The organism is Dermacoccus nishinomiyaensis, assembly GCF_900447535.1.
Taxonomy (GTDB): Bacteria; Actinomycetota; Actinomycetes; order Actinomycetales; family Dermatophilaceae; genus Dermacoccus; species Dermacoccus nishinomiyaensis.
Map to the genome: position 1 here is coordinate 1,476,947 of NZ_UFXX01000001.1, position 56,833 is coordinate 1,533,779.

At 69.3% G+C, this 56,833-nt stretch carries 49 protein-coding genes and 2 tRNA genes (2 of these 51 cut by a window edge); 22 read left to right on the plus strand and 29 right to left on the minus strand.

The annotated features are described in order from the left end of the window. The 4 genes in view from DYE07_RS06890 to DYE07_RS06905 are tightly spaced (at most 8 nt apart) and all read right to left on the minus strand, a layout consistent with a single transcriptional unit that may run on beyond the window. A protein-coding gene (locus tag DYE07_RS06890) for a WcbI family polysaccharide biosynthesis putative acetyltransferase (protein ID WP_147286894.1) crosses the window boundary here: on the minus strand, positions 1-201 show its start. Its footprint begins 771 nt before the window's first position; the window shows 201 of its 972 coding nt (coding positions 1-201); it begins with the start codon at positions 199-201; its stop codon lies off the left edge, out of view. After that, positions 198-1,895 carry a PIG-L family deacetylase gene (locus DYE07_RS06895; RefSeq protein WP_174897345.1) on the minus strand — a complete coding sequence of 566 codons (1,698 nt, stop codon included), beginning with the start codon at positions 1,893-1,895 and terminating at the stop codon, positions 198-200. The genes DYE07_RS06890 and DYE07_RS06895 overlap by 4 nt, the downstream gene beginning before the upstream one ends. Before the next feature lie 8 nt (positions 1,896-1,903). Next, complete coding sequence (locus DYE07_RS06900; protein WP_237723859.1) at positions 1,904-2,890, minus strand: acyl-CoA dehydrogenase family protein; 987 nt, start codon at positions 2,888-2,890, stop codon at positions 1,904-1,906. Then, positions 2,887-4,968: a catalase gene (locus tag DYE07_RS06905; protein WP_115296617.1), complete on the minus strand. Its 2,082-nt coding sequence runs from the start codon at positions 4,966-4,968 to the stop codon at positions 2,887-2,889. The genes DYE07_RS06900 and DYE07_RS06905 overlap by 4 nt, the downstream gene beginning before the upstream one ends. A 246-nt stretch (positions 4,969-5,214) precedes the next feature. Here DYE07_RS06905 and DYE07_RS06910 point away from each other — a divergent pair, with 246 nt between their 5' ends. From DYE07_RS06910 to DYE07_RS06935, 6 genes are all read left to right on the plus strand, one after another. Then, complete coding sequence (locus DYE07_RS06910; RefSeq protein ID WP_115296618.1) at positions 5,215-6,225, plus strand: SDR family NAD(P)-dependent oxidoreductase; 1,011 nt, start codon at positions 5,215-5,217, stop codon at positions 6,223-6,225. Between the two features lie 78 nt (positions 6,226-6,303). After that, positions 6,304-6,798, plus strand: coding sequence for a pyridoxamine 5'-phosphate oxidase family protein (locus DYE07_RS06915; protein WP_062256511.1), 495 nt, complete (start codon positions 6,304-6,306; stop codon positions 6,796-6,798). 112 nt (positions 6,799-6,910) lie between these two features. Further along, positions 6,911-8,107 (plus strand): zinc-dependent alcohol dehydrogenase, encoded by a 1,197-nt coding sequence (locus DYE07_RS06920; RefSeq protein ID WP_062256513.1) that lies wholly within the window; start codon positions 6,911-6,913, stop codon positions 8,105-8,107. 209 nt (positions 8,108-8,316) lie between these two features. After that, the gene (locus DYE07_RS06925; protein ID WP_237723956.1) at positions 8,317-8,970 is read left to right on the plus strand and encodes a HEAT repeat domain-containing protein; all 654 of its coding nucleotides are present in this window, start codon (positions 8,317-8,319) and stop codon (positions 8,968-8,970) included. A gap of 64 nt (positions 8,971-9,034) precedes the next feature. Next, the gene (locus DYE07_RS15380) at positions 9,035-9,196 is read left to right on the plus strand and encodes a ubiquitin carboxyl-terminal hydrolase family protein (protein WP_174897346.1); all 162 of its coding nucleotides are present in this window, start codon (positions 9,035-9,037) and stop codon (positions 9,194-9,196) included. A 211-nt stretch (positions 9,197-9,407) separates the two neighbouring features. Continuing rightward, positions 9,408-9,833 carry an alpha/beta hydrolase family protein gene (locus tag DYE07_RS06935; protein ID WP_172462920.1) on the plus strand — a complete coding sequence of 142 codons (426 nt, stop codon included), beginning with the start codon at positions 9,408-9,410 and terminating at the stop codon, positions 9,831-9,833. Positions 9,834-9,922: 89 nt separating this feature from the next. Here the strand turns inward: DYE07_RS06935 and DYE07_RS06940 are convergent, their stop codons facing one another. Together DYE07_RS06940 and DYE07_RS06945 are read right to left on the minus strand one after the other, a co-directional pair. Beyond that, the gene (locus DYE07_RS06940) at positions 9,923-10,813 is read right to left on the minus strand and encodes a universal stress protein (RefSeq protein ID WP_115296621.1); all 891 of its coding nucleotides are present in this window, start codon (positions 10,811-10,813) and stop codon (positions 9,923-9,925) included. Next, the gene (locus tag DYE07_RS06945) at positions 10,813-12,207 is read right to left on the minus strand and encodes a flavin monoamine oxidase family protein (RefSeq protein WP_115296622.1); all 1,395 of its coding nucleotides are present in this window, start codon (positions 12,205-12,207) and stop codon (positions 10,813-10,815) included. Before DYE07_RS06945 ends, DYE07_RS06940 begins: the two co-directional genes overlap by 1 nt. A gap of 56 nt (positions 12,208-12,263) precedes the next feature. On the opposite strand from DYE07_RS06945, the gene DYE07_RS06950 reads away from it, so the two are divergent. Then, positions 12,264-12,926: a TetR/AcrR family transcriptional regulator gene (locus DYE07_RS06950; RefSeq protein ID WP_115296623.1), complete on the plus strand. Its 663-nt coding sequence runs from the start codon at positions 12,264-12,266 to the stop codon at positions 12,924-12,926. A gap of 17 nt (positions 12,927-12,943) precedes the next feature. On the opposite strand, the gene DYE07_RS06955 is transcribed toward DYE07_RS06950, so the two are convergent. The 5 genes from DYE07_RS06955 to DYE07_RS06975 all read right to left on the minus strand — a co-directional run bounded on the left by DYE07_RS06955 (position 12,944) and on the right by DYE07_RS06975 (position 18,724). Then, positions 12,944-14,461: an APC family permease gene (locus tag DYE07_RS06955; RefSeq protein WP_115296624.1), complete on the minus strand. Its 1,518-nt coding sequence runs from the start codon at positions 14,459-14,461 to the stop codon at positions 12,944-12,946. After that, positions 14,458-15,531: an agmatine deiminase family protein gene (locus tag DYE07_RS06960; protein ID WP_115297106.1), complete on the minus strand. Its 1,074-nt coding sequence runs from the start codon at positions 15,529-15,531 to the stop codon at positions 14,458-14,460. The genes DYE07_RS06955 and DYE07_RS06960 overlap by 4 nt, the downstream gene beginning before the upstream one ends. A 38-nt stretch (positions 15,532-15,569) precedes the next feature. Next, complete coding sequence (locus DYE07_RS06965; protein WP_115296625.1) at positions 15,570-16,544, minus strand: nitrilase-related carbon-nitrogen hydrolase; 975 nt, start codon at positions 16,542-16,544, stop codon at positions 15,570-15,572. Positions 16,545-16,562: 18 nt separating this feature from the next. Then, the gene (locus tag DYE07_RS06970; protein WP_115297107.1) at positions 16,563-17,993 is read right to left on the minus strand and encodes a gamma-aminobutyraldehyde dehydrogenase; all 1,431 of its coding nucleotides are present in this window, start codon (positions 17,991-17,993) and stop codon (positions 16,563-16,565) included. A 248-nt stretch (positions 17,994-18,241) separates the two neighbouring features. Further along, positions 18,242-18,724: a hypothetical protein gene (locus DYE07_RS06975; RefSeq protein ID WP_115296626.1), complete on the minus strand. Its 483-nt coding sequence runs from the start codon at positions 18,722-18,724 to the stop codon at positions 18,242-18,244. Positions 18,725-18,873: 149 nt separating this feature from the next. Between DYE07_RS06975 and DYE07_RS06980 the strand changes: the two genes are divergently transcribed. The 3 genes from DYE07_RS06980 (at position 18,874) to DYE07_RS06990 (ending at position 21,827) form a co-directional block, all read left to right on the plus strand. Next, positions 18,874-19,569, plus strand: a complete 696-nt coding sequence (locus tag DYE07_RS06980; protein ID WP_006946720.1) for a LuxR C-terminal-related transcriptional regulator — start codon at positions 18,874-18,876, stop codon at positions 19,567-19,569. 163 nt (positions 19,570-19,732) lie between these two features. Then, positions 19,733-21,166: a guanitoxin biosynthesis heme-dependent pre-guanitoxin N-hydroxylase GntA gene (gene gntA, locus DYE07_RS06985; protein WP_115296627.1), complete on the plus strand. Its 1,434-nt coding sequence runs from the start codon at positions 19,733-19,735 to the stop codon at positions 21,164-21,166. Continuing rightward, the gene (locus DYE07_RS06990; protein ID WP_006946721.1) at positions 21,159-21,827 is read left to right on the plus strand and encodes a DUF1989 domain-containing protein; all 669 of its coding nucleotides are present in this window, start codon (positions 21,159-21,161) and stop codon (positions 21,825-21,827) included. Before gntA ends, DYE07_RS06990 begins: the two co-directional genes overlap by 8 nt. Before the next feature lie 199 nt (positions 21,828-22,026). Here DYE07_RS06990 and DYE07_RS14500 read toward each other — a convergent pair whose 3' ends face one another. The 4 genes from DYE07_RS14500 to DYE07_RS07005 form a co-directional block, all read right to left on the minus strand. Further along, entirely contained in the window at positions 22,027-22,335 is a 309-nt protein-coding gene (locus DYE07_RS14500; RefSeq protein ID WP_062256523.1) for a hypothetical protein, read from the minus strand. Between the two features lie 63 nt (positions 22,336-22,398). Continuing rightward, positions 22,399-24,213: a GNAT family N-acetyltransferase gene (locus DYE07_RS06995; RefSeq protein ID WP_115296628.1), complete on the minus strand. Its 1,815-nt coding sequence runs from the start codon at positions 24,211-24,213 to the stop codon at positions 22,399-22,401. Positions 24,214-24,336: 123 nt separating this feature from the next. Then, complete coding sequence (locus tag DYE07_RS07000; protein ID WP_115296629.1) at positions 24,337-25,533, minus strand: pirin family protein; 1,197 nt, start codon at positions 25,531-25,533, stop codon at positions 24,337-24,339. A gap of 308 nt (positions 25,534-25,841) precedes the next feature. Further along, positions 25,842-25,926 (minus strand) — tRNA-Ser (locus DYE07_RS07005). Between the two features lie 195 nt (positions 25,927-26,121). Here DYE07_RS07005 and DYE07_RS07010 point away from each other — a divergent pair. After that, a complete protein-coding gene (locus DYE07_RS07010) occupies positions 26,122-26,556 on the plus strand; it encodes a hypothetical protein (RefSeq protein WP_006946922.1) in 435 nt (144 codons plus the stop codon). Between the two features lie 171 nt (positions 26,557-26,727). Further along, on the plus strand, positions 26,728-27,003 hold the full coding sequence (locus tag DYE07_RS07015; RefSeq protein ID WP_115296630.1) for an HU family DNA-binding protein: 276 nt from the start codon (positions 26,728-26,730) through the stop codon (positions 27,001-27,003). Between the two features lie 165 nt (positions 27,004-27,168). On the opposite strand, the gene epsC is transcribed toward DYE07_RS07015, so the two are convergent. Together epsC and cysK are read right to left on the minus strand one after the other, a co-directional pair. Beyond that, positions 27,169-27,768 carry a serine O-acetyltransferase EpsC gene (gene epsC, locus DYE07_RS07020; protein ID WP_050786596.1) on the minus strand — a complete coding sequence of 200 codons (600 nt, stop codon included), beginning with the start codon at positions 27,766-27,768 and terminating at the stop codon, positions 27,169-27,171. A 116-nt stretch (positions 27,769-27,884) separates the two neighbouring features. Then, positions 27,885-28,817: a cysteine synthase A gene (gene cysK / locus DYE07_RS07025; protein WP_115296632.1), complete on the minus strand. Its 933-nt coding sequence runs from the start codon at positions 28,815-28,817 to the stop codon at positions 27,885-27,887. 219 nt (positions 28,818-29,036) lie between these two features. On the opposite strand from cysK, the gene DYE07_RS07030 reads away from it, so the two are divergent. The 4 genes from DYE07_RS07030 to DYE07_RS07045 all read left to right on the plus strand — a co-directional run bounded on the left by DYE07_RS07030 (position 29,037) and on the right by DYE07_RS07045 (position 34,036). Continuing rightward, on the plus strand, positions 29,037-31,382 hold the full coding sequence (locus DYE07_RS07030) for a (Fe-S)-binding protein (protein WP_006947058.1): 2,346 nt from the start codon (positions 29,037-29,039) through the stop codon (positions 31,380-31,382). 370 nt (positions 31,383-31,752) lie between these two features. After that, positions 31,753-32,133, plus strand: a complete 381-nt coding sequence (locus DYE07_RS07035; RefSeq protein ID WP_040015042.1) for a hypothetical protein — start codon at positions 31,753-31,755, stop codon at positions 32,131-32,133. Then, the gene (locus DYE07_RS07040) at positions 32,130-32,564 is read left to right on the plus strand and encodes a hypothetical protein (protein WP_006947121.1); all 435 of its coding nucleotides are present in this window, start codon (positions 32,130-32,132) and stop codon (positions 32,562-32,564) included. Before DYE07_RS07035 ends, DYE07_RS07040 begins: the two co-directional genes overlap by 4 nt. After that, positions 32,561-34,036: a lipase family protein gene (locus DYE07_RS07045; protein WP_131940421.1), complete on the plus strand. Its 1,476-nt coding sequence runs from the start codon at positions 32,561-32,563 to the stop codon at positions 34,034-34,036. The genes DYE07_RS07040 and DYE07_RS07045 overlap by 4 nt, the downstream gene beginning before the upstream one ends. Positions 34,037-34,151: 115 nt before the next feature. Here DYE07_RS07045 and DYE07_RS14970 read toward each other — a convergent pair whose 3' ends face one another. Further along, positions 34,152-35,384, minus strand: coding sequence for an alpha/beta hydrolase (locus tag DYE07_RS14970; RefSeq protein ID WP_006947111.1), 1,233 nt, complete (start codon positions 35,382-35,384; stop codon positions 34,152-34,154). Between the two features lie 2 nt (positions 35,385-35,386). Further along, a complete protein-coding gene (gene dcd, locus DYE07_RS07055) occupies positions 35,387-35,962 on the minus strand; it encodes a dCTP deaminase (RefSeq protein WP_006947114.1) in 576 nt (191 codons plus the stop codon). 200 nt (positions 35,963-36,162) lie between these two features. On the opposite strand from dcd, the gene DYE07_RS07060 reads away from it, so the two are divergent. After that, positions 36,163-36,236: transfer RNA gene (locus DYE07_RS07060), tRNA-Gly, on the plus strand. Positions 36,237-36,280: 44 nt separating this feature from the next. Here DYE07_RS07060 and DYE07_RS07065 read toward each other — a convergent pair. After that, positions 36,281-36,919 (minus strand): Fur family transcriptional regulator, encoded by a 639-nt coding sequence (locus DYE07_RS07065; protein ID WP_083603802.1) that lies wholly within the window; start codon positions 36,917-36,919, stop codon positions 36,281-36,283. A gap of 134 nt (positions 36,920-37,053) precedes the next feature. On the opposite strand from DYE07_RS07065, the gene DYE07_RS07070 reads away from it, so the two are divergent. Continuing rightward, positions 37,054-38,901: an acyl-CoA dehydrogenase gene (locus DYE07_RS07070; RefSeq protein ID WP_074039714.1), complete on the plus strand. Its 1,848-nt coding sequence runs from the start codon at positions 37,054-37,056 to the stop codon at positions 38,899-38,901. A gap of 171 nt (positions 38,902-39,072) precedes the next feature. Here DYE07_RS07070 and DYE07_RS07075 read toward each other — a convergent pair whose 3' ends face one another. From DYE07_RS07075 to DYE07_RS07090, 4 genes are all read right to left on the minus strand, one after another. Then, positions 39,073-40,308, minus strand: coding sequence for an acetate/propionate family kinase (locus DYE07_RS07075; RefSeq protein ID WP_115296633.1), 1,236 nt, complete (start codon positions 40,306-40,308; stop codon positions 39,073-39,075). Beyond that, positions 40,305-42,380: a phosphate acetyltransferase gene (gene pta / locus DYE07_RS07080; RefSeq protein ID WP_115296634.1), complete on the minus strand. Its 2,076-nt coding sequence runs from the start codon at positions 42,378-42,380 to the stop codon at positions 40,305-40,307. Before pta ends, DYE07_RS07075 begins: the two co-directional genes overlap by 4 nt. A gap of 157 nt (positions 42,381-42,537) precedes the next feature. Next, positions 42,538-42,981, minus strand: coding sequence for a type II 3-dehydroquinate dehydratase (aroQ, locus tag DYE07_RS07085; RefSeq protein ID WP_006946921.1), 444 nt, complete (start codon positions 42,979-42,981; stop codon positions 42,538-42,540). Positions 42,982-43,058: 77 nt separating this feature from the next. Next, the gene (locus DYE07_RS07090; protein ID WP_006946954.1) at positions 43,059-44,441 is read right to left on the minus strand and encodes an MFS transporter; all 1,383 of its coding nucleotides are present in this window, start codon (positions 44,439-44,441) and stop codon (positions 43,059-43,061) included. A 149-nt stretch (positions 44,442-44,590) separates the two neighbouring features. Between DYE07_RS07090 and DYE07_RS07095 the strand changes: the two genes are divergently transcribed. Beyond that, positions 44,591-44,953 carry a nuclear transport factor 2 family protein gene (locus tag DYE07_RS07095; protein ID WP_115296635.1) on the plus strand — a complete coding sequence of 121 codons (363 nt, stop codon included), beginning with the start codon at positions 44,591-44,593 and terminating at the stop codon, positions 44,951-44,953. 156 nt (positions 44,954-45,109) lie between these two features. Here the strand turns inward: DYE07_RS07095 and DYE07_RS07100 are convergent, their stop codons facing one another. From DYE07_RS07100 to DYE07_RS07115, 3 genes are all read right to left on the minus strand, one after another. Continuing rightward, complete coding sequence (locus DYE07_RS07100) at positions 45,110-47,020, minus strand: NHL domain-containing thioredoxin family protein (RefSeq protein ID WP_115297108.1); 1,911 nt, start codon at positions 47,018-47,020, stop codon at positions 45,110-45,112. A gap of 654 nt (positions 47,021-47,674) precedes the next feature. Further along, complete coding sequence (locus DYE07_RS15135) at positions 47,675-48,700, minus strand: nitrilase-related carbon-nitrogen hydrolase (protein WP_006947062.1); 1,026 nt, start codon at positions 48,698-48,700, stop codon at positions 47,675-47,677. Between the two features lie 2 nt (positions 48,701-48,702). Continuing rightward, the gene (locus DYE07_RS07115; RefSeq protein WP_115296636.1) at positions 48,703-50,883 is read right to left on the minus strand and encodes a bifunctional copper resistance protein CopD/cytochrome c oxidase assembly protein; all 2,181 of its coding nucleotides are present in this window, start codon (positions 50,881-50,883) and stop codon (positions 48,703-48,705) included. Between the two features lie 212 nt (positions 50,884-51,095). On the opposite strand from DYE07_RS07115, the gene DYE07_RS07120 reads away from it, so the two are divergent. The 3 genes from DYE07_RS07120 (at position 51,096) to DYE07_RS07130 (ending at position 54,716) form a co-directional block, all read left to right on the plus strand. Beyond that, positions 51,096-51,587 (plus strand): MarR family winged helix-turn-helix transcriptional regulator, encoded by a 492-nt coding sequence (locus DYE07_RS07120; protein WP_115296637.1) that lies wholly within the window; start codon positions 51,096-51,098, stop codon positions 51,585-51,587. A gap of 18 nt (positions 51,588-51,605) precedes the next feature. Next, positions 51,606-53,501 carry an MDR family MFS transporter gene (locus tag DYE07_RS07125; RefSeq protein WP_115296638.1) on the plus strand — a complete coding sequence of 632 codons (1,896 nt, stop codon included), beginning with the start codon at positions 51,606-51,608 and terminating at the stop codon, positions 53,499-53,501. 282 nt (positions 53,502-53,783) lie between these two features. Continuing rightward, the gene (locus DYE07_RS07130; RefSeq protein ID WP_115296639.1) at positions 53,784-54,716 is read left to right on the plus strand and encodes a hypothetical protein; all 933 of its coding nucleotides are present in this window, start codon (positions 53,784-53,786) and stop codon (positions 54,714-54,716) included. Positions 54,717-54,761: 45 nt separating this feature from the next. Here the strand turns inward: DYE07_RS07130 and DYE07_RS07135 are convergent, their stop codons facing one another. Then, positions 54,762-56,228 (minus strand): dihydrolipoamide acetyltransferase family protein, encoded by a 1,467-nt coding sequence (locus DYE07_RS07135; RefSeq protein WP_115296640.1) that lies wholly within the window; start codon positions 56,226-56,228, stop codon positions 54,762-54,764. 14 nt (positions 56,229-56,242) lie between these two features. Continuing rightward, positions 56,243-56,833, minus strand: the 3' portion of a protein-coding gene (locus tag DYE07_RS07140; protein WP_082740533.1) for an alpha-ketoacid dehydrogenase subunit beta. It continues 450 nt past the right edge of the window; only the last 591 of its 1,041 coding nucleotides appear in the window; its start codon lies beyond the right edge, outside the window; its stop codon occupies positions 56,243-56,245.

Sequence of the window (56,833 nt, forward strand, 5' to 3'; positions counted from 1 at the left end):
CGCCGGGACGAGGCGGATCGTGCGGATGCGATCGCCGTACCGACCGTCGAGAAGTACGCGCAGCGACTCCGCCTGGCAGTTGCCGTGGACGACGAGCACCGGGCGGCCGGCAGGATCGGCCGTCGGCACGGGGTCGGTGAGACCGTAGAACTCGCCGTAGTGCAGGTTGCGAGGCGTCGCCTCGACGGCAGGCACTGTCATGAGGCCTCTCCTTCGACGTCATCTCTGGCACTTTCGCCGCTGACGGCGCCAACGCCGCGCTCGCCGTCAGCCGACGAATGTGGACGAAAATCGCCGATGTGGACAGGATTCGCCGTGGACGGGATTCGCAGGACGGCGCGGGTGTCGCGCGACACGGGGGCCGTTGCGGCGGTTGGGGCATCGCCGTTGCTCGGGCGAGCGACCACGATGGCGACGTCGTCGTCTTCGTAACGCGCGAGCGTCGGCCACACGAGGCGCACCTGCTCATCGACGAGACGCCCGTCGAGGGGGATGTCACGCGTCGGGTGCAGCCAGTTCGCCACGACGACGACACCGTCATCGCGCAGCAGCGCGTCGATGCCGGCAAGGGTCGCCAGCAGCGTCGCGCCGTCGAGGAAGTAGCCGATCTCGCTGAGCACGACGGTGTCGAACCGCTGCCCTTCGTCGGCGAGTTCATCGAGCACAGAAGGCAGTTCGGCGTGGCGCCAGTCGACGCCGTCGACGTCACGTCGACGAGCGCGCGCCAGCGCCTGGGCGCTCCCGTCGACCGCGACCACGCCGTCGGCGCGCTCGGCGAGCACCCGCGTCAGGGCGCCCGTGGAGCATCCGAGATCGAGCACGCGCCCGAGATGCTCGTCAGGCAGCATCGCCTCGATGAGGGCACGGCGACGCCGCTCGTACCAGCGCGTCTCGACACCCCACGGGTCGCCGCTGCCCTCGAACATCGCGTCGAAGGATGCCGCCGGCGTGCGTCCGTCATCGAACGAGGCGACGCGGGGCAGCGCGCCGTCCGGGTCGAAGAGTGTCTCGACGAGACGTTCGAAGTGGGCGAGGACGCCGGCGTCGAGCATCGCAGGCTCGGCTGTCGGGCGCGCGAACGTCCCGATCTGTGACGAGTACGCCGCGATGGCCGCGCGTTTGCGCTGGAGCGAGGCGACGTCGGGGACAGCGAGAACGCTGCTCTCCCAGACTGTTTCGGCGACCGACGATGGGTCGCCCCAGTGCCACCACCACAACGGATAGCTGACGCACGCCGCCCCGAGCTGCGCCGCGACGTCACGCGCCACGGCTCCGCACGTGTCGTGGTCGATGTGCGCATCGGCCTCCGCCGGGGCGACGACGAGCACCCGCTCAGTTCCCGACCCACGCACCGGCGTCATCGACGGCGTCACCGTCGAGGTCACATCGGTGGCTGCGTCATCGCAGCCGACCGCTCTCGAGGGCGACTGGTCCGACACCGTGGATGCCTCCGCCGCAGTTACCCGCACGACGCGCTCCAGCGCAGCGGCCAGCTCGGCACGGTGGTCAGCGACGCGGCCGTCAGGTAGCGCAAGGCGCTCAACCCGCCCGAGCGCACCGCCGAGCAGCACACCGAGAGCGTCGTCGAACTCGCGACGACGGACTTCGCGGACGACCTCGAATGTCAGTCCCGTTGCCGCAGAGTGCGATCCCTCGCCGTCGGTGACGAGGGCGACGTCTACGGGCAACCCCGCGTCCGCGAGCATCGCCAAGAATGCGCCGACGGCGAGTGTCTCGTCGTCGGGGTGAGCCGCGACGACGACGACGCGGCTGTACCGGGCAGCGAGGGCTTCGACGTCGAGGTGGCCAAGCGACGCCCATGGCGTCCCTCGCAACCACGTGCGTTCGCTCGTGCCGGGCTCCCGCGACGACCACGAGGCCGGCGCGGCGGGCATCCCGCGCATCAGTGACGCTCCAGCGTGGCGGCGCCGATGGCGGCGAGGTCGCGTTCGGCATGGTGCTGGCGCACGTAGACACCGAGGTCGGCAACGCGCCGCGCGTGGGTCTCGTCGCTCGTCAACGGGCCGGGGCCGAGCGCGTGGCCACAGATCGTCAGCGCCTGCTCCGCCGCATCGGCGACGACTGCTCGCACGCGCGACGACAACGCGAGACCCGCTGCACCGCAGGCGTTTCCACCGTCGATCGCGCGGGCTGCGTCGGCGAGTACCGCGTCGAGCAGATACGTGATGACCTCGAGCCGGCCCAGATGCATGAGCGCGATCTGATCGGGTTCACGCCGCCCCGCAGCCGCACGAACCGCTGTGGCGAGGCCGTCCACGCCGCCCGCCCAGACGGCGGCGACACCGATGCCACCCCACGCGAAACCGTCACGACCGAGGTAGAAACCTGGCTCCCCGACGGGCTTCGCGGGCATCGCGTCGAACGTCAGCGACGTCGAACGGATCGCGGCGAGCCCACGCGACACCCATGACTCCTCGGCGCCACCCACCCGCGCGTCCGTGAGATCGACGGCGAACAACCGCTGCCCTTCAGGCGTACCGGCCGTCACGAGCGCATGCGACAACTGCTCACCGAGCGAGCACCACGGCTTCACCCCGTCGAGCACCCAGCCATCACCCTCGCGACGCGCGGCGAGGCCCGGCGCCCGCGCCGCGAACACGCCCCAGGCGCCGTCCCCACCGCCGGGCAGCACGTCGCCCGGCGCAACCCCCGCCTCGGCGAGGATCGCAAGCGCATCGAGGTGCGGTTCGATGACGCGGGCCGTCGTCAGGTCGGAGGCGCCGAGCGATCGGAGCGTGTCGAGATACACCGCGCTGTCGCGGCCCAACGCCGCTGCGGCGGAAGCGAATTCACCGGCAGCGGCAAGCGCCGCCCCGATGTCCCCAGCAGGGATATCGGGGCGGCGCAGCGCGCGAGAGGGTTCGCTCAAGCGGAGAGCTCCCGCTTCCAGAAGCGCAGCGCACGGCACGTCTCGACGAAGCCCTTCGCGCCGGCCGCGTCGCTGACGTCGACGAACCCGTCGTCCTTCTTCGACGCCACACCCGCGGCTTCGATGAGACCCGACGCGTCCGGGCCGAGGGCCAGGAACTTGTTGTGCGCGACGGCGTCCGTCACGAAGTCACGAGCCTCAGCGACCTTGCCGAGCGTCGCCGCACCGTCAGCCGACGGCAGCAGCGCGACGGCGTCGAACAGCACAGACGGCGCACCGGCGATGGCGTGATCGGCGGCGAGCCTCTCGCCGTTCGACAGCGTGACGCCACCGACGGCCTTCGCGACGATCTCGACGACCGTGCCCTCGGCCTCGGCGGCCGAACGCACCGCGGCGAGCAGGTCGGCGTCGGTTCCTTCGCTGACGACGACGCCGATCTTGCGGCCGGCGAAGCTGTCGGGTCCGTTCTTCACGATGCTCAGCGCGTCGGAGACGGGCAGGTCGTGACGCGGCGCCACCTTCGCGGGCGAGGCCTCCGGCAGCTCCATCGCGAGCTCGTCGGCGACGCGCTGCGCGAGCGACTCGTCGACGTTGCGCAGGTTGCCGAGCATGCGCGTGCGGATCTCGGGGATCTCGCACTTGCCGAGCTCGAACGCGAACGCGTCGACGATGTGCTTCTGCTCGACCTCCGTCTGGCTCTTCCAGAACTGGTTGGCCTGGCTGTAGTGGTCGGCGAACGACTCCGCACGCAGACGGCGCGCCTCACCCTCGACCTTCGTCGGGTACGTGTCCGGCTGGAACGTCGTCAGCGCGCGCGGGCCACGGTCGTCACCCGAGAAGCCGTTCGGCTCGTAGTTGGCGCGGCCCCTCTGGTGCGCGAACTGCATGTGACCGTCACGCTGGAAGTGCGCGACGGGGCACTTCGGCGCGTTGACGGGCAGCTGCGTGTGGTTGGTCGAGCCGAGGCGCGACAGCTGCGTGTCGAGGTAGCTGAAGTTGCGGCCCTGCAGCAGCGGGTCGTTCGTGAAGTCGATGCCGGGCACGACGTTCTGCGTCATGAACGCGACCTGCTCCGTCTCGGAGAAGACGTTGTCGACGACGCGGTTGAGCGTCATCTTGCCGAGCGGGCGGATCGGGACGATCTCCTCGGGGATGATCTTCGTCGAGTCGAGCACGTCGAAGTCGAAGCTGTCGGCGAACGCGTCGTCGAACACCTGGACACCGAGTTCGTACTCGGGGAAGTCGCCGCTCTGGATCGCGTTCCACAGGTCACGACGGTGGAAGTCGGCGTCGGCGCCGTTGATCTTGACGGCCTCGTTCCAGACCACCGACTGCATGCCCTGCACGGGCTTCCAGTGGAACTTGACGAACGAGCTCTTGCCGTCGGCCGTCACGAAGCGGAAGGTGTGGATGCCGAAGCCCTCCATGAAGCGGAAGCTGCGCGGGATCGCGCGGTCGCTCATCGCCCACAGGGCCATGTGCGTCGACTCGGGCATGAGGGAGATGAAGTCCCAGAACGTGTCGTGCGCGCTCGCCGCCTGCGGCCAACCGCGGTCCTGCTCCTCCTTGACCGAGTGCACGAGGTCGGGGAACTTGATCGCGTCCTGGATGAAGAAGACGGGGATGTTGTTGCCGACGAGGTCCCAGTTGCCCTCCTCGGTGTAGAACTTCGTCGCGAAGCCACGGACGTCGCGCGCGAGGTCGGCGGAGCCCATGTTGCCGGCGACCGTCGAGAAACGAACGAACGTCTCCGTCTGACGGCCCTTCTTGCCGAACAGGTAGGCGGCCGTGAGGTCGCTGTGGTCGTCGTAGCTCTCGAACACGCCATGCGCGCCGTAGCCGCGGGCGTGGACAACACGCTCCGGGATGCGCTCGTGGTCGAAGTGCATGATCTTGTCGCGGAACGCGGCGTCCTGCAGCAGCGACGGGCCGCGGTCGCCCGCACGCAGCTGGTTCTGGTCGTCGGTCACCGGAATACCCTGCGACGTCGTCATGGCGTTGCCACCGCTCACCCCCTGGTGCAGCTCGTCCCCGGTGCCGCGCGTGTCGGGGCTCGTGGTGCGCTCGTTGTCGCTCATGGCTCTCCTCATGCTGGTGGTCGTTCGATCATGGCCTCTCGACCCTATGTCGGAGAGTAAGGCCACCGCACCCCCTCTCACCACGCCCCTACGGATGTGGACGAAAATCGCAGATGTGGACAAGGATCGCAGCGAGGCCCAGGGCGCTGACGGGACATGAGCCGCCGGGCACCCGCGTGGGTGACGACTCGGTGTGAGAGGCGAAACCCATTGGAAAAATTAGGGATCGACTCTAGGGTGAAACTCATGGAGACGTCGCGCAGCCAGTCGGATCACCCGGTCAGTTCGCCGAACCAGAATGTATCGGCTTCGTCAGAGAAGCCCTTGGCACTCGTCGCGGGAGCCTCGCGCGGGCTGGGTTTTCTCGTCGCCACCGCCCTCGCCGACGCCGGGCACCGCGTCGTCCTCGCATCTCGCTCCGCCGACGCCCTGGCGAAGGCCGCCGACACGCTTGTCTCCCACGGCCACGCGCGCAGTGCCGTCTCGACGATCGTCATGGACGTGAGTGATCGCGACGGGGTGGCTCGAGCCGTCGCCCAGGTCGAGCGCGAGCACGGCCCGATCGACGTCGCCATCCACGTCGCCGGTGTCATAGAGGTCGGCCCGGCCGAGAACACGACGCACGAGCACATCGAAGGCGCGATGAACATCATGGCGTGGGGGCCGATCAACCTCTCCGACGCCGTCATCCCCGGCATGCGCGAACGCGGGCGCGGGCGCTTCGGCGTCGTCACCTCCATCGGCGGCCTGCTGAGCGCACCGCACCTGCTCGCCTACTCGACGGCGAAGTTCGCGGCCGTCGGCTACACCGAGGGCCTCGCCGCGTCGCTCGCCCGCACGGGCGTGAGCGCCACCGTCATCGCCCCGGGGTTGATGCGCACCGGTTCGCACACGGCCGCACAGTTCTACGGCAACGCGCAGGCCGAATACGCGTGGTTTGCGCCCGCCGCGTCGCTGCCGTTCGTCAGCATGGACGCGACGAAGGCCGCGCGACGCATGGTCGACGGCGTCCTCGCCGGCAAGCCGTACGTCATCCTCACGCCCGCCGCGAAGCTCGGCGCACGCGTCCACGGCGTCATGCCGGGCGTGACGACGCGCGTCATGGGCCTCGTCGGGCGTGCGCTGCCCGGGCCCGTTCCCGGTGCGACGACGCCTGTCCCCGGATCGAAGCTCGCACCGAAGGCCGGACGATTCGTCAAGCTCCTCACGACGCTCGGTGATCGCGCGTCGCGCAGCAACCTCGAACCCGAGGGTTGAGCGGCCCCGGGTCGCGCCACCCGAAGATTTGAACCCAACCACCCGAGCATCCCAGACCCCCGACGAAAGGCACGCACCATGTCTGCTGGAACCCCGAAGTCCGACATCTCGCAGGAGCAGGTCGTCGAGATCATGCGTGGTGAGCGCTTCGTCATGCTCACCTCGATCGCAGTCGACGGGGCCCTGCACAGCCACCCGATGACGCCGCAGGAGGTGACGGACGACGCCGACGTGTGGTTCTTCGTCGGCCTCGGCACCGAGCAGGCGCAGGCGCTGCAGAGCAACCCGCAGGTCAACCTGTCGTTCGCGCACCTCGGTTCGTGGCTGTCCGTCGCGGGACGCGTCGAGTTCGTCGACGACCGCGCCAAGGTCGACGAGCTGTGGGGCGACGACGTCGCCGCGTGGTACGACGGCGGCAAGGACGACCCGGACCTCGGTCTCGTCCGCGTCGTCAGCGAGTCCGCGCAGTTCTGGGGCCAGCCCGGCGGCAAGGCCTCCGCGCTCGCGAGCATCGTCAAGGCGCGCGTCAGCGGCGAGCGTCCGAAGGGCCAGAGCGCCACGACCGAGCTGTGACGAACCCGGGAGCCGAACCGACGCGCGGCGGCTCCCGGCACCACGCTCCCCACCACCCCATCCCCACCACCTGATCGCCGCACGTCGCGGTGATCCTCTCGAGGAGAAACTGATGCGAGCACTCACCTGGCAGGGCCAGGGCAAGGTCTCGGTCGAGCAGGTCGCCGACCCGAGCATCCAGGAGCCCACCGACGCGATCGTGCGCGTCACCTCGACCGCGATCTGCGGTTCGGACATGCACCTCTACACCGTCCTCGCGCCGTTCCTGACGAAGGGCGACATCCTCGGCCACGAGTTCATGGGCATCGTCGAGGAGGTCGGTTCGGGCGTCACGAACCTCAAGCCCGGCGACCGCGTCGTCGTGCCGTTCAACATCTCCTGCGGCCACTGCTGGATGTGCAACCGAGGCTTGTTCGCGCAGTGCGAGACGACGCAGAACGTCGACCAGGGCACCGGCGCGAGCCTGTTCGGCTTCACGAGCCTGTATGGTGCGGTGCCCGGCGGCCAGGCGGACTACGTCCGCGTGCCGCACGCCGATTTCGGCCCCATCAAGGTGCCCGAGGCCGGCGAGGACGAGCGCTACCTCTACCTGTCCGACATCCTGCCGACCGCGTGGCAGGGCGTGCAATGGGCGAACGTGCGCCCCGGCGACACGCTCGCCGTCATGGGCGCCGGCCCCGTCGGTCAGCTCGCCGTCGCGAGCGCGCAGTACCTGGGGATCGAGGACGTCATCGTCGTCGACCGCGTGCCGGAGCGCCTCGAGCGCATGAAGGCCCGCGGCGCCCGCACGATCAACCTCGACGACCTCGACGGCTCGCAGGTCAGCGCCGTCGGCGACGCGGTGCGCGACCTGACGGGCGGGCGCGGTGCGGACGGCGTCGTCGACGCCGTCGGCATGGAGGCACACGGCAACCCGGTTGCCGCTGCGGGCCTGTCGGCCGTGAGCAAGCTGCCGTCGGCGATCTCGGAGCCGCTCGCGAAGAAGGCCGGCATCGACCGTCTCGCCGCGCTGCACGCCGCGATCGACAGCGTCCGCCGCAGCGGCACCGTCTCCGTCTCCGGTGTCTACGGCGGCGCGCTCGACCCGATGCCGATGATGCAGATGTTCGACAAGGGCATCGCGATGCGCATGGGCCAGTGCCACGTCAAGCAGTGGACCGATGAGCTGCGCGACGTGCTCGTCGACGCCGACCCGTTCGGCGTCGAGCAGCTCGCGACGCACCGCGTCGGGCTCGACGAGGCGGCGACGATGTACGACGTGTTCCAGAAGAAGCAGGACGGTTGCCAGAAGGTAGTCCTCAAGCCCTGACGCGCTGACGGCCTGGGATCGGGTCGGCGTCCACCGAGACGCTGGGCCACCCGGCCGCCCGGCCACCACAGGATGGCGGGTAACTCACGGGTGGGCGCGCGGTTAGGCGCCGACCTGTGAGTTACCCGCCATCGTGCGTTCTACGTCCAGGCGGCGCCGCCCGGAATGGTGCGCGGAATAGTGCGGGCGCGACGGGCGCTGCAGTGAGCATGACGCCCGAGCAGTACGCCGCGAACATCGCCCGCGCCCTCGACGTGCAGGATCAGTCGGTGCGGTTGCAGGCCGCGATGGCGGCGGGCACACATCCGCATCCCGACCTGCTGGAGACGCTCGTGCGTCGCTGCGGCGTCGAGCCCGACTTCTTCGTCCGCGAGACCCTCGCCTGGGCGCTGACGCGCCTGCCGGCTGACGACGTCCTGCCGCGCGTTCAGCACGAGCTGGCGTCGAAGAACATCCAGGCGCGCACGCAGGCGTTGCACGTGCTGTCGAAGGTCGGCGACGAGCGCGCATGGCCCTGGATCACGCCCGAGTTCCTGCACGACGCCGACGACGATCTCGCCCGCACCGCCTGGCGCGCGGCCGCCGCACTGGCCCCGGAGAGTCAACATGGCTCTCTCGCTGACGAATTGGTCAAGGAGTTCGGCCGTGGTGACGCCGGCACGCAGATGGCGTTGAGCGTCGCATTGCTCGGTCTCGGCGACGCCGCCGTCCCAGCGGTCAGGTCGGCAATCCGGAGCCAAGACGCGGCCGTCACCGAACATGCTCGCGCGACCGACCTGCTGCGCACCCGCCCCGAGCTCGCGTTCGACGGCGCCGTCGAGGAAGCCAAGCGCATCGTTGCCCTCGGCGGGCCTGGGGCCTGAGCGGCACGGGGCCGGGCGCCACCGGCCCGGACGCGACGGGTTGGTGGCGACGTTGCCTGAGCCCATGAACAACCACCAGATCGACGTCACCGCCGCCCCGAGCGGCATGGGCTGCGTCGAGTGCGAGGCGAGCGGCGGTTGGTGGGGGCACTTGCGTCGCTGCGCGCTGTGCGGGCATGGCGGCTGCTGCGACTCGCGCACGACGCCTCGACGGGCCACGCGTTGACGGGCCACCGCGTCGTCCAGAGCTTCAAGCCGGGCGAGACGTGGTTCTACGACTACGAAACCCGTGAGATGGGTGACGGCCCGCAGCTTGCGCCGCCGACCCCGGCCGGCACGTCGGGTCTCGGCCTTGTCGAGTGCGGCGACGTCGTCGGTTCGGTGCGCTACGCCAAGCAGCGCTGGCCGGAGATGACGCTCGGACTTGGAGTCGCTGCATGGGCGGCAACTCGACGATCACCGCGATGGACCCTTACCCCGAAGAGTTCCCCGACATCAAGGCACTCGGCGTGCTCAACGTCATCAGCGGCCGCACCTTCATCGAGAAAGGCGCCGAGCTCGCGAAGATGGACCCGGCCGAGCGTCTCGACGTCCGCATCCGTGAGCTGACCGGTTTCCGCCTCGACGAGGAGATGCCGCGCCCGCACGCGCACGCCGTGACGGTGCCGACGTTCATGGCGCAGCTGAAGCGCGACTTCCTCATCCACGCCGAGCAGGACGGGCAGGAGATCTTCGACGCCCTCGGCGCCGACGACAAGGAACTGTTCTGGATCGAGGACTCGAACCAGCGCTTCCACGCCTACAACTACTTCGGCGACCACCCGGAGGAGCTCATCGCGTGGTTCGACGCGCACATGAAGTGACTCGCTGACACATGACTCGCTGACGGCGGGGTGTCCGACGACGGGCGCCCCGCCGCGCGCGTCATGCGGGGCGAGTCACTCGTCACGCGTCACTCGGGGCGAGGGACGACGATCATCGGCACCGGCAGGTGCGCGAGCAACCGGGTGGCCGTCGTGCCGAGGAACGTCTGACGCCTCTGCGCCAGGCGCGACGAGCCCACCATGAGGGCGCTGCGGGGCGCCCAATCGATGCGGCTAATGGCCTTCTTCAGTGTGCGGCCCTCACCGACGTCGACGCGCACGTCGAGATCAGCCCCCGCGAGCCCGCCACCCGCGTCACCAGGACGAGAACCAGAGCCCAGCCCCGCGCGCAGCTCGTCGAGAAGCGTGCGGGCGGCGTCAGCCTCGTCCTTCGCCGCGCCGCGGCTGCGACCGTCGCGATCGACGAGCGAGATGAGCCGCATCGGCAACCCGACCCTGGACGCGCCGGCGACGGCCTCGTCGATGACGAGTTGCGCGCCTGGGCGGGTTCCGACGGCGACGACGAGTTCGTCGAGCGGGCCCCGTTCCGCGCGGCGGTAGCGTCGCGGCGCCATCGCGACCGGCACGCTCGAGGCGTGCAGCAGCGCACCCGCGACGGGGTTCGCGACGAACCGGTTGCCCGGGCCCGCGCCGGCGCCGATGACGAGCAACGCCGCGCCCAGCTCGTCGACGGCGTCGAGGATGCCGCGCGTCACCGACGTCGAGCGGCGCACGTGAACCTGCGCGTCCACGCCATCGGGCACCGCCGCGAGAGCTGCGGTCAGCTTGGTGCGTGCCTGGTCCTCGACGCGATCACGGAAGGCCCGTTCACCCGGATGCTGGACGCCGAAGGCGCTCTCCTCGTGCAGCACGTACACGACGTCGAGGCTCGCACCGAACGTCCGTGCGAGGTCGACGCCGAGCGCGAGCGCATCGCCGGATCGGGCGTCGCCGCCCCACGCGACGAGGTAGCGGATCATCACGAACCGTCACCCTCGAGGATCTGGCGGGCGACGCGCTCCCCCATCCGGACGGCGCCGTCGACGTGCTGGTAGCCCTCCGCGGCGATGTCGGAGCACGCGAAACGCATCGGCCCGACGGCGTCGTGCTGGTAGGGGCCCCAGCGGTGCAGGCCGCCGAGGTCGTAGCTCGCGGCGTAGGCCCCGCGCGTCCATTCCTCGGAGCCGAAGTCGGATTCGTAGTAGACGACCGGCTCGAGCGCCTCGTCGCCGAGGTAGTTCGCGAGCGAGCGCAGGATGCGTTCCTTGCGCTCCTGCGCGCTGAGGCGGAACACCTCGTCGGCCTTCTCGTCGGAGACGAACCCGACGAGGGTGCCGCGCTCGTCACCGTGGTTGGTGTTGTCGTACACCTCCTGGTTCAGTTCCTCGGCGCCGAACCCGGTGCCCGACAGGCCTTTCTCGCGCCAGAACGGCGTCTCGTACACGGCGTGCACCTTGATGACGAGACCCAACGACTGGTGCTGGTGCATCTGGTGCTGCAGGCGCGGCATCGGCGGTTCATAGCTGATGCGCGAGTACAGGTTCGGCGGTACGGCGAGGATGACGTCCTTCGCCTCGACGACGAGACCGTCACTGATGACGCCCGCGCCCGCCGCCGCGTCGTCCGCGTTCCAGCGGATGGTGCGCACCGGCTGGCCGAGCTTGACGACGTCGTCGCCGAGCTCGCGCGCCATCCTCTCGGAGACGGACTGCATGCCGCCGACGACGCGCTTGTCGAGGATGAAGGTGTCGTCGACGAGGTTCGAGAACGACCCGGCGGACGCCGCCATCAGCACCGCCTGCAGCGCGGAGAACGCGTGTGCGGGCTTCGTCAGCATGCCGCCGGCGATGAAGATGCCGATGTTGTCGCACGCCTCCTCGTCGTCGGACTGCTCGCGCAACCAGTGGTGGAAGGAGATCGTGTCGAGTTCGCGCGCCTTGGGGTGCGCCCAGGGCTCCTCGGCGCCGATCTCGGCGGCGAGGTCGTCGAGGATGCCGGTGAGGCGCTCGATCTCGGCCTCGACTTTCTCCCCGGCGGGGAACATGTCGCCTGTGTAGAGCTCGCGGCGCCCGTCGGGGGCGAGGTAGACGTTCTTGCCCTGGCGGTAGCGAGTGAACGTCTCGAGGCCCAGCTCGTCGAGCAGCGCGATGAGCGCCGTCTGATCGGGTGAGACCCACTGGCCGCCGATCTCGAGGAACGCGCCGTCGATCGTGTCGGACCAGGTGCGGCCGCCGACGCGGTCGCGTGCCTCGAGGACGACGACGCGCTTGCCGGCCTGCGTGAGGCGGCGGGCGGCCGTCAGCCCGGCGGGGCCCGCCCCGACGATGCAGACGTCGGCGTGCAGGGTGGGTCGTTCGGTTTCTACCGTGTTCATCGGCTCTCTGTTCTTTCTCTTAGACTCAGTGCGGTGATCGATGGCAGGGGGCGACGGTGGTGACGGACGGCGACGCGCGCAGGCGGCGCGGGCGCCCGCAGGCTCCGGTGCTGACGCGGGATCGCATCACGCGGGCGGCCCTGCAGCTGGCGGAACGCCGCGGCCACCGCGCCCTGACGGTCGATGCACTCGCACGCGATCTCGCGGTGTCGAAGTCGGCGCTCTACAACCATGCCGCCTCGAAGGCCACGCTGTTCGTGTGGATGCAGGACGCGATCAACGCGACGATCGACACGAGCGCCTTCGCGAGCGCCGACTGGCGTACGGCGATGGCCGCGTGGGCGCGCTCGTACCGTGAGGCGTACGCGCCCTACCCCCAGCTCGTGCCGCTCATGGCGACGCAACCCATCGCGGACGCCCCGCGCACGGCCGCGATGTACGAGGCCGTCGCCCGCGGTCTCGTCGCGGGTGGGTGGGACGTCGCGGACGTGCTCAACGTCGTCGTCGCGGTGGAGGCGTTCGTCTTCGGCGCCGCCCTCGACGTCGGCGCGCCCGCCGACATCTTCGACGCGCGCAGCGCCTCCGACGAGGCTCCGAGCATCGCGAGCGCCGTCAATGCGCGCGCCGCGCGTCACGGGGTGGGGCGCGAGGCCGCCGACGCGGCGTTCGAACTCGGGCTCGTCGCGCTGCTCGACGGGTTGGCCTCGCGGCGGGGCTGAGGGCCCGCCGGCGATCGTCATGACGTCGCCTCGTCGAGGGATGCCGCGGCGTCGCGTCCGCTCCACGTGAGGCCCTCGCGGAAGAACTGCGGGTAGCGCGCTCGCACCGCGAGCATGACGAGCAGCCCGAGCGCGAGAATGCCGACACCGATGACGAAGACGAGGCCGACGCCGCCGAGCGAGGAGCCGGAGCCGAATGCCGGGTTCCAGCTCTCGACGGTCGTCTCGAAGAACACGACCGCGAGCGCCACCCCGCCGAGCAGCGGCAGGATCGTGCGCATCAACCGCGCGCGCAGGCCGTGTGCGCGGCGCCTGAAGTACCAGACGCACGCGAACGCCGTCACCGCGTAGTAAAAGCACACCATCATGCCGAGCGCCGTGATCGTGTCGTTGAGGACGTTCTGGGAGATGAGGCGCATGACGACGTAGAACCCGCCGGAGACGAGCGCCGACGTCAGGATGCCGGCCGACGGGGTGCCGCGGCTGAGGTTGAGTCGCTGCAGTGCCGGAGGCAGCGCCTTGTAGTACGACATCGCGAACAGGGCGCGCGAGGGGCCGCCCATGGTCGCCTGCAGCGACGAGGCGCTCGAGGAGAGCACCGACAGCGTCAACAGGAACGCGAGCGGGCCCATGACGGGGCCGGACAGGTTGAGGAAGACGTTCTCCGCGTTGTCGGGGTTGGCGAGGCCGTTGCCGGTGTCGCCGGTGCCCGAGAACATGATCGTCGCAACGGCGAGCAGGAGGTAGACGGCGAGGACGGACAGGGCCGTGATGGTCGCGCCCCAGCCCGCGGTGCGTCCGCCGCCCTTCGTCTCCTCGCTCAGGGTCAGGCACAGATCCCAACCCCAGAACAGGAAGATCGACAGGCTCATCGCGGTGCTGAAGGCACCGAAGTCGGTGATCTGCAGCGGGTCGAACCACGACAGGTCGGCCTGCCCGGCGGGGAAGCCGTGCTCGGCGGCGCGGTAGATCGCCATCCCCGCGTAGACGAGCAGGACGACGAGTTGGAAGCCGAGCAGCACGTATTGCACCCACTTCGTCGTCTCCACCCCGCGCAGGCACAGCCACGTCGAGATGCCCATGAACGCCAGGCACGTCACGACGTTGACGAGGGTGTTGCCGGCCAGGTCGGCGAGGTGAGGGCCGGAGAAGACCTGCCCGAGGAAGGCGTAGAAGAAGTCGACGGCCACCCCCGCGAGGTTCGACAGCACGATGATGTTGGCCGCGAGGAAACCCCAACCGCCCATCCAACCGACGTACGGGCCGAACGCGCGCGATGCCCACGTGAACGTCGTGCCGCTGTCCGGCATCTCGTCGTTCAGCTCCTTGTAGCCCATCGCGACGAAGAACATCGGGATGAACCCGAGCAACAGGACGGCCGGCACCTGCTTGCCGACCTCGAGGGCCGTCGGGCCAAGACTCGACGTCATCGCGTACGCAGGCGCGATCGTGCTGATGCCGATGGCGATGACGGCGAGCAGCCCCAGGCTGCCGCTCTTGAGGCCCTTGTCCTCGATGGGCGCTTCGGCGGTCATCGGTCATCCTCATCGGTCGGGGTCGACGGTTGCTGCTGCGTGATGCAGTGGATGCCGCCGCCGCGCACGAAGATCTCGCGGGCATCGACGGTGACGACGCGGCGTCCCGGGTAGGCACGTTCGAGGACGGCGACGGCTGCGGCGTCCGCGCGTGCTGCGGGCGACTCCTCGTCGTCGGCGTCGGCGAATCGGCAGGCGATGACGCCGCCGTCGACGACGAGGTGGTTGATGTAGCTGAAGTCCACCCAGCCCTCGTCGTCACGCAGTTGTGTGGGCGCGGGGACGCATTCGACCCGTAATCGGCGGCCGCATGCGTCGACGGCCTGGGACAGCGTCTCGACGACCTCGGCGCTGATGGCATGGTCGGGGTGGCGCGCGTCCTGCTGGTCGTGGACGAGGACGACGCCCGGTTCGCTGAACGTCGCGACGATGTCGACGTGGCCGCGCGTACCGAACTCCTGCGCGTCACGCGTCAGGCCACGATCGAGCCAGATGACCTTCTCGACGCCGAGCACGCGACGGAACTCGTCCTCGACGTCGCGCTCGACGAGGCCTGGATTGCGGTGCGGGTCGAGCTGGACGCTGCGCGTCGCGAGAGCCGTCCCCTCGCCGTCGACATGGAAGCCACCGCCTTCGTTGACGAGCGGGCTCGACACGAGCTGGGCTCCGGCGCGTTGCGCGACGAAGGCGCCGACGTCCTCGTCGTGCTTCCACGTCGCCCAGTCCTGAGCGCCCCAGCCGTTGAAGACCCAGTCGACGGCGCCGAGCCGGCCACGGGCGTCGAGGACGAACGTCGGGCCCATGTCGCGCATCCACGCGTCGTCGAGCGCGGTGGTGACGATGTCGATGCGAGCGCCGTCGCGTGCGTGGCCCGCGAGATGACGTTCGGCGTGCCCGACGTCGGCAGGGTCGACGACCATCGTCACGGGTTCGAACTCGGCGCACGCTGCCGCCACCGCGGCCCACGCCGCACGCGCGCGTTCGGCGTCCGCGGGCGTCTCGCCGAGGGTGTAGCCCTGGTGCGGGAAGGCCATCCAGATCCGCTCCTGCGGGCTCCATTCCGCGGGCATGCGCCAGCAGACGGCCTCGTTCGAGGCGTCGCGCCGAGTCACCGCGCCTGCCCCAACGCGTCGTCGGCGTTGACGGGTTCGACGAGGGCGCCGTACGTCTCGGGACGCCGCGTGCGCAGGAACGGGAACAGCTGCAGCCAGTCACGTCGCTGATCGAGATCGACGTCCGCGACGAGCACGGCCGACTCGTCGCGCGGTGCGCGCACGAGGACCCGCCCGTAGGGGTCGCAGATGAACGAACTGCCGTAGAACGTCAGCGTCCCCTCGTCACCCCAACGGTTCGGCACCATCATGAACAGGCCGTTCGCGATGGCGTTGCCGACGATGACCTGCCGCCACAGCGGCTCGGTGTCGAAGTCGGGGAAGCCCGGTTCGGAACCGATCGCCGTCGGATAGACGAGCAGGTCGGCGCCCGCCAGCGAGTACAGGCGCGCGAGTTCGGGAAACCACTCGTCCCAGCACGTCGGCAACCCGACACGCATTCCGAGCTCTGACGGTTCGTGCACCGGGTAGGGTTCGTCGGGCTGTGCCGCCCGGAAGTAGTGGTCCTCGTAGTAGCCCTCGGTGACGGGGATGTGCAGCTTGTCGGTCGCGCCGACGCGTGTGCCGTCGGGCGCCATGAGCACGGCCGTGTTCGTGCCGAGCGAATCACCGACGGCGTCGCGGCGGAACATCGAGGCATGGACGAAGATGCCGTGACGACGCGCCTGCTCCGCGGCGAAACGAGCCGTCGGGCCGTCCGCGAGATCTTCGGCGGCCGCGGCGGCGTCACCCTCCGGCAGTGTGTCCGCCGGGTAGCGCATGAGCGACAGCTCGGGCAGCGCCACGAATCGAGCGCCCTGCGCGGCGGCCGCGGCGATGCCGTCGGCGAGCTCGGCGGCCGTAGAGTCGGCGTCGCCGCGCCAGTGGTGTTGCACGAGGGCGACCCTGACGGGCTCACGGGCGGGGGCGGCGGCGTCCTCGGCTGTGCGTGACAGGGGTCGCGGCGCCCCGAGCGATGTGATGATGCGCATGGTGATCCTCGCGGCCTCTCAGGCGTCCAGGGCGTGCATGACGTGCTTGACGCGGGTGTACTCCTCGACCGAGTACAGCGACAGGTCCTTGCCGTACCCGCTCGACTTGAACCCGCCGTGGGGCATCTCCGGGGTGAGCAGCACGTGCGTGTTCACCCAGACGCAGCCGAAGTCGAGGTCGCGGCTGACGCGCATCGCCGTGCCGTGATCGCTCGTCCACACGCTCGAGGCGAGCGCGTACTCGACGTCGTTGGCGAGCTCGATCGCCTCGGCCTCGTCGGTGAAGGTCTGCACGGTGAGGACGGGGCCGAAGGTCTCCTGCTGCACGATGTCGTCGTCCTGACGCACACCGTCGACGATGGTCGGCGGGAAGTAGAACCCGTCGCGCTCCATCGGACGGCCGCCGGTGAGGACGCGCGCGTGCTCGGGCAGCGCGTCAAGCTTGGTCGTGACGTCGGCGAAGTGACGCGCATTGTTGAGCGGGCCGTAGGCGTTCTGCGTCTCGTCGTCGGCGCCGGTGACGGTGGCCTGCGCAGCTTCGACGAGCAGGCTGACGAGGTCGTCGTGCGCGCCCTGCTCGACGAGGATGCGGGTGACGGCCGTGCAGTCCTGGCCGGCGTTGAACGTGCCGAACTCGACGAGCGCCTTCGCCGTCGCGGGCAGGTCGGCGTCGGCGAAGACGAGCGCCGGGGCCTTGCCGCCGAGCTCGAGGTGCGCGCGCTTCAGGCCATCGGCGGCACTGCGCGCGACAGCGCGGCCGGCCCGCACCGAACCGGTAATGGAGACCATGCCGGGCGTGCGGTGCTCGGTCAGCAGCTGCCCGGTCGAGGCGTCGCCGAGGACGACGTTGACGACCCCGGCCCCGAACACCTCGGTGCACATACGGGCGAGCACGAGCGTCGACTCGGGCGTCGTATCCGACGGCTTGAGGACGACGGTGTTGCCCGCCGCGAGCGCCGGGCCGAGCTTCCACAACGCCATGAGGATCGGGTAGTTCCAGGGCGTGACCTGCGCGACGACGCCGACGGGCTCGCGGCGCACGTACGAGGTGTGCCCGCCGAAGTACTCACCGGCGGCCTTGCCCTCGAGCGTGCGCGCCGCGCCGGCGAAGAAGCGGATGTGGTCGGCTCCCGTCGTCACCTCCTCATCGGCGATCTGCTTCCGCGGCTGACCGGTGTTGCGGTGCTGCGCCTCGACGAGCTCGTCGAGGTTCGCCTTGAGAGCGTCCGCGAACTTGAGCAGCATGGTCTGACGCTCCCCCGGCGTCGTGCGATTGAAGGTCTTCGCGGCCTTCTGGGCGGCGTCGAACGCGGCGTTGACGTCCTGGGCGTCACTGATCGGTGACGTCGCGACGACCTGGCCGGTGCTGGGGTCGACGACGTCCAGTCGGCCCTCGCCGTGGGCGTCGACGGCCCCGCCGTCGATGACGTTGCGCAGCAGGGTGCTCATGAGCTTCTCCTCGGATGTCGCGGCGGTAAGCGCTGTGGTGAGCGCCACACTTAAATGACTTTCGTTCATTATTAGCACGCAGGCGGCGCCCACGAAAGCATCTCGGGAGGGGCGCCTCACATGGCGGACACCCTCGACCGACGTGGGCGGCCGACCTCGAGGCGCGTCAAGGCGAGCCGGCCGCGGACCGCCGGAGCGGTCCGTCTGGGCGACTCGTCAGGCGGCTCGCCAGCCGAGCGCAGCTGAGCTCAGCGCAGCGTCGCGGCCGCTTCGGCATGAGCGGCGACGAGGCGTTCGATCTGGCTGTCGGCGCGCACGATGAGGTCGTCGAGTTCGGCGACGTCGATGCGCGCATCGTTGATCGCGAGCACGCGCATGCCCTCCCAGCCGGCCCGCTTGCCACGAACGGCCGCCAGCAGCGCCTCGAGTTCGAGCACGTCGCTCAGCGGCGAGCGGCGCACGAAACGGCCGTTGAGTTTCACGCGGCTGACGGTCTCGCCGACGCTCAGCGCGAGCTGCGCGAGCCGCGCCTCACCCACCCCGAGCGCGTCGGCCATGACGCGCAGGCGTGCGCGGTCCTCGGCGATCTCCTGCGTCAGCGTCGCGAGCACCTTCCGCGTGCGCGCCGAACTCTGCGAGCGCGACGCGCGCTCGAACAGGTCGAGCCCACCCTTCGATGCGGCCCAGTGATGAGCGACGTAGCTGGTGACGAACTTGTCGCGCGATTCCATGATCGACCTCCTGCAGGTCTGCGAGAACGGGTGTCACCGTCAGCCTAGGAGGTCACCGTGCGCGCGACCAGCCCGACGCAACACGGTGGATGTCGGAAGTTCGTCATGGTTGATTTCCTTGTGTCGCAACATGTTGGCAAGGTATCCCCATGTCGTCCCACCCGAGCCCGGATGGAGCCGCACACCTCCGTCTGGCGACGGGTGAGGAGTCGAGGGGCACGCCCGCACCCCGCGCACTGCGCGTCACCCTCGTCGACGACGACGCCCTCGTCATGGCCGGTTTTCAGGCACTGCTCGCGCCCTACGCCGCACGCGTCGAGGCGACGTGCAGCCGCGGCGTGCCCACCGAACCCACCGACGTCGCGCTCTTCGACTGCTTCGCCGCCCCCGAGCCGGGGTGGGCGACGCTGGCGCGCCTGCGCGACACAGCCGCCGTCGCGCGCCTCGTCGTCTACACCAACGACCCTCCGCAGGCGCACGTCGGTGCGCTCACCGACTTCGGCGTCGCGGGCGTGCTGACGAAGCACGCGACGGCCGACGAGCTCGTCACCGCACTCGAACGCGTCGCCCGCGGCGAGCGCGTCGTCGACCCCGCGTTCCCCGTCGAGCTGGGTGACGACTGGTGGCCCGGGCGCGCCGAGGGGCTCACCGAGCGAGAGGCGCAGGCCGTCACGCTCATCTGCCGCGGCCTGCCCAACGGCGCGATCGCGCACGAACTCAACGTCTCCCTCAACACGCTCAAGAGCTACATCCGCTCCGCCTACCGCACCATGGGCGTCGCCTCCCGCAGCGAGGCGGTGCTGTGGGGCGTCGCCCGCGGACTGCACGTCGACGGCCGGCCCTGACGCGCTCACCACTTTCCAGCATGGCGCCGCGCAACGGCGGTCCATCAGGCAGCCGACGCTTCACCTCCTTGCGGGTGTGGCGCGAAACACGGTGAGCGACAACACTTCTCATCACCACCGACACCTCACGACCCTTGATCGTCGGATCGCTCGAAGGAGAGCTGTGCCCCGCCTCACCGTCGCCGTTGTCGCACGTAGCGAGCTGTTCGGATGCGGCGCGATGGCGGCTCTCGACGCGTTCGGCGTCGCGACACGCCTCGTGCTCGTGCGTGGCCCGGGCCTGCGCGCCGAGGATCTCGCGCTCGATGCCGACGTGGCCGTGCTCGAGTGGAACGAACCCAACCGCAACGCCTGGGATCAACTACGCGCGCTGCACGCCGCGAACCCGACGACGAAGCTGCTCGTGTCGTCGCTGCACACCGACGAGGCCGCCATCAGCCGGCTCCTCGCGCGCGGCGCGTCGGGAGTCGTCGGACGGTCGGCGAGCGCCGCCGATCTGCGCGCCGGGGTCGATGACGTGGTCGCGGGCCGAATCGTCCGCCCCGCGGTGCTTCGACCCTCCCCCACGGACGCGCGGCCGACCGTCCCCTCCGACGGGCTGACCGCACGTCAGGCGCAGATCGTCGATCTCATCTGCTCGGGCATGCCGAACGCGCAGATCGCCGAGCGCCTGCACCTGAGCGTCAACAGCGTCAAGTCGCACATCAGAGGCGCCTACCGCGCGATGGACGTGCAGACGCGCCCTCAAGCCGTGTTGTGGGGTCTGGCGCGCGGCTACGGTGGTCATGTGTCTGACGATCACTGGCCGCCAGCTGCGGCACCCACCTCATCATCCGGCTCGTCGACGCACCCAACCGATGACGACGAGTCGCAGGCCCCTGACCTCGCCGACTGGCTCGCCGAACAAGCCGACGCGGGCCTCGAGGGCGCGGACGAGGCAGCCATCCGCGACGTCATCGGCGCGATGATCGAGCACCCTCGGTTTCCGTGCCTCGGAGCGCGTTCGGCGCTGAAACGCGACGGCGCGCTCGTCCGCGTCTTCGACGACATGACCGATGACGCGTGTCTCTCGACGCTCAGCGCTGAGCTGGCCGACTTCGCCGCGATCGAGCGTGGCCCGCGCGAGTTCGGCTCGTTCATCGCCGTCTTCCGTCGCCCGCGGGTGGGCGACGAGCGGGAGTTTGAGAACCTCCTGTGGGGCATGCTGCAGCGATTGCACGATCGTGACGACGCGCCGTGGGCCGAGCGCGTGTCGCCCGACACGACGTCACCGCACTTCAGTTTCAGCCTCGGCGGCGTGCCGTTCTTCCTCGTCGGGCTGCATCCGCAGGCCTCGCGCATCGCGCGCCGTGCTCCGCTGACGACGGTCGTGTTCAACCTGCACGATCAGTTCGAGCAGCTGCGAGCTGACGGCGGCTTCGACCGGATGCGCGACGCGATCCGCCGCCGCGATGCTGCGTTGCAGGGTTCGATCAATCCGGTCGTCACCGATCATGGACGCTCGTCGGAGGCGCGTCAGTACTCTGGGCGGCACGTGGAGGACGACTGGCGTGCCCCGTTCACCGCGCACCCTTCGAAGGAGAATCCTGATGACTGACCCGCGACGCCCGCGCTCCCCCCACCCGCCGACGCCGCGGCCGCCGTACGCGGGCGGCCCCGAAGCTCCCGCCGACGGTTGGTCGCGCATCGCCCCGCAGACGGGGGTGCTCGTGCCGCTGGCGGCCGGTCAGGTGCTCGAGGTCGTCGACCCGTGTGGTGAGCAGGTGAGCGACTTCTACGCCGTCATGCAGGACGACATCGCCGAGTGCTTCTCGGCGGGGCGCACCGTCGACTACAACAACACGTTGTACCCATCGACGGGGCACCGGTTGTGGAGCAACCGCAGCAGCGTCATGGCGACGATCGTCGCGGACTCGGTGGGCATCCACGACATGACGGTGACGCCGTGCAGCCAGCAGACGTTCGACATCCTCTACCCCGAGTTCGACGGCGCCCCGCACCCGAGTTGCTTCGCGAACCTGTGCGGCGCGCTCGAACCCGTCGGCGTCGCGCCCGACCACATCGGCACGACGCTCAACATCTTCATGGACGTGTGGACGAGCCCCGACGGTGAACTGCACATCGACCCGCCGCCGACGCAGGCGGGCGACGTCTTCGCCATCCGCGCCGAAGCCGACCTGTTCGTCGGGCTGACGGCCTGCTCGGCCGAGAAATCGAACGCCGGCGTCTGCAAACCCATCGACTACCGGGTGCGCTGAGGCGCTGACGTCGCACCGGTCCTGTCAGCGAAAGTGGCGAAACAGGCGGCCGTTCAGGCCCCGTCGGGGCTCAGGCGCTCCGAGCAGAATGAGCATCGAGACGGCCCATGTTGTGTCACGAAAGCGCGAAATAGCGCGCGTTCATGACACACCATCCTTGGGTGGGGAGGCGTTGTGAGCCGACACGGCGCTCCGATGGTCAGCAGAACGTGACGCCCGACCCCGCCCATTTGGTGCCGTCCTTGATGAAGGACGCGACGTTGAGCGTCACGGTTGTCGTGCCGTAGCCGTCGACAGTCACGAGGTAACTGAGCGACACGGAGGCCGGGTTGGCGCTGCTCGTGCCGGAGGAGTTCGTGAGTGAGATGCCGATGTACGTGTTGCAGACCTGGGCTGTTGAACTGGCAGGACCACTGCAGCCGCCGTTCGGCGTGCCGGCTGTACCGGAGCCCGCGACGCCGGTGCCGCCCGTCAACGCGTAGCTCTTGCCCTGTGATGTACGACGCAACCGTCCCTTTGTGCGTGCTCGACGGGGCCTCCGTCATGCCCCCGAGCGCCCCGTCGTCACGCGTCAGCGCAGGTTCGTCGGCAGCTCCTCGAGCAGGCGCAGCCAGAGCTCCGACGACGTCGGGTAGCTCGGCACCGCGTGCCGAAGGACGCCGACCGGCACCTGGCCGACGATGGCGACCGTCGCCGCGTGGACGAGTTCGGCCGCCTCGTGGCCGACGAACGTCGCGCCGAGCAGGCACCCGGTGGCACGGTCGACGACGATCTTGGCGCTCCCCACACCGTCGTCACGCAGCAGAGCCGTACCCGCGGCGCTCGCGAACGGCACCGCGACGGTGACGACGTCATGCCCCGCTTCGCGCGCCTGAGCCTCGCTCGAGCCGACCGCCGCGACCTGCGGGTCCGTGAACACGACCTGAGGGACGGGAACGTCACGCGGCGGCGGCGTCTCGTGCGCGCCGGCGAGTCGGGCGCCGAGCACGCGCGCCTCGTACTTGCCCATGTGTGTCAGCGGCGCGCCGCCGCCGGCGTCACCGATGGCGTGCAGCCAGGTCGGCAGGCGCCCGGCGCGCACGTCGTCCGCGTTGACGCCGACCGCTTCGAGACCGACGTCGTCGAGGCGCGGGCGACGGCCGGTGGCGAGCAGGAGTTCGTCGGCGACGATCCGCTCGCTGCCCGATTCATCACGTTCGACGGTGAGCGTCACCGGCCCGCCGTGCACGCGACCGAGGCCGGTGTCGGCGGCGCCGGCGCGGCTGGCGTCGGTGATTCGGGTGGCGAGGCGGACGTCGACGCCGGCCGTACGCAGCGCGTCGAGGACGGCCGCGCCAGCGAATGGTTCCTGGTCCGTGAGCAGCGCATCACCGCGCACGAGCATCGTGACGCTGCTGCCGAGGGCGCTCATCCACGTCGCGGCCTCGCAGGCGACGACCCCGCCGCCGACGATGACGAGCCGGTCAGGCACCTCGACGACGCCCGTCGCGTCACGCGACCCCCAGGCGTGCAGGTCGGCGAACATCGGCGGGACGACGGGCACCGAACCCGTCGCCAGCACGAGGGCGACGCCCGCTTCGACGACGGTGCTCGCGCCGCCGTCCGAGCTCACGCTCACCGTCCTCTCGCTGACGAGACGTGCGTGACCGCGCATGACGTCGAGGCCTGCGCCCGTCGCCCAGTCGAGCTGGGAGGTGTCGTCGTAGTCCGAGACCCACGCGTCGCGGCGTGCGAGCAGCGCTGCGACGTCGAGCTCGGCGGGCCGCAGGCCGGGCAGGTGCTCGCTGGTCGCCCTGACGTCGAGCGGGCGCAGCAGCGCCTTGCTCGGCATGCACGCGTAATAGGAGCACTCACCGCCGAGCAGTTCGCCCTCTATCAGCAGGACGCTCAGCCCACCGTCATGGGCGTACTGAGCGACGTTCTCGCCCGTCGGCCCGCCACCGATGACGATGACGTCGACGCGGCGCACGCCGTCAGGGCCGTCAGACTCGGACGGGCGGTGAGGATCGGTGGCCGCGTCCGGACTGTCGACGCGGGGCACGCCGTCAGGACCCTTGGGCTCGGCGGGCATGCGTCCGTCCTTCGCCGTGGTCTCGGGTGCGCCGTGGACGAGGTCGACGTATTCGCGGTGACGCCCGATCCAGCCCTTGATGAACGGGCACAGTGGCAGCACGTCGTGGGTGCCGTCGGCGCGCACGTCGTCGAGCGCGAACCTCGCGACCTGTGAGCCGACGCCCTTGCCCTCGTAGCTCGGATCGACCTCGGTGTGCGTGAACACGATGAGCTGATCGGTGAGTTGATATTCGGCGAACCCGGCGAGGGCGTCACCGTCCCACGCCTCGTAGCGGTTGGCGTCGGTGTTCTTCGTCAACGTCAGGTCAGGCACGGCGTTCTCCTTCGATGGGGTCGGGCTGAGCGAGTCGTGCGACGGGCGGTCCTCGTTGCGGGGCTGGGCGGATGGTCGGCGGGTTCGTCGCGATGCGACGTGTGTCGCGTTCGCGAGCCATCGTCACCCTCCGCCGCGCCCGCGACGGTTACGCGGGCGCAGGCGAACCGGGGGCATGGTCGGCGCGGGGATGCGCTCGACGTCGCCGACATATCCCTCGACCGAGCCGAAACGCTCTGCACCCGCCTCGTATTCGTCGCGCGCGAGGACGATCTCGTCGTGGCTGCGGCCGATGAAGTTCCACCACATCACGATTTCCTCCTCGAACGGCGTGCCGCCGAGCAGGATGACGCGCGCGGGCTCATCACCGACGTCGAGCGTCAGCGTCGCGCGGCCTTCGTCGACGCAGCCGAGGTCGCCGCGTTCGAGGCGCGCGCCGTCGAGGGTGACCGTGCCGGTGTCGACGAGGATGCCGTGCTCGAACCCCTCGTCGACATCGAGGGTGACACGCGCGCCCGCGTCGAGGCGCAATTCGGCGCCGAGCAGCGGCGTGTGCGTGACGATCGGCGAACCGGCGACGCCGCGCAGTTCGCCGATGAAGACGAGCGCCGAACCCTGACCGCTCGGTAGCGGCACGCACTCGGGCGCGTGATGTTCGAACGCGCGGTCGCCGTCGCGGGTCACGTCGGGCAGTGCCACCCAGAGCTGGACGCCGTGCAGCGTCTCGGTGCCGGGCGTCGAGACCTCGGAGTGGACGATGCCGTGGCCGCTCGTCATGAGGTTGACCTCGCCGGGGCGGACGACGGCGTGCGCGCCACCAGAATCATGGTGTTCGATGGCGCCCTCGAACAACCACGAGACCGTCTGCAGCCCGGTGTGGGGGTGCGGCGGCACGTCCATGCCGACGCCGCGTTCCGGGCCGTAGTGGTCGACGAAGCACCACGCCCCGACGAACGAGCGGTCGCGGTGCGGCAGGGTGCGTCGCACCTCGAGGGCACGCAGCCCGCCGAGCGGAACCTGGCGGGGTGAGAGAACCTGAACGACGCCCTCGACGGGGCGTTCTGCGGTGGGCGCCTCGTTCGCCTGGGCGACGATCGCATCTGCAGGGTCGAGTCCACCGGCGGCCCTGACGTCGGCGTCGGCGCCTGACGTGCGGGCACCGGCGTCGCGGGTAGTGGTTCGACGAGCGCCGTCGCGCGGGTATTGCGGGTGGGTGTTGTCGTGAACACCGTCGCCCTGGATGCCGGACGGGTAGGCGCCGGCGCCGGCGTGATGCGTGGCGGTGGTGCGGGCGCCTGTGTCCTGGGTGTCGTCGAGCATTTCAGCGCTCCCTGGTGTCGACCATCAGCCCCGACGAATGGGGCCCTCATGCCACCCAAGCACCCACGGTGTGCAGGAGCAACAGTCGGCCGATCGTTGTGCACGAAAATCGCAGATGTGGACGAAAATCGCAGTTGGGTCGCTCTGCACCGTTAGGAGGGAGGTCGTGGGAACCGTCGCGCCGTGCAGGCTCGCTATCACTCACTCGCGCGTCGCCCCTCCCAAATCCCCAGCCTGTCATGCCGCAGATGAGTAGGACCCCCGCCGGGCGACTTCGTCGCTGATCCGGCGGGGGTCCTACTCATCTGCGGAGGGCGTGGGATTTGAACCCACGGTTGGTTTCCCAACTCCGGTTTTCAAGACCGGTGCACTCGGCCACTATGCGAGCCCTCCTCGTCGCTGCACCAACCGCGAACACCACGGGCAACGACCCGTCGAGCGCATCGTCATCGATGCTCCCAGCAGGGCCGAACCCAGGCGTCGCACGGCAACCGGGCAACGAGAAACCATCGTAAGGCACTGGCGCGCCAACGCAGATTGGGTAGGCTCGACGGCAAGTTGTCCGTTCACATGAAATGGAGCCACATCATGGGCAAGATCTCCTTCCTCGCCGGCGGCGTCGTCGGCTACGTCCTCGGTACGCGCGCTGGGGAGAAGCGCTACGAGCAGATCAAGAAGCAGGCCGACAAGGCCTGGAGCAACCCTGCCGTGCAGGACAAGGTCACCGCCGCGACGGAGACCGTCAAGGCCAAGGCGCCCGTCGTCGCCGCGGCTGTCGGCCAGAAGGCCGCTGACGTCAGCAAGGACGCAGCGCATGGCGTCGCGAGCAAGGCGTCGGACGCCAAGGACGCGACGACCTCCAAGGCCGCCGACGCGAAGGACGCCGTCTCGTCGAAGACGTCCGGCGGCAAGCACGCTGCGAAGGACGACAGCGACCTGCCCGAGACGATCCACCGCGACTCCAAGGGCGACCTTCACGCCGACACGAGCGGCTTCGGCCCCGGCGGCGAGAAGCTCCCCTGACCCCCACCCACTCGATTCGCCCTGACGCTCGAGGCGCACGACGTGCGACGAACCCCGCGTCAGGCGCGACATCTCGCGGGATTTCGCGTAGATTCGCAGACAGCGCGGCCTAACACAGCCCTTCGGGTGGCTGTCTCGGCCACGACCAGTCGGATAGAACAGGATTGATTCATGAACCGCAGTGACCTCGCCAGCACCATCGCCCAGCGCACCGGCGTCAGCGTCAAGGACGCCACCGCCGTCCTCGCCGGCCTCAACGACGTCATCATCGAGGCCATCGGCCGCGGTGACAAGATCCAGCTCCCCGGCCTGCTCACGATCGAGCGTGTCGAGCGCGCCGCCCGCACGGGCCGCAACCCGCAGACGGGCGCCGAGATCGAGATCCCGGCCGGCTACGCCGCGAAGGTGACGGCCGGTTCCAAGCTCAAGGCCGCCGCCAAGGGCTGAACTGCCTGATCTGACGAAGGGGGCCGTTTCACCACATCGGTGAAGCGGCCCCCTTCGTCATGCCTGGCCGCGCGCCAGTCACCCGACGATGTTGCCCGGCTTTCGGGCAATCGATCCCCAGAAACCCGGGCAACATCGAGGTCAACGCGGGGGCGGTGCACACGATCAGATGTAGACGGCAGGGTCGCTGAACGGGTCGTGCTCGACGGCGGGCACCCGCACCTTCGCGGGCACACCGACGGCGACGCCCGTCGCGGGCACGTCCTTGACGACGACGGCGTTCGCGCCGACCTGAGCGCCATCGCCCACGACGATCGGGCCGAGGATACGAGCGCCCGCGCCCACCGTCACGCCGTCCCCGAGCGTCGGGTGACGCTTGACCTTCGCGAGCGTCCGCCCACCCAGGTTGACGCCGTTGTAGAGCATGCAGTCGTCGCCGATCTCGCTCGTCTCCCCGATGACGACGCCCATGCCGTGATCGATGAAGAAACGCCGACCGATCGTCGCACCGGGATGGATCTCGACGCCGGTGACGGCCCGCGTCACCTGCGATCCGAGACGCGCCGGCAGCTTCCAGCGGCCGCCGCGCTGCCACATCGCATGCGTGACCCGGTGGCTCCACACAGCGTGCAGACCAGGCGAGGCGAGCGCCATCTCCAACCGCGAACCCCCGGCGGGGTCGCGTGCGAGGGCCGCGTCGACGTCCTCGTTCATCGTCTCCAGCGCAGCCCTTGCACGCGTCAACGGGTTCTTCGCCACCGTCATCTCCTCGAACTCGACTCTCGCCCAACAGCTCTGCTCATCATTGGCGCACCCGCCCGGGGTGCCCGAACGCCGGGGCGCGCGGTGCAGCACCACGCGCCCGGCCGATGAGACGGATGTCAGTCGACGATGCCCTCGAACAGGATCGTCGACAGGTAGCGCTCACCGAAGCTGGGGATGATGACGACGATCGTCTTGCCCTTGTTCTCGGGGCGCGCTGCCACCTGCGAGGCTGCGGCGAGTGCGGCGCCGGACGACAGGCCGACGAGCAGCCCCTCCTGCGTCGCGGCCTTGCGCGCCCATTCGACGGAGGTCTCGGCGTCGATGTCGATGACCTCGTCGTAGATGTCGGTGTTGAGGATGTCGGGCACGAAGTTGGCGCCGATGCCCTGGATCTTGTGCGGCCCGGCCTGACCGCCGTTGAGGATCGGCGACTCAGCGGGCTCGACGGCGATCATCTTCACGTCGGGCTTGCGCTCCTTGAGCACCTCGCCGATGCCGGTGATCGTGCCGCCGGTGCCGATGCCGGCGATGACGATGTCGACGGCGCCGTCGGTGTCGCGCCAGATCTCCTCGGCGGTGGTCTTGCGGTGCACCTCGGGGTTGGCCGTGTTCGCGAACTGGCGGGCGAGGACGGCGCCGTCACGCTGGGCGGCGATCTCCTCGGCCTTCGTCACGGCGCCCTTCATGCCCTCGGCGGCGGGGGTGAGGACGAGTTCGGCGCCGAAGCCCTTGAGCAGCGCGCGACGCTCCTTCGACATCGACTCGGGCATCGTCAGCACGACGTCGTAGCCCTTGGCGGCGCCGACCATGGCGAGCGCGATGCCGGTGTTGCCCGACGTCGCCTCGACGATCGTCCCGGCCGGCTTCAGCTCGCCGGAGGCCTCCGCGGCCTCGACGATCGCCTTGCCGATGCGGTCCTTGACGGAGGCGGCGGGGTTGCTGAACTCGAGCTTCGCCGCGACGGTGACGTCGGGGGCGTCGATGATGCGGTTGATGCGCACGAGCGGCGTGTTGCCGATGGCCTCAGTGACGTTGGCGAGGATGGGCATGAGGGGGGCCTTTCGACGGTGGCGGCGCGTCCAATCTCGCCCCAAGGAGGCGAGCAGACGCGGTGCGATGACTGCTTATGACTTTACCAACTCTGCGTTATCTACGTTTATGCCCACGGGCCAGGCAATAGCACACGTGCTCGTTGACTAATTCGAAATGGACACGACATCGCCCCGCCCCCGGGTTACCGGCCGGTAGCCCCGTCTAGACTGGGGCCCATGTCAGCCCTCCAGATCGTCGCCGCAGTGATCTGCGTCGTCATCACCGTCATCGGCGTCTCGCTGCTCGTGCGCGCCGTGGCACAGATGGTGGCGCGGTTCAAGGTCGGCGCACCCGAAAAGCGCACGGACAACCCCGGTGCGCGAACCGTCACGTTGCTGCGCGAGTTCCTCGGACACACGCGCATGTCCCGCCTGCCGATCGTCGCCGTCGCGCACTGGTTCACGATGATCAGCTTCGGCATCCTGTTCTTCACCCTGGTCACCGCCTACGGCCAGATCTTCAACCCCGACTTCACGCTGCCGATCATCGGAACGTTCGCTCCCTGGGAGTGGCTGACCGAGTTCATGGCGTGGACGGGCTTCCTCGGCATCTGCTGGCTCATCTGGAACCGCCGCAAGAACCACCCGGGCCGTTCGGCCGGCAAGGACGGCCGCAAGTCGCGCTTCTTCGGTTCGTCGTTCTGGCAGGCCTACTACGTCGAGTTCACGATCTTCGGCGTCGGTCTGTGCATCGTCAGCCTGCGCGCGCTCGAGTACGCGCTGGGCCGCGTCGACGGCAGCCACCACGCGAGCGTCCTGCACTTCCCGATGACGTTCTTCCTCGGCAAGCCGTTCGAGTCGATCGGCAAGGACGGCCTCGAGCAGCTCATCGTCGTCATCGCCGCGATCAAGATCCTCATCTCGATGGCGTGGATGATCACGATCTCGCTCAACACGACGATGGGTGTTGCCTGGCACCGCTTCCTCGCGTTCCCGAACATCTGGTTCAAGCGCAACGCGGACGGCCGCACGGCCCTCGGCGCCGCGAAGCCGATGATGGTCGACGGCGAGCCGCTCAAGGACGTCGAGGAGCTCGAGCTCGACGAGGACACCGTCCTGGGTGTCGGCAAGGTCGAGGACTTCACGTGGAAGGGCCTGCTCGACTTCTCCACCTGCACCGAGTGCGGTCGTTGCCAGAGCCAGTGTCCCGCGTGGAACACCGAAAAGCCGCTGTCGCCCAAGCTGCTCATGATGACGCTGCGCGACCACTCCGCCGCGAAGGCGCCGTTCCTGCAGGCCGCTGCGGCCGCGTCCGGGCCCGTCGACGAGAAGGGCCTGCCGACGGTCGCCGACCACTCCGGCGTCGACCTGCTGCGCACGCCGCTCATCGGCTCGACCGGCTACGACATCGCGAACCCGCTGACGGCGTACAACCCGGCCGGCACCACCGCGAACGGTGACGCGGCCGGCGCCATCATCGACGAGGACGTCCTGTGGTCGTGCACGACGTGTGGCGCCTGTGTCGAGCAGTGCCCCGTCGACATCGAGCACGTCGACCACATCGTCGACATGCGTCGCTACCAGACGCTCATCGAGTCCGCGTTCCCGACCGAACTCGCGGGCCTGTTCAAGAACCTCGAGAACAAGTCGAACCCGTGGGGCATGTCGGCGCGGGCTCGCCTCGAGTGGGCCAAGGGCCTGCCGTTCGACGTCAAGGTCATCGGCTCCGACGTCGAATCCGCCGACGAGGTCGAGTGGCTGTTCTGGGTCGGCTGCGCCGGCGCCTACGAGGACCGTGCGAAGAAGACGACGCGCGCCGTCGCCGAGCTGCTGCACACAGCGGGCGTCGACTTCGCCGTCCTCGGTGACGGCGAGAGCTGCACCGGCGACCCGGCACGCCGCGCCGGAAACGAGATCCTCTTCCAGATGCTCGCCGGCCAGAACGTCGCGACGCTCAACGAGGCGAAGGCGAAGAAGATCGTCGTCACGTGTGCGCACTGCTTCAACACGATCAAGAACGAGTACCCGCAGATCGGGGGCGAGTACGAGGTCGTCCACCACACGCAGCTGCTCAACCGTCTCGTGCGCGAGAAGAAGCTGACGCCCGTCGCGGCGCCGGAGGAGTTCGCGCAGCAGCCGAAGGACAAGTCGGGCGCTGCGTCGACGGGCAAGTCGGTCACGTACCACGACCCGTGCTATCTCGGCCGTCACAACCAGGTCTACGCGCCGCCGCGCGAACTCATCGCGTCGCTGCCCGGCGTCGAGTACAAGGAGATGGAACGCTCCGGCGAGAAGTCCTTCTGCTGCGGCGCCGGCGGCGCCCGCATGTGGATGGAGGAGAAGCTCGGTGAGCGCATCAACCTCAACCGTACGAAGGAGGCCGTCGCCACCGGCGCCGACCGCATCGCCATCGGCTGCCCGTTCTGCCGCGTCATGATGACGGACGGCCTCACGGCCGAGCAGAGCGACGGCAACGCGCGCGAAGAGGTCGAGGTCGTCGACGTCGCCAACATGCTGCTCGCCGCGGTGCGTCGCGGTGAGGACACGAAGGCCGTCGACGAGGGCGCGACGCAGACCGTCTGAGCCGCCGCACCCGCCCGTCACGGGCACGAGGGTTGACACCCGGGGCGCTTCGTTCCGCTGAGAGATCAGCGGGACGGGCGCCCCGTTCGTCGTTTCATGGGGCGCCTCGGGCGGGGTTTGTTGAGCGAGGTTCGTTGAGCGGGGTTCGTCCATCCCAGTTCGCCTGCCAGGGTTCCGCTACTCACGCCCCCGCCTCGTGCGTCCAGATGCACCCGGGTGCATCTGGACGACGAGGCGGACCGGCGGCGCGGCCTCGTCATCCACAGGCAGTGACGGCCACGGGCCGTTTCGACGCTCTCGGGAGGGCTGATCCACAGGGTCGCGGCGCCCGGGCTGCGCGGGGGCGACGCAGGGACCTAGCGTCGCCGTCATGAGCACTCTCGGAGACGACATCCGGGCGCAGCAGCGGCGAGCCGACCTGCTCTCGAGCGACCTCGCACAGTCCGCCACGGATCTGCGCACGACCATCACGACGACGCAGTGGACGTCCGGTGCGGCCGACCATTGCCGCAGCGTCCTCACCTCGTTCGCCCGCGACCTCGACGCCTGCGGTGACGACGCGGCGTCGTTCGCGACCGACATCGGCCGGCACGCCGCATCGGTCGAATCGCATCAGACCAGCGTGACCAACGTCGTCATGGCGCCGATCGATCTCGCGCGCGATGGCCTGTCGAAGGTGGGCAAGGCCCTGCACCGCGACGAGAGCGAGGGTCCGTACGACTACTCCCACTACGGCGACTGGCGGGGATGACGATGACGCAGCCGTTCCTGCTCGTGCGAGCCCGTGCCGGGCAACACACGTCGTTGCTCGAGGTCACCTTCGCTGACGGGTTGTTCCGCCTCGCGAGCACCCGGGGCGCGAGCGTCCACGCCGCCGAGGACGTCGTCAGCGCCGTGCTACAGCTCGTCGTCGACGCCCCGCCCGACGCCGACGCCGACCTCGTCGTCATCGGCTGTCTGGACGAGGTCGCGACACCTTGCCTCATCGCAGCGCGCCGAGGCGGCGAGTGGTGCGACGTCGGGTTCGACGACGCAACACGCGACTGGTTCGACGTTCGCGCCGAGGTCGTGGCGGCACTCGTCGGCCTCCATGCGCAATCGGGCGCGCCGAGCGGCTGCCTCGCGGCTGGCGACGCCCAGGATGAGATGCGTCCCGACGCCGGATGGGAGCACGCCGCATGAGAGTCGACCCGCCCAGCTCGTCGGTGACAGGCACCGTCATCGCTAAGAAGAGCGCCGGCCCGAGCGCCGTCGACGCCAACCTCGCTGATCTGCGCACCCTCGCCGCCGCGCTGACGACGGCGCACGGTGACGCGAGCAGCGCTTCCACCACGAGCCTGTCGATCGGCTGGGGCCTGCCGTTCACCGGGGATGCCCTCTCCCCTGGCACGGCCACGACATGCGCCACGGCGTCACTCGATCTGGCGGCCACCCTGACGGCCACGGCGCTGCGCGCGCAGTTGCTCAGCACTCTCGTGAGCGCCTCGCTCGACGCCTACGAGCTCGCCGAAGCCTGCGCCGTCGCCCACATGAAAACAGCCATCGCGACGTACTCGCTGACGGTGACTCTGGCGAAGATCTCGATGCGCCAATGGACCGGCAACGCGCCCTCGCCCGATACGACCGCGATGATCGTCGGTGACGTCGTCGCCATCATCGACGCGAGACTGCCGGGTTCGTACGAGGAGAATGTCGCCGGCATCAACATCGGCCTCGTGCGTGCGCTGGGCACTCCGAACCCCGTCACCACCTCGATCGTCAGCGGGCCCGATGCGCCCCGGCCCGCACCCGCAGTGCGCAGCGTCGGCCAGAGCATGGGACGCATCGACGATCTGTACGAGAACGGCAACGACTCCGCCCACATCCAGGTGCAGCGCGTCGTCGACCCGGCCACTGGCCAGGGCCGCTGGATCGCGATGATCCCCGGCACCGCGACGTTCTCCTGGAACGCCCGCACGCCACTCGACGGCTCCGGCAACGTTGCCGCCGCGGCGGGTCTCGTCAGCGGTGGCGAAGTCGCCGTCCGGGATGCCTTGCGCGATGCGATGCAGCGTGAGGGCGTGCTCGGCAAGGGCGAGCCGGTCATGCTCGTGGGTCACTCGCAGGGCGGCATGGTGATGACGAACCTCGCGCGCCGTCGCTCCGACGGTCTCAACGTCACCCACGTCACGACGTACGGTTCGCCGGTCGGGGCCGCCAAGCTCCCCGCGGGGGTGCGTACGCTCAACATCGAGAACTCGGCTGATTTCATCCATCGCATCGACGGGCGGGCCACCGGTGACGGCGACCCTGGACGCGTCCGACTCGTCATCGACGACCCGACGTCGGCGGTGACCGCGAAGGGTTCGACGAGCATCATCGAGCCGCACTCGCACGAGAAGTATCGGTGGAACTACGAGGCCGTCATGGGTCAGGAACGCGGACGCCCCGGCCCGCCGAGCGCCGCCGTCGACTTCGAGACCAGCGCGGCGCCGTTCTTCGAGGGCGAGGCTCGCACCTACCGGTACGACGCCTCGCGCGAGCCCGGCGTCGAAGCAACGCAGAACGCCGTCACGCCGACGCTGACGTGCACGTCGGAGACGACGCACAAGCCGTCACCGACGCCGAACTTCGGCGTCGGCCCCGCCGGGCAGTACCGGGTGACCTCGCCATGACCGCGCCCCTCCGCGATTACTGTCCCCACCGGCGATTTTCGTCTGCAGTCGCGGGGCCGCTGCCGGTGCGCCGTCAGGGCCTGGAGGCCGGGCTGACGGTTTCGTCCCCGGCGCTCTACGTCTCGACGTTCTCCACACCGGTTGCGGGGATGGCGCGGTCGCCGTCACCCGGGGCGGCACCGTCGAGCAAGTGGTCGATGAGGAACCGCGACGTCTCACGATGCCAGCGCGGCGCGCCCCACAGCATCGCGTGCCAGCCCGGCATCGAGACGAAGCGGGCGTCGCCCCCGAGGGCCGCGACGTCGTCGATGAGCTTCTTCGTCGCGACGGGGTTGGTCACGGTGTCGCGTCGGCCGTGGATGCCGAGCAGCGGGATGGTGCGGAACGTCGCGGGCTCGGACGCTTCTGCCGCCCACGGCGCGAGCGCCACGACGGCGGCGACGTCCTCGCTGCTCGCGATGTCGAGCGCGACCCGCCCACCCATCGAGTGGCCGGCGATGGCGATCGGCACGCCCGGGTAGCGATCGCGCAGCTCGCCGAGAGCCCAGCGTGTGTCCTCGACGGCCGGCTTCTCCGGCTCGTTCCACCCACGGACGGCGAGGCGCAGCGTCGCACCCCCGATTCGGCCGTGGCTACGACGCTCGACGTCGCGCGCGAACGGCACGATGCGCAGGTAGGCGGGGTCACCGCGACGCATCCGCAGGTGACCTTCGACGTCGCCTCCGTGGACGAACAGCACGATCGCCTCGGGGTGACGCACGCGCGGCATCGTCAGCAACGGACTCGCGACGACGGCCGCACCACCGCGCTTCGTCGTCGCCGGACGCTGTGGCGCCTCCACGCTCAGGGGGGCGTCGACGGCAGCCGAACCGTCTTGCGCGGGAGCGTCAGGAGCGGCGGCACCCCCGGCGCCGGCCCGCCCGCCGTCGCGGTCCGCCCTGCCGTCATCCTGCTCGTCCCCGTCGTCCTCACCCTCAGGACGATGCACGTGCGGCATGGGCGTCGGCGGGTTGGTGGACGCCAGCACGTCGGACTCGCGACGCGTCGTTGCGGCACGCTGCGGTGCCCTCACGGCGTCGGCGTCGTCATCGACGGTGACACCGTCGAGCGCCTCGTCGCCGAGTTCGTCGTCGCGCAGCAGCGCATCGGCGGCGTCGGCGGCGAGGCCGACCACTTTGTCGCCGAGGGAGGTCTCGTCGACGGGGGTGGCTTCACCGTCCGGTACGCGCGGAGAATCTGCTTGCCCCGGGGCGACCTCGACCTCGAGCTCGGAGCCGAGACGACGGCTGAGCTCGACGGCCGCGCGCGCCGGCAGCGACGTGACGTCGTCGTCGCTCTCGTCGGCCATCGTCAGACGTCGGTGCGGTGGAAGGAGGAGAAACTGCGGCTCGCGGTGGGGCCGCGCTGGCCCTGGTAGTGCGAGCCGTATTCGGAGCTGCCGTAAGGGTGTTCGGCGGGGGACGTCAGCTGGAAGAAGCACAGCTGGCCGATCTTCATGCCCGGCCACAGCTTGATGGGCAGCGTCGCGACGTTGCTCAACTCGAGCGTCACGTGGCCGGAGAAACCGGGGTCGACGAAGCCCGCCGTCGCGTGCGTCAGCAATCCGAGGCGACCAAGCGACGACTTGCCCTCGACACGAGCGGCGACGTCATCGGGCAGCGTGATCTGCTCGTAGGTCGAGCCGAGGACGAACTCGCCGGGGTGCAGGATGAACGGCTCGGACGCGTCGACCTCGACGAGGCGCGTCAGTTCCGGCTGCTCGGCGGCGGGGTCGATGAAGGGGTACTTGTGGTTGTCGAACAACCGGAAGAACTTGTCGAGGCGCACGTCGATGCTCGACGGCTGGATCATCGACGGTTCGTACGGGTCGAGCACGACCCGGCCGGAATCGATCTGGCTCTTGATGTCACGGTCCGAAAGCAGCACACGGCTACGGTAATCGACGCGCGTCTGCCGCGGCCCCGCTCTCACTCATCGGCGCCGTCGGTGGCGAGAGACCGACACACCGTCCGTCATGACATGCACGTACGGCGCGGACGCGCTAGAGTACGAGGCGCTTGATCGACGCGCCGGACGTTCACCAGGACGGGCGCCGGACAGGCAAGAACCCCGCCGTGGCGGGGCTCGCGAGTGTAGTTCAATGGTAGAACATCAGCTTCCCAAGCTGAATACGCGAGTTCGATTCTCGTCACTCGCTCCAAGCATGTGAAAGGGGCCGGATCCGATGGGATCCGGCCCCTTTCGTCATTCTTGCTCGGCCTCGCCGGGACGCGAGGTCGGCTGTGGCTCCTTCGAGCACTGCGCACACCGCCCCAGCAGCGCCCCGTGCTCGGCGTCGAGCGTGAACCCCGTCAGCTCCTTGATTCTTGCGGCGAGTGGCGCGAACTCGGCCACGTCGACGTCGACGAAGCGCCCGCACGTGTCGCACTGCAGGTGCGCGTGGGCGTGAGGCTCGGCCACGTGCCCGGTGACCTCGTGCCCGGCGGCATCGCCCTCCCCCGAGTCCCCATCCGATGCACCAACATCGGCCTTCGCCCCCTCACGCGCCACGTCGGCCGCCAGGTGGTAGATCGTCGCGCCGCCCGGAACGTGGGTGTGCGTGACGATGTCAGCGTCGACGAGAGCCTGCAGCGAGCGGTAGATCGTCGCGCGGTGGATACCCGGTTCGACCTCGTCGACGAGCGCCGCGACGGCGTCGGCGTCGGCGTGACCCGGTTCGCGGCTCAGCACGTCGAGGACGGCGCGCCGCCCCGGCGTCACGCGTTCTCCGCGGGCCCGCAGTCGCGCGAGGGCTGCGTCGCGGCGGGCATCGCTCGGGCTCGCGTCCGCGCGCAGGTCAACGCTCGCTGCAGCACCACGTGCGTCAGGGCTTCGAGGGGTCATGCCTCCATCGTCCGGGCTCCCCACCGGCGAGGCAAACCGAGCACTCAGCACATCGTCACGTACTCATGAGTAGACTTACCGGCGAGTAGCGCCTGGATCATCGCGCTGCACCCCTACCGATCTCGGAGGACATCTTGTCTCACTACAAGAGCAACGTTCGCGACCTTGAGTTCAACCTCTTCGAGGTCTTCAACCGTCAGGACGTGCTGGGCACCGGCATCTACGAGGACGTCGACGTCGACGTCGCGAAGGACATCATCGGCCAGGTCGCGAAGCTCGCCGAGGGTGACCTCGCGGCGAGCCTCATCGACTCCGACCGCAACCCCCCGGCCTACGACCCGGAGACCAAGTCGGTCACGATGCCGGAGTCGTTCAAGAAGTCCTACAAGTCGTACATCGACGCCGGCTGGGGCATGCTCGACGCCCCCGTCGAGCTCGACGGCATGAAGGTGCCGCCGTCCGTGCGCTGGTCGCTCGCCGAACTCGTCTGCGGCGCCAACCCGGCCGTCCACATGTTCTCCGCGAGCTACGCGTTCGCGTCGCTGCTGTACTTCATGGGCAACGACGAGCAGAAGAAGCTCGCCAAGCACATCGTCGACGGCGGCTGGCACTGCACGATGGTGCTGACCGAGCCCGACGCCGGTTCTGACGTCGGCGCCGGCCGCACGAAGGCCACGCAGAACGACGACGGCACGTGGAACATCACGGGCGTCAAGCGCTTCATCACCTCGGCCGAGTCGGACATGGTCGACAACGTCGTCCACTTCGTCCTCGCCCGCCCTGAGGGCGCCGGCCCCGGCACGAAGGGCCTGTCGCTGTTCATCGTCCCGAAGTTCCACGTCGACCTCGAGACGGGTGAGCTCGGCGAGCGCAACGGCGCATACGTGACGAACGTCGAGGACAAGATGGGCCTCAAGGTCTCCACGACCTGCGAGGTGACGTTCGGTGACGGTGCACCCGCCGTCGGCACGCTGCTCGGCGACGTCCACGACGGCATCGCACAGATGTTCAAGGTCATCGAGAACGCCCGCATGTTCGTCGGCACGAAGGCGATCGCGACGCTGTCGACCGGCTACCTCAACGCGCTCGAGTACGCCAAGGAGCGCGTCCAGGGTGCCGACATGACGACGCCGCAGAAGGACGCGCCGCGCGTCACGATCACGCACCACCCGGACGTGCGCCGCAGCCTCATGCTGCAGAAGGCCTACGCCGAGGGTCTGCGTTCGCTCGTCATGTACACCGCGTGCCAGCAGGACGTCGTCGACCAGGCGACGAAGGGCAACCCGGCCGCCGAGCTCGAGGAGGGCAGCCCCGCCGAGATGGCGGCGCGCCTCAACGACCTGCTGCTGCCCATCGTCAAGGGCGTCGGTTCGGAGCGCGCGTGGGTGCTGCTCGGCACCGAGTCGCTGCAGACGTACGGCGGGTCGGGCTTCCTCAAGGAGTACCCGCTCGAGCAGTACGTGCGTGACGCAAAGATCGACACGCTCTACGAAGGCACGACGGCCATCCAGGGCCTCGACTTCTTCTTCCGCAAGATCGTCAAGGATCAGGGTGTCGCCCTCGGCATGCTGCAGAAGGAGATCGAGACGACGATCGGCCAGGCTCCCGAGGCCCTCAAGCGTGAGGCGGGTCTGCTCGCGCAGGCCGCGACGGACCTCAAGGACATGGGTGAGTTCATGTTCGGAGCCGCGATGGGTTCGCTCGAGAAGCCGACCGAGGCGTACAAGATCGGCCTGACGTCGACGCGTCTGCTGCTCGCTGCGGGCGACGTCGTCATCGGCTGGCTGCTGCTGCGGGCCGCCATCGTCGCGCAGGCCCGCCTCGAGGCGGGCGACGCCGGCAAGGACACCGACTTCTACACCGGCAAGGTTGCCGCGGCGCAGTTCTTCGCGCGCACCGTGCTGCCGCGCATGGCGTCGGAGAAGGCCATCACCATCGCTGAGGACGGCTCGCTCATGGACGTCCCGGAGAGCGCTTTCTGATCTGACCTCACCGGTCTCGACCAGAACCGCTGCGGCCCGGCTCCCTCACGAAGGGAGCCGGGCCGCAGCGGTTCCGCGACGCCCCACATGACGCGTAGACGCACGATGTGGGGAGATCGCGGGCGCACCGCGACCCACTCGGTGCGCAACTGCAACGAGTGGGGGCGCGCGTCAGGCGTCGATCGCCGCCACCGCGTGACGCGCGATGGCAAGCTCTTCGTTCGTCGGCACGACGCACACGGTCACAGGCGATCCTGCCGCGGAGATGATGCGCGCGTCATGATCGTCGGCGCTGTTGGCGGCTGCGTCGAACGTCACGCCGAGCCACCCGAGACGGCGACACACGGCCTCGCGGATGGCGGCGTTGTTCTCGCCGACGCCGGCGGTGAACGTGATGACGTCGACGCCCTCGAGCGCCGCCGCGTACGCGCCGATGTACTTGACGAGCCGGTGCACGTAGACGTCGAATGCGAGCTGCGCCGTCTCGTCACCGTCGTCGACGCGCCCCATGAGGTCGCGGAAGTCGCTTGACCCCGTCAGCCCGAGGATGCCCGACTTCTTGTTGAGCAGCTTGTCGATCTCGTCGACGCCGAGCCCCGCGACACGGTTGAGGTGCAGGACGACGGCCGGGTCCATGTCGCCACCACGCGTGCCCATGACGAGGCCCTCGAGCGGCGTCATGCCCATCGACGTGTCGACGGCGCGGCCCCCGTCGATCGCCGAGATCGACGCGCCGTTGCCGAGATGGCAGATGATCTGCTTGAACCCCTCGACGGGACGTTCGAGAAACTGTGCGACCCGCGCCGAGACGTACTCGTGCGACGTGCCGTGGAAGCCGTAGCGACGGATGGCGTGCTCCTTCGCGAGCTTCGCGTCGATCGCGTAGGTGTACGCGGAGGCGGGCAACGTCGAGAAGAACCCGGTGTCGAACACGGCGACCTGCGGCAGGTCGGGAAAGATGCGCCGAGCCGCCTCGATGCCGAGCGCGTGCGCCGGATTGTGCAGCGGCGCAAGGGTTCCGAGGCGTTTGATCTCGTCGAGCACGTAGTCGGTGATCATCTCGGGGCCCGTGAAGTTGCGCCCGCCGTGCACGACGCGGTGACCCACGACGACGACGTCCGCGTCCTCGATCGGCAACCCCGTCTCGGCCATGACCTTCGTCATCTCCTCGAGGGCGACGCCGTGGTCGGCCATGTCGACGTCGTGCGTCGTCTTCTCGCCGCGGTACTCGTGCGTGATCGTGCCGCCCGAGTCGCCGACGCGCTCGGCGAGGCCCTTGACGACGAACTCCCCCGTCACCGGGTCGACGATCTGGTACTTGAGCGAACTCGACCCCGCGTTGATGACGAGGACGTTGCCGGCCCCGCCGTCCCGCTCGCTGCTCGGCGCCTGCGCCACGTCGTTCATGCCTTCTCCTCCTGCGCCTGCACGGCCGTGATGGCGATGGTGTTGACGATGTCCTCGACGAGCGCGCCGCGCGACAGGTCGTTGACGGGCTTGTTGAGCCCCTGCAGCACCGGGCCCATGGCGACGGCACCCGCCGAGCGCTGCACGGCCTTGTACGTGTTGTTGCCGGTGTTGAGGTCGGGGAAGATCAACACCGTCGCGCGCCCTGCGACGGGCGAGTCGGGCATCTTCGACTTCGCGACGCTCGGTTCGACGGCCGCGTCGTACTGGATCGGCCCGTCGACGGCGAGTTCCGGCGCGCGCTCGTGCACGAGTTCGGTTGCGGCCCGCACCTTCTCGACGTCGGCGCCGCTGCCGGAGGTGCCCGTCGAGTACGACAGCATCGCGACGCGCGGCTCGATGCCGAACGCCGACGCCGTCTTCGCCGAACTGATCGCGATGTCGGCGAGTTGCTCGGCGTTCGGGTCGGGGTTGACGGCGCAGTCACCGTAGACGAGCACCTGATCGGCGAGCGCCATGAGGAACACGGAGCTGACGATGTCCGCGTCGGGGGCTGTCTTGATGATCTCGAAGCTCGGCTTGATCGTGTGGGCCGTCGTGTGCGCGGCGCCGCTCACCATGCCGTCGGCGAGCCCGAGGTGCACCATCATCGTGCCGAAGTACGACACATCCTGCACCGTCTCGCGGGCCAGCTCGATCGTCACGCCCTTCTTCTTGCGGATCTCGGCGTACTCGGCGGCGAACTTCTCGACGAGCTCCTCGTCGTGCGGGGAGACGATCGAGGCGGACGAGATGTCGAGGCCGTTGCTGCTCGCGAGCGCCTTGATCTGCGTCTCGTCACCGAGGATCGTCAGTTGCGCGATGCCACCACGCAGCACCTCGTCCGCGGCCTTGAGGATGCGCAGATCGTCACCCTCGGGCAGGACGATGTGCTTGCGGGCACTGCGCGCGCGATCGAGCAGACGGTGGCCGAACATCAGCGGCGTGACGGCGGCCGCCTCGTCGATGTCGATGGCGGCGAGAAGGCCGTCGGCGTCGATGGCTTCGCCGAACGCACGCAGCGCCGTCTGCTTCTTCACGACACTGCCGGAGCTGAGGGCGCTGCGCGTGCGCGCCAGGGCTGCCGTCGTCTCGAAGGTGCCCGAATCTGTCACGAGGATCGGCACGTCGAGCTTCGTGCCGTCGAGCAGCTGCTGCACGCTCTCCGGCGGGCGATAACCGCCCGTCAGGACGATGGCGGCGAGCCCGGGGAACGTGCCGGACTGATGCGCGAGGACGAGCCCGGGCAGGATGTCGTAGCGGTCGCCGGGGGCGATGACGGTGACGTCCTCGACGAGGCGCGTCAGCACGTTCGGCAGTGACATCGCAGCGACGACGAACCCGCGCGACTCGCGCTGCAGCCACTCAGGATTGCCGCGCCACAGCTCGGCCCCGGCGGCTTCTGCGAGCGCCGCGACGGTGGGTGCGACGAGCAGGGGCACCTCGGGAATGACGCCGGCGACGGGCACGGACGCCGTCTCGGCGTCCTTCGTCAGGGCGAGGCGGATGCCGGTGACGTCCCCGCTCGTGGCGCGGTTGACGACGATCGCGACGGGCGTCGCGTGCCTCGCGCGCAGCTGTTCGCAACCCATGACGGCGACCTGCGCGATCTGCTCGGGGGTGCGCTCGCGCCCGTGGACGACGAGGACGACGGGCGCGCCGAGGTTCGCGGCGACCATGGCGTTGATCTCGGCTTCGCGGCCGGTCGAGACGTCCGCGAAGTCGCTGCCGAGCACCATGACGAGATCGGCGTCGGAGGACACCTCGTCGAAACGGGCCAGGATCGTTGCGAGCGAGCCCGACTCGTCATCGTGCATCTGGTCGTAGGTGACGCCGAGCGCGTCCTCGTAGGCCTGGTCGACGGCCGGGTGCGACAGCAGCAGGTCGACGACCTTGTCGCGGGTGCTGGTGGCGACGGGCCGGAAGATCGCGATGCGCCCGGCCTGGCGCGAGAGGAGGTCGAGCAGCCCGTAGGCCACGGTGGACTTGCCGGTTTCACCTTCGGCTGAGGTGACGAAGACACTGCGCGTCATGGTTTCCACCCTAGGCGAGAGCGGTGACAACCCGTCCGCGACCTTGGTCCTGTGCGTCGGGCGACGCGTCCGCCCGAGTCAGCCGTGCGGCGGTACCGATCACCACACCCGACGAATGTGGAGAAAATCGCAGATGTGGATAGGAATCGCAGATGGGTCAGGGGTTCGCGGCGAGCGCAGCCAGGCGGCGCAGCGCGAACTCGTAGCCCTGGACACCACACCCGACGATGACGGCCACCGCCTTGTCGCTCAAGTACGAGTGGTGCCGAAACGCCTCGCGCGCATGGACGTTCGAGATGTGCACCTCGACGAACGGCGCCTCGACACTCGCGAGAGCATCCCGGATGGCGACACTCGTGTGCGTGTACGCCCCCGCGTTGATGACGATGCCCGCGCTGTCGTGACGGATGCGCTGGATCTCGTCGACGAGCGCCCCCTCGTGGTTGCTCTGGAAGCACTCGACGCCGAACCCCAGCTCGTCACCGACCCGCGCGGCGAGCGTCTCGACGTCAGCGAGGGTGTCGGCGCCGTAGATCGACGGTTCGCGCTCACCGAGCAGGTTGAGGTTCGGGCCGTTGAGGACGTGCAGCGTGCGAGTCATGGGCCCATTGTCGTCGGGTTCGGGCGACGGATCCAGGTGGTGCCTCGGTGGTGGTTCCGCGACGCCTCGGGCATCCGTCACACCGCGTCCGCGCTACGCCCCGTGCTGCGGTGACCGAGCGCCCCCACCGTCACGACGAGCAAGCCCATCGCGACGGCAACGATGACGAATACCGGTGTACTGCCGTGGTCTTCGAGCACCGGCAGCAGGATGAACGGCAAGAACGCCGTGACGAGCTTGCTCAACGAGTACGCCGCGCCGGCAGCCGTGCCACGGATCGCCGTCGGGTACGAATCGGCGAGATACACGTGGTACGCGTTCGAGAACAGGTTCGACGCGCACGAGTACAGGAAGCCGGCGGCGATGATCTGAGCCGTCGACGACGCGAATCCGAACCACAGGCCGAAGATCGCCATGAGCGTCGCCGTCGCCATGACGAGGTACTTGCGCTCGATGCGCTCGACGATCGGCACGGCCAGCAGCGACCCGAGCGGGTAGCCGAGGTAGCTGAGCGCGACGAACAGCAGCGAGCTCGTGACGCTGTAGCCCTTCGCGACGAGGACGAGCGGCGCCACTGTCCCGAAGCCGTAGTAGCCGAACACCTCGAGGGCCGACAGCAGCCACAACATGATCGTGCGCTTCGTGTACGGCGCCTTGAACAGCGACGCCATCGAGACCTGACGGGACGCGACGGGCGTGAGCGACGCGTCCGGCTCGGCGAGGGTGTGGCCCTCGGCGCGCGCGGCGTCCTCGAACTCGCGGGTGATCGCGTCGGCCTCGTCGTGACGGCCCTGCGCCTCGAGCCAGCGTGGCGACTCGGGCAACCCGGTACGCACGGCCCACACGACGATCGAGCCGATCGCGCCGAAGACGAACAGCCAGCGCCACCCGTCGATGCCGAACGGCGTCATCGGCACGAGCCAGCGCGCGAGGAAGCCGACCGTCGGCACCCCGAGGAAGCTGATCGTGTACGCCCACGAGATGAACTGCCCGCGCTTGTTCTTCGGCAGGATGTCGGACAGGTAGGAGTCGCCGAGCGCGTACTCGCCGCCGATGCCGATGCCCGCGAAGAACCGCGTGATGACGAGCCACGCCGCGTTCGGGCTGAACGCGCCCGCGAGCGAGAACGCCGAGTAGAGCGCGAGGTTGACCATGAACGCCTTGCGCCGCCCGATGCGGTCGGCGAGGCGCCCCATGAACAGCGCCCCGATGAACTGCCCGATGAACGCCGACGCGAGCACCCACTTGAGCACGTCGCCCTTCAGCGCGAAGTCTTCCTTCAGCACCGCGGCGATCGTCGAGGCGAGAAAATTCTCGTACGCGTCGAAGAACAACCCGAGGCCGATGACGCCCGTGGCGAGCAGATGCTTGCGTGTGATCGGGAGCCGGTCGAGGCGTGCGGCGACCGACGTCCCCGTCGCGGGTGCCACCGACGCATTGGGCAGCGATGCTTCTGTCATCGCGGCAGCCTAGCCGCGGTGAGACTCGCGCACTAGGTTGAGGTCGGACAGCGATACACGGCATGCGGTCGGCTCGGGCCGACCGCATGGCGGTGGCGACGGACGGACGATGCTCGGCCGCCACACCCACGTGACGAGAGGACACCCGAATGCAGCGCGAATCCCGCGACGCTCACATCCGCCGCTACTACGAGGTCGTCGACGCCGGCGACGTCGAGGGCGTGCTCGACATCTTCACCGACGACGCCACCTACTGCCGCCCCGGATACGAACCCATGGCCGGCCGCGAGGCGCTGCGGGCGTTCTACTCGGGCGATCGCGTCATCGAATCGGGGCGCCACAGCGTCACGTCACTGCTCATCGACGGCGACGAGGCGTTCGTGCGCGGCGAGTTCAACGGGGTGCTCAAGGACGGCAGCGACGCGCACCTCGAGTTCGCCGACTTCTTCCGCTTCGGCGTCGACGATCGCATCGCCTACCGCCAGACGTACTTCTACGCTCCGCTCGTCTGACGCCGGGGCACGCTTCGAAGGGGTGCTGACGTCACGTCGGCGGAGCATCGATTCCTCGACGTGCTGAACACCGCCCGTGCGGGCGCACTGCCTGAGAGCGGCGACCCCGCATCGCCGAGTTGCAGCTCCCGGGGCCGGCAAGAGCAGACGTGATCGTCAGACGCCGCGCAGGTCGAGCGTCAGCGTGCGGGGGCCGTCGCCGGTGATGACGAGGGGGATGCCCCAATCCTGTTGGTAAAGATGGCAGGCGGCGTGCTCGGGCACCTCGCCGGTGTCGGGGTCGCCGTCGCAGGCGGCTGCGCGGACGCTGACGTGCAGGATGGCCGAGCCGACGCTCTCGTCGATCGTCAGCGTGCGCGTGAGCCCCTGCTGCTTGCGCGCTCCGTCGCGTAGGAACGCCTCGGGAGAGCTGCTCACCTGCAGCATCGTCGGGTCGCCGTAACGGTGGTCGAGTTTCTGCCCCGCCGGCGGCGTGAACGTGACGACGAGTTCCACTGCGCCCGAGGCGATCTCGCTCGGCGGGCGCTGCGTCTGCTGCGCATCGCCCTCGATGCGTTGCGCTTCGGCGGTCAGCGCCACCGGCGTCAGACGATGGGCGTTCGACTCGACGACGAGCAGGTGTGCATCAGCGTCCACCTCCCCCGGGACGACGATGACGTCGCTCGGTTCGGCCAGGCCCGTGGCGAGCGTCGTCACCTCGCCGCTCGACGGGTCGAAGCGCCGAATCGCGCCGTTGTACGTGTCGGCGACGGCGACGGATCCGTCGGGTAGTTCCGTGACACCGAGGGGATGCTGCAGCAGCGCCGCGTCAGCCGCGCCGTCGACGTGGCCGAAGTCGAACAACCCTTGCCCGACGTGGGTGGTCACCTCGAAACCCTCGTCGCTCACGCTGAGGCTGCGCAAGGCACTCGTCTCGGAGTCGGCGACCCAGACGTGTGAGCCGTCCGCGCTCGTCGCGAGACCGCTGGGCTGCGCGAACCAGGCGTCGTGGGCGGCGCCGTCGCGGATCCCCTCGTTGCTCGTGCCTGCGAGCACGGCGACGGTGTTGAGCTCGGGGCTCTCGCCCAGATGCAGCGCCCACAGCTGGTGCGTGCCCGCCATCGCGATGATGACGCGGTCGTGCCACCACGCGAGATCCCACGGCGTCGACAGCGCCTGACGCAGCGCCGGGCCGCCGCCGTCACGTTCGCGCAGCTGCTCGCCTGTGCCCGCGACGGTGCGAATCCGCCCGTCACTCAACCGAATCGCCTTGATCTCGTGGTTGACGCTGTCCGCGACGAGCAGGTCGTCGCCGGTGCGTGCGCGAGCCTCTTCGGGAAGGAGCAACAGCCCCTGTGGTTCGTTGAACACCCCCGGGCCGCCGTAGCGCGCGAGCTCCGTCTCGCCGTCCTCGGCGAGGTGCACGACCTGGTGGTGCGCGGTGTCGCTGACGAAGAAACCCCCGCTCGTCAGGTGCTCCCCGGCACCCGCGGAAGAGGCGGCGTCGTCCGCGCTCTGACGGCCCGTGGGCTGCGCCTGCACCGGGCGCGCCGGCGCGGTGATGACCTTTCCCGGGAAACGCAGCAACGTCTCGGGGGCAGGCGGCGCGACGTACGGACCGTCACCGCGACGCAGCGTCCCCTTGGTCGTGTGCTCGGCGATGAGGTCGTCGATGAGCACGCTCAATCCGTGCGCGTGTCCTTCACCGGACATCGACGCGACGATGTAGCCCTCCGGGTCGAGGACGACGAGCGTCGGCCACGCGCGCGCCGCGTACGCCTGCCACGTCGTGAGGTCGGGGTCGTCGAGGACGGGGTGGTGCACCGCGTACCGCTCGACGGCGGCTTCGAGGGCATCGCGATCGGCCTCGTGCTCGAACTTCGGCGAGTGCACGCCGATGAGGACGAGCTGGTCGCCGTATTTCTCTTCGAGCGGGCGCAATTCATCGAGCACGTGGAGACAGTTGATGCAGCAGAACGTCCAGAAGTCGAGGACGACGACCTTGCCGCGCAGGCTCGTCAGCGTGATGTCGGCGCCGCCGGTGTTGAGCCAGCCCCGCCCCGTCAGTTCCGGCGCCCGAAGTTTCATGACCGCTACCCTACGCGCCCGATCTTGCGTCACGAACGCATGCAATACCGCGCGTTCACGACGCAAGATCAGCGGCTGCACCGGCCAAGGCTGACTCACGTCGCCGAGCACGTCGCCGATCAACACCTGACGCTTGAGCTTGGGCAGCAGCCGCAGGGCGTGCATCATCGCCTCGGGCCGCGCCATTCGTCGTTGCGCCACCATGCTGAGGACGGTCGCCGCCGCACGATCACTGCGCAGCCATGACGCCAACCGCGCAGGCCTGCCAGCATCACCGCCTCTCGCCGTCAGCCCAGGCGGAATTGCCGGCGTTGAGCACGGCGGCCAAGATGGGTGATCGTTCGTCTCACCACCCAGCTGTGAGCACGTGCACCGCCTGTGTCCCGAGCATGCGGAATCGCCCCGCGACCACGTGCGTCCGGATCTGATGACGCGTGATGCCCAGCTGACGCAGTTGCCCCCCGCGAGACCACCCCGAACGTCGCGGACGCCAGTTCACAGGCGTGGGCGTCGGCGTGGGTCGTCTGCGCTGAAGTCACCCTCCGAGGGTGCCCGGATCGGGGTGGCGCGCGCTGAGGCCCTGTGGGCAGCCGGATGTTGTGTCATGAACGCACGGTGTGGCGCGCGTTCATGACGCAACATCCGGGGCGGCGGTCAGAGGCGACGGTCGCTCAGGACGGGGAAGGCCTCGCGGGTCGCGGCGACGTCGTCGAGGTCGATGTCGAGGGTGATGGTGCGTTCGCCGCGCCCGGCTTCGGCGAGCACCTCACCGGTCGGCGAGACGATGGCCGAGTTGCCGCCCATCTCCGTACCGGCGTGCGTGCCGGCGGTGTTGCAGGCGATGACGAACACCTGGTTCTCGATGGCGCGAGCCTGCAGCAGCGTGCGCCACGCCGCGATGCGCGCAGCCGGCCAAGCGGCAGGGATGACGAACACCTGGGCGCCCGCGTCGACCTGCTTGCGGTACAACTCGGGAAAACGCAGGTCGTAGCACGTCGACAGACCAACCTTGACGTGGCCGTCGGGCGCAGCCGCACCACCCCTCGCATCGTCGGCGACACTCGCGGCGGGGGCATCGTCCACCTCGCTGGAGGTGCTCATGTCGCCGTCGAGGTTGACCCCCGCCAGTTCGGCGCCCATCGCCCATTCGCTCTGTGACGCCTCGACGCAGGCCTCGGGGTTCGCCGGGTCGCAGACGGCGCCGTCGTCGGCTGCGACTTCGGCGGCCATGGCGCCACCGGCCCTGTCACCCAGCGCCAGGTCGAGGACGATGACCTCCTCGCCGGCTTCTAGCAGTTTGGGTTCGCCGTTGCCGAAGCCAAATCGGTGGATCTTGCGGTAGGTGCCGACGAGGTCGCCGTCACGGTCGAACATCAGCGAGGTGTTCCACAGCCCGCGCCCCTCGGGGCCCTTCTCGCCGGGCTTCTCGATGATCGAGCCGGCGTGAACGAATGCGCCGACGTTCGCCGCGGCCTCTGACAACGCCCGCGCGACGGTCCCTTCGACGCTCTGCGCCTTCTCGTTCCACGCCGGGTAGTCGAAACCTCCGGCGCTCCACAGTTCCGGCAGCACGACGAGGTCGGCGCCCTTCTGCGACTCGACGAGCGACGCGACGCGTTCGATGCGCGCCCCCATCGGCTCCGAATCGGTGTAGGCAAGCTGGATGACGGCGACGCGCATGGCTACTCCTTGTCGATGCCCCCGACGGTGACGCGGCCGGATTCGGCGCGCCCGGAGGGCTGCTCGGGACGTTCGTCGTGCTCACCCTCGACCGTAGTCGACGACGATGCTTCCGTCGTGCTCGACGACATCTGACGGGCCGGTTCTTCACCCTCCGCCTGACCGGGGGACGCAGCCTGACCACCCTGACCACCCCGCGAGGCGAGGTAGGCGTTGTAGGCCTTGAGCTCAGCGTCACCGTCGCGTTCGGCACGACGCTCCGCGCGCTGACCCTCGATGCGGTCGGACCGGTACCACTGCGCGGCGACGACCATGGCGAGCAAGAATGTCGGGCCCTCACCGGAGCCCCACGTGATCGTTCCGGCGGCCTGCTGGTCGCGCAGCGGATCCGAGACGTAGTGCAGGGCGGTGAAGAACGAGGGCGCGAGCAACGTGCTACCCGTCATCATCGCGACACCGAAGAATGCGTGGAACGTGATCGTGATGAGCAGCACGAGCAGCCGCAGCGGCGCCGGCCACTTCTTGGGGCCGGGGTCGATGCCGATCAGGGCCCACGCGAACAGGTAGCCACTGACGAGGAAGTGGATGTTCATGAGGATGTGACCGGTGTGCGTGCGCAGCGCCAGCTCGAAGAACGGCGTGTAGTAGAAGACGATGAGGCTGACGAAGAACAGGGCCGAGCTGACAGCAGGGTTGGCGACGACGTTGAGGTAACGGCTGTGCACGACCGACAGCAGCACCTCGCGCGGTCCGCGTGTGCCGTCGGAGCGCTTGGGCCATGCCCGCAGCATGAGGGTGACGGGCGCGGCCATGACGAGCAGGATCGGCACCGTCATCGAGATGGCCATGTGTCCGGCCATGTGGACGCTCATCATGACGCGCCCGTAGACCCCGGCGCCGCTGTCGATCGTCACGATGAACACGAGCCAAGCGAGCACCCACAGGATCGTGCGGTGGATCGGCCAGTGGTCGCCGCGGCGGTGCAGGCGCACAGCCCAGCGCACGTACTGGACGATGGCGATGACGGCGAACGTCGTCATCAGCCACTCGATGCGCCACTGCGAGAAGAAGTTCGCAGGCGTCAGAGCGGGCGGCGCCGGGTATCCGGTGAGCGCGACGACCGGGTCGGCGCTCTCGACGACCTGCCCTGACGGCGGCGCGGAGCGCGCGAGCGCCGCAGCGAGGCCCATCGTCGCGCCCATGACGAGCGCCTCGACGAGGGCGAGCCGGGCGAACAGCGCCTTGCTGGGCCGGTCGCTCGCATCACGTTCGAGGACGGCGACGACACGGCGTCGCTGCATGAGCCCGAGCGCGCCGAGCACGACGAGGCACAGTGCCTTCGCGACGATGACGAGGCCGTAGCGCGTCGTCACGTACTGGCTGAGGTCGGGTACGCGCAGCGTCGAGGCGAGCACGCCGGAGAAAGCGACGAAGCCGACGCACCACGTCGCGACGCTCGAGTAGCGCCGCACCGACGCCGCCGCGGCCTTGCCGAGGCGGCCCCACATGACGCCGAGGGCGATGATGCCGCCCACCCAGAGCGTCACGGGGACGAGGTGCATTATGAGCGAGTCGACAGCCGTCTCGTGATCGCTCGAACCGGCGGCGTGGCCGCTCAACGCGATCGGCCACAGCGCGAGCAGACCGAGTGCCGTCATCCATGCCAGGCTCGTGCGCGAGGAGTGCCACCAGCAGACCACCGCGATGACGAGCGCCGCGGTCGCCGTCAGCATCGGGTTGCGCAGGATCTCCAGCTGCCACGTGTTGCTCCACCACTGACCCGTGTACCCGCGCGAACCGACGGGGATGCCGGCCAGGTCGCCGTAGCTGAGGTAGCTGACGACGAGGGTCGCGCCGAACCACAGGGCTGCGCTGATCGAGGCCCAGCGCCCGATGCGCGCGACCCGCATCGTCTTGTGGCCCTCGGCGACGAGAAACGCACCGAGCCCGGTGAAACCGATGGTCGCCGCCATCGCGACGTCCGCCGCGGGCTTGAACAGAGCAATGCCCCAGCGCACGATCGCGCCGGCGTCGAGCAGCTGCTGCGGCTTGCTCGCTCCGGTGAACACGACGGCGCCGGCTGCGACCGCGACCGCGAGCGCCATCGCAGCCGCGAGCAGACGCCCGCCACCGAGCGGCCCTGTGGGGGCAGACGGGGTGGGTTTCGTGGCGCTCGAACTCATGCGCCCAGCCTACGTGGGCCCGGTGACAACCCCTCGCGCCACCGATCCCCGCACGTCCGGCGTCGTCATGCCCGACAGGGCCCGCGCGGCCCGGCGACCCATCCATCCATCCGATCGATCCCACCCCAATAAATTTGCTTGCATGGCACAACCAAACATATAGTTGTGCAGCCCAAGCATTCTTGGGCACTCCCTCCCCTCAAGGAACCGAAGTGACCGTCGACCTCCCCGTCGCACGCGACATCGCGACATCCTTCGTCGGGGCCGCGAAGGCGATGAGCGCGCACAAGCGCAAGTTGCCACGACCCCACCCGCACGCCGACCACGGCGCACTGCCCCTGCTCTACGCCCTCGAGGCGGAGCCGCTGCGCGTCTCGGCCCTCGCCGACATCGTCCACTCCGACGTCTCGACGGTCAGTCGCCAGGTGAGCGCACTCACCGACGGCGGCCTCGTCACCAAGATCTGTGATCCGCAGGACGGTCGCGCGCAACTCGTCACCCTGACGCCCGACGCGCGCGAACTCGTCAGCACACTGCGCGAGGATCGCGCCGCGTGGATGCAGAACCTGCTCACCGACTGGAGCACCGCGGAAGCCCGCGAGTTCCAGCACCTGCTGCTCAAGTTCACCGCATCGCTCGATGCCTACCAGGGCGGCTGCATGCCCCGCGCCGGGCAACCCACTCCCCTCCGTCCCCCAGCCTGAACGTCGAAAGGCACCCTCTTGTCTGCACAGACCGCTGCGCCACCCGCGCAGCAATCGAGCTCGGCAGAGCTCTCGCACGGCCAGATCATGACGATCCTCGCGGGTCTCATGATGGGCATGTTCCTGGCCGCACTCGACCAGACGATCGTCTCCACCGCCATCCGCACCATCGGTGACGACCTGCACGGCCTCTCCGCGCAGGCCTGGGTGACGACGGCCTACCTCATCACCTCGACCATCGCGACCCCACTGTACGGCAAGCTCTCCGACATCTTCGGCCGCCGCGGGTTCTACCTGTTCGCGATCGTCATCTTCGTCATCGGCTCGCTCGCATGCTCATTCGCGAACAGCATGTACATGCTTGCCGCGTTCCGCGCCATCCAGGGCATCGGCGCCGGTGGCCTCATGTCGCTGGCCCTCGCGATCATCGGTGACATCCTGCCGCCGCGCGAACGCGCCAAGTACCAGGGTTACTTCCTCGCCGTCTTCGCGACGAGCTCCGTCCTCGGCCCCGTCATCGGTGGCTTCTTCGCCGAGCAGGACCACATCCTCGGTCTCACCGGCTGGCGCTGGGTCTTCCTCATCAACGTGCCGATCGGCATCGTCGCCTTCCTCGTCGTCGCCCGCACCCTGCACCTCGAGCACACGCGTCAGGACCACCGCATCGACTACTGGGGCGCCGTCGCGCTCACGGTCGGCCTCGTGCCGCTGCTGACCGTCGCCGAGCAGGGACGCACGTGGGGCTGGGGTTCGGGCAAGTCGATCGCCTGCTTCGCCATCGGCATCCTCGGCCTCATCGCTTTCGTCCTCGCCGAGGCGAAGATGAAGGACGAGGCCCTCATCCCGCTGCGCATCTTCCGCCACCGTGCCGTGACGGTCACCGTCGTCGCCTCCGTCATCATCGGCATGGCGATGTTCGGCGCCATGATGATGCTGCCGCTCTACATGCAGATCGTGCACAACGCCTCCCCGATGAAGTCGGGCCTCATGATGCTGCCGCTCGTCGCCGGCATGATGACGGCCTCCATCACAGCCGGCCAGTTGACGGCTCGTACGGGTCGCGTGCGCGAGTTCCCGATCATCGGCACCGCCATCGTCACCGTCGGCATGTTCCTGCTGCACACGATCAGCGCCGACACGCCGCTGTGGCAGGTCATGGTGTTCATGGCCATCGTCGGCATCGGCCTCGGCAACTGCATGCAGGCGCTGACGCTCATCGTGCAGAACGCCGTCAGCCCCCGCGAGATCGGCATGGCCACCTCGTCCGCCACGTTCTTCCGTCAGATCGGTGGAACCGTCGGCGTCGCCATCTTCTTGTCGATGCTGTTCTCGACGGTCGGCGGCAACATCAAGACGAACCTCACCGACGAGGCGAAGACGCCCGCGTTCCAGCAGGCCCTCAAGAGCGGTCTCGCCGACAAGGAGCTCATGAAGGACGAGCACGCCTACGGCATCCTGCAGAGCCTGGCGAACCCGAAGTCCGGCGGCGGCGCCCTGAACAACGTGAGCGAGGACTCCTCCGTCATCGCTCGCCTGCCGAAGGCTGTTGCTCACCCGTTCGAGGCAGGCTTCGCGCAGTCGATGGACCACGTGTTCCTGCTCGCCTCAGGCATCGCACTGCTCGGTTTCATCACCCTGCTGTTCCTGCCGAAGATCGAGTTGCGCAAGCAATCGGCGATGGCCGCGGCCGCGGCGCAGGACAAGTCGAACGCCGAGCTCGCCGCTGACGGTGGCGCGGCACGTCGCGCCGACACCGTAGCCGACGGTGGCGTGGACGCAGGTTCGACGCCCGCCGACGAGACGCACGATGACGTGAGCGACGCCGTCGCCGCTGCCATCGCGCGCGTCGAGGCGCGCAAGCATGGCGAGCAGGTCGATCACTCGGTCGCTCGTCACGCCTCCCACGACGAGTGACGGCTGCTCGCGACGCACGCTGAGTGATGCCCACCCCGACCTGGTCGGGGTGGGCATCACTCGTCTTCGGCGCACCCGATGTTTGAATGGGCGGTTCATCGTCGGCGCCGCACGCCGGGCCGAGGGAGGGACAGGCATGGAGCACTGGCAGCTCGATCACCCCGTATGCGGAACGTTGGAGGCCTACGCCGGGTCGGCTGACGAACTCCGTACCGTCGACCCGGGATTCAACCCGGCGCACCGGATCCCGGCCGCGACGATGACGGCACGGGCGCGTCGCCGGTGGGCGTCGAGGGGCACGGGGTCAAAGAATCTTCGACGGGTGCGCCGGTCGTCACGCCGGCCGGTGCCAGTCGCGCCCGCGGCAGCACCCGCCGCCGGGCAGGCGAGCGTCTGCCCCTCTCGCCGGGGCGAAAGGAGAAGCTGCGCACCCACCTCGGCCTCGACGATGAGTGGGCGCGCCCAGGGCTCGTGCTCATGCGTGACGGGGTGGTGTTCGCCCGCCGCCGCAGCATCGGCAACGTCAAGATCCGCCTCATGCGTTCCACACCCGACGGGCACTTCACCGAGCACACCCAGGCGACGGAAAAGCCGCGCGTCGAGGTGAGCGTCAACCCGGTGCGCGGGTACGTCATGGACGTCCAGCTGCGCGACGACGGCGGGGTCACCGCCTTCGATGCGCCGGTGGGTTCGATGGCGGCACACCGGTACGCCGCGATGGATTCGTCGCCGCTCAAGCGGGTGCTTTGCCCGATCCTCGGCGGGCTCGGCAAGAGTGGATGGGCGGTCAGCGTGCTCGTCCTCGGTCCCCTCGCCGCGCGATTGCTCGCGTGGATCTTCGGCCCGATCATCGCGTGGATGGCATCACTCGTGCCGGACATCGACTGGCCCGAGATCCCATGGCCGAGCGTCCCGTGGCCCTCGGTCGACCTGCCGTCGATCCCGTGGCCCAGGCTGCCGTCGTGGACCCCACCGGGCTGGCTCGCATGGTTGCTCGAGCACCCGAAGGTGTGGGTACCCATCGTCGCGGCCGCGTTCTGGGGCGTCACCGCGAATCGCAACCGCAGACGCTCGGAGCGCAAGAAGGCCGAGTGGGCCAAGCGTCACGCCTACGCGCGCCTCGCGGCCGATCTGCACGCCCTCCACGACTCACGCACCGAGGACGCTCAGGGCGCAGCTGAGTCACTTCGTGCCACGCGAGTCCGTCAGGACTGACGCAGGTGGCACGCGTGACTCAGCCGGCCGAACGAGGGAGCGAAATCAGCCCCAGAGCATCGCCTTCGCGGGGTTCTCGAGGATCTGGCCGACGGTCGACAGATACCGCGAACCGACGTCGCCGTCGATGATGCGGTGGTCGAAGCTCAAGGACAGCTGGGCGATCTGGCGGATCACCATCTCCTGCTCGCCGCGCTCGTTCCCGACGACCCACGGCATCGGACGCACCGTGCCGATGGCGAGGATGCCGCTCTCACCGGGCTTGATGATCGGCGTGCCCGAATCGACGCCGAAGACACCGATGTTCGAGATCGTGAACGTGCCGCCGTTGAGGATGGCCGGGCTCGGCTTGCCGTGGCGTGCGATCTCGACGAGCTTCGCGATCTCACGCCCCAGGTCGCCGAGGCCGAAGCGGCCGGCGTCCTTGACGTTCGGCACGAGCAGCCCACGGTCGGTGGCCGCGGCGATGCCGAGGTTCACCTCGGAACGCATGACGATCTCGCCGTTCGCGTCGTCCCACAGTGCGTTCATCATCGGCTCACGCTGCATCGCGATGAGGCACGCCTTCGCGACGACGAGCAGCGGCGTCACCTTGATGTCCTTGAGCTCGCGCATGCCCTGCAGTTCGCGGACGAACTCCATCGTGCGCGTCATGTCGACGGTGAGGAACTCCGTGACGTGCGGCGCCGTGAACGCGCTGCTCACCATGGCCTGCGCCGTCACCTTGCGCACGCCCTTGATCGGGATGCGCTCGTCGCTCAGACCGGCCGGGGCCGGAGCGGCAGCCGTCGGCTTGTCGGGGCGCACCGACGGGGCACTGGCCGCAGCCTTCGCGACGGTGTCCGCACTCGGCGCTGGTGGGGCGCTCGACGCGACGGTCGGCGTCGACATCGCCGCGGGCGCGTTTGAACCCCCGGCCTTCTTCACGTCGTCCCGAGTGACGACGCCGTCCTCTCGCGAGGGTTCGACAGTATCGATGTCGACGCCCTGCTGCTTCGCGAACCCGCGCGTCGCGGGGGCGGCGAGCGTGCCGCCACCCGACGCGCCGCCACCGGCTCCACGGCCGCGACGAGCGCGGCGCGTCGAGCTCGACGGCGTCGGGCCGTAGCCGACGAGCGTCTTCTGCTGCGGCTCGTCATCCGACTCGCCGGTCTCGGCGGGCGCGACGTCGGCCGCCGTCTGCATCTCGGCCGCGACCTCGCCACCGTCAGCAGCTCCGGAAACGTCATTGGCGGCACCGGCAGCGCCACCGTCCGCAGGTGCTGTATCGCCGCCGACGTCGATCGTGACGATCGGCGTGCCGACCTCGACCGTCTCGCCCTCGGGTACGAGGATCGATGCGACCCTCCCGGCCCACGGGATGGGCAGTTCGACGAGCGACTTCGCCGTCTCGATCTCGAGGACGACCTGGTTGACGTCGACGGTGTCGCCTGCGGCGACGTGCCACGTCACGATCTCGGCCTCGACGAGCCCTTCACCGGGGTCGGGCAGGGTGAACTCTTGAATGGCCATGTTCGGCGGTACTCCTAGAAGCTGAAGGACGCGTCGACGGCGTCGAGGATGCGGTCGAGCCCGGGCAGGTATTCGCGCTCGTGGCGGCTCGGCGGGTAGGGGATGTCATAGCCGGTGACGCGTTGCACGGGCGCTTCGAGCGAATAGAAGCAGCGCTCCTGCAGGAGCGCTGCCAGCTCGGCGCCCACGCCGTACGAGCGTGCGGCCTCGTGCACGATGACGGCGCGGCCCGTCTTGCGCACGGACTCGCAGATCGTCTCCTCGTCGATCGGCGACAGCGTGCGCAGGTCGATGACCTCGAGCGAGCGACCATCCGCCTCGGCGGCCGCGGCGACGTCGAGACACGTGCGCACCATCGGGCCGTACGCGAGCAGCGTCAGGTCGGCGCCCTCGCGCAGCACCTCGGCCTCGAAGAGGCCGCGAGCGGGGCCAGCGGCGAGGTCGAGCTGGTCGGGGCTGGGCTCGTGGTAGCGGCGCTTGGGCTCGAAGAAGATGACCGGGTCGTCGCAGTCGATCGCCTGACGCATCATCCAGTACGCGTCGACGGGGCGCGAGCAGACCACGACGCGCAGGCCGGCGGTGTGCGCGAAGTACGCCTCGTTCGA

Bases quoted from the DNA above. Each gene is read 5' to 3' on its own strand.
- DYE07_RS06895 (WP_174897345.1), bottom strand. From the start codon at position 1,895: ATGCCCGCCGCGCCGGCCTCGTGGTCGTCGCGGGAGCCCGGCACGAGC.
- DYE07_RS06905 (WP_115296617.1), bottom strand. From the start codon at position 4,968: ATGAGCGACAACGAGCGCACCACGAGCCCCGACACGCGCGGCACCGGG.
- DYE07_RS06910 (WP_115296618.1), top strand. From the start codon at position 5,215: ATGGAGACGTCGCGCAGCCAGTCGGATCACCCGGTCAGTTCGCCGAAC.
- DYE07_RS06915 (WP_062256511.1), top strand. From the start codon at position 6,304: ATGTCTGCTGGAACCCCGAAGTCCGACATCTCGCAGGAGCAGGTCGTC.
- DYE07_RS06920 (WP_062256513.1), top strand. From the start codon at position 6,911: ATGCGAGCACTCACCTGGCAGGGCCAGGGCAAGGTCTCGGTCGAGCAG.
- DYE07_RS06925 (WP_237723956.1), top strand. From the start codon at position 8,317: ATGACGCCCGAGCAGTACGCCGCGAACATCGCCCGCGCCCTCGACGTG.
- DYE07_RS15380 (WP_174897346.1), top strand. From the start codon at position 9,035: ATGAACAACCACCAGATCGACGTCACCGCCGCCCCGAGCGGCATGGGC.
- DYE07_RS06935 (WP_172462920.1), top strand. From the start codon at position 9,408: ATGGGCGGCAACTCGACGATCACCGCGATGGACCCTTACCCCGAAGAG.
- DYE07_RS06940 (WP_115296621.1), bottom strand. From the start codon at position 10,813: ATGATCCGCTACCTCGTCGCGTGGGGCGGCGACGCCCGATCCGGCGAT.
- DYE07_RS06945 (WP_115296622.1), bottom strand. From the start codon at position 12,207: ATGAACACGGTAGAAACCGAACGACCCACCCTGCACGCCGACGTCTGC.
- DYE07_RS06955 (WP_115296624.1), bottom strand. From the start codon at position 14,461: ATGACCGCCGAAGCGCCCATCGAGGACAAGGGCCTCAAGAGCGGCAGC.
- DYE07_RS06960 (WP_115297106.1), bottom strand. From the start codon at position 15,531: ATGCCCGCGGAATGGAGCCCGCAGGAGCGGATCTGGATGGCCTTCCCG.
- DYE07_RS06965 (WP_115296625.1), bottom strand. From the start codon at position 16,544: ATGCGCATCATCACATCGCTCGGGGCGCCGCGACCCCTGTCACGCACA.
- DYE07_RS06970 (WP_115297107.1), bottom strand. From the start codon at position 17,993: ATGAGCACCCTGCTGCGCAACGTCATCGACGGCGGGGCCGTCGACGCC.
- DYE07_RS06975 (WP_115296626.1), bottom strand. From the start codon at position 18,724: ATGGAATCGCGCGACAAGTTCGTCACCAGCTACGTCGCTCATCACTGG.
- DYE07_RS06980 (WP_006946720.1), top strand. From the start codon at position 18,874: ATGTCGTCCCACCCGAGCCCGGATGGAGCCGCACACCTCCGTCTGGCG.
- DYE07_RS06990 (WP_006946721.1), top strand. From the start codon at position 21,159: ATGACTGACCCGCGACGCCCGCGCTCCCCCCACCCGCCGACGCCGCGG.
- DYE07_RS07000 (WP_115296629.1), bottom strand. From the start codon at position 25,533: ATGCTCGACGACACCCAGGACACAGGCGCCCGCACCACCGCCACGCAT.
- DYE07_RS07010 (WP_006946922.1), top strand. From the start codon at position 26,122: ATGGGCAAGATCTCCTTCCTCGCCGGCGGCGTCGTCGGCTACGTCCTC.
- DYE07_RS07015 (WP_115296630.1), top strand. From the start codon at position 26,728: ATGAACCGCAGTGACCTCGCCAGCACCATCGCCCAGCGCACCGGCGTC.
- epsC (WP_050786596.1), bottom strand. From the start codon at position 27,768: ATGACGGTGGCGAAGAACCCGTTGACGCGTGCAAGGGCTGCGCTGGAG.
- cysK (WP_115296632.1), bottom strand. From the start codon at position 28,817: ATGCCCATCCTCGCCAACGTCACTGAGGCCATCGGCAACACGCCGCTC.
- DYE07_RS07030 (WP_006947058.1), top strand. From the start codon at position 29,037: ATGTCAGCCCTCCAGATCGTCGCCGCAGTGATCTGCGTCGTCATCACC.
- DYE07_RS07035 (WP_040015042.1), top strand. From the start codon at position 31,753: ATGAGCACTCTCGGAGACGACATCCGGGCGCAGCAGCGGCGAGCCGAC.
- DYE07_RS07040 (WP_006947121.1), top strand. From the start codon at position 32,130: ATGACGATGACGCAGCCGTTCCTGCTCGTGCGAGCCCGTGCCGGGCAA.
- DYE07_RS07045 (WP_131940421.1), top strand. From the start codon at position 32,561: ATGAGAGTCGACCCGCCCAGCTCGTCGGTGACAGGCACCGTCATCGCT.
- DYE07_RS14970 (WP_006947111.1), bottom strand. From the start codon at position 35,384: ATGGCCGACGAGAGCGACGACGACGTCACGTCGCTGCCGGCGCGCGCG.
- DYE07_RS07065 (WP_083603802.1), bottom strand. From the start codon at position 36,919: ATGACCCCTCGAAGCCCTGACGCACGTGGTGCTGCAGCGAGCGTTGAC.
- DYE07_RS07075 (WP_115296633.1), bottom strand. From the start codon at position 40,308: ATGAACGACGTGGCGCAGGCGCCGAGCAGCGAGCGGGACGGCGGGGCC.
- pta (WP_115296634.1), bottom strand. From the start codon at position 42,380: ATGACGCGCAGTGTCTTCGTCACCTCAGCCGAAGGTGAAACCGGCAAG.
- aroQ (WP_006946921.1), bottom strand. From the start codon at position 42,981: ATGACTCGCACGCTGCACGTCCTCAACGGCCCGAACCTCAACCTGCTC.
- DYE07_RS07090 (WP_006946954.1), bottom strand. From the start codon at position 44,441: ATGACAGAAGCATCGCTGCCCAATGCGTCGGTGGCACCCGCGACGGGG.
- DYE07_RS07095 (WP_115296635.1), top strand. From the start codon at position 44,591: ATGCAGCGCGAATCCCGCGACGCTCACATCCGCCGCTACTACGAGGTC.
- DYE07_RS07100 (WP_115297108.1), bottom strand. From the start codon at position 47,020: ATGAAACTTCGGGCGCCGGAACTGACGGGGCGGGGCTGGCTCAACACC.
- DYE07_RS15135 (WP_006947062.1), bottom strand. From the start codon at position 48,700: ATGCGCGTCGCCGTCATCCAGCTTGCCTACACCGATTCGGAGCCGATG.
- DYE07_RS07115 (WP_115296636.1), bottom strand. From the start codon at position 50,883: ATGAGTTCGAGCGCCACGAAACCCACCCCGTCTGCCCCCACAGGGCCG.
- DYE07_RS07135 (WP_115296640.1), bottom strand. From the start codon at position 56,228: ATGGCCATTCAAGAGTTCACCCTGCCCGACCCCGGTGAAGGGCTCGTC.